The sequence below is a fragment of the Streptococcus panodentis genome, from assembly GCF_017884005.1.
GTDB lineage: Bacteria > Bacillota > Bacilli > Lactobacillales > Streptococcaceae > Streptococcus > Streptococcus panodentis.
In genome coordinates this window covers 57,672-98,049 of sequence record NZ_QFAY01000008.1, presented here as the reverse complement: position 1 = coordinate 98,049, position 40,378 = coordinate 57,672, and the positions used below count along the sequence as shown (strand labels likewise).

40 protein-coding genes are annotated in these 40,378 nt (G+C 46.8%); 37 read left to right on the top strand and 3 right to left on the bottom strand.

What is annotated here, in order from left to right:
* The first annotated feature begins 438 nt into the window (after positions 1 to 438).
* The 33 genes from DHL47_RS05145 to DHL47_RS04985 all read left to right on the top strand — a co-directional run bounded on the left by DHL47_RS05145 (position 439) and on the right by DHL47_RS04985 (position 31,865).
* Positions 439 to 1,695: a competence/damage-inducible protein A gene (locus tag DHL47_RS05145; RefSeq protein WP_209551120.1), complete on the top strand. Its 1,257-nt coding sequence runs from the start codon at positions 439 to 441 to the stop codon at positions 1,693 to 1,695.
* Positions 1,696 to 1,751: 56 nt separating this feature from the next.
* Entirely contained in the window at positions 1,752 to 2,900 is a 1,149-nt protein-coding gene (gene recA, locus DHL47_RS05140) for a recombinase RecA (RefSeq protein ID WP_128835014.1), read from the top strand.
* A gap of 85 nt (positions 2,901 to 2,985) precedes the next feature.
* Positions 2,986 to 3,384, top strand: coding sequence for a transcriptional regulator Spx (spx, locus tag DHL47_RS05135; protein ID WP_002894078.1), 399 nt, complete (start codon positions 2,986 to 2,988; stop codon positions 3,382 to 3,384).
* 120 nt (positions 3,385 to 3,504) lie between these two features.
* Positions 3,505 to 4,077, top strand: a complete 573-nt coding sequence (locus DHL47_RS05130; RefSeq protein ID WP_209551119.1) for an SP0191 family lipoprotein — start codon at positions 3,505 to 3,507, stop codon at positions 4,075 to 4,077.
* A gap of 102 nt (positions 4,078 to 4,179) precedes the next feature.
* Positions 4,180 to 4,752 (top strand): hypothetical protein, encoded by a 573-nt coding sequence (locus tag DHL47_RS05125; protein WP_209551118.1) that lies wholly within the window; start codon positions 4,180 to 4,182, stop codon positions 4,750 to 4,752.
* Between the two features lie 152 nt (positions 4,753 to 4,904).
* A complete protein-coding gene (locus DHL47_RS05120) occupies positions 4,905 to 5,171 on the top strand; it encodes an IreB family regulatory phosphoprotein (RefSeq protein ID WP_005592119.1) in 267 nt (88 codons plus the stop codon).
* Positions 5,171 to 5,590 (top strand): Holliday junction resolvase RuvX, encoded by a 420-nt coding sequence (gene ruvX, locus DHL47_RS05115; protein WP_128835007.1) that lies wholly within the window; start codon positions 5,171 to 5,173, stop codon positions 5,588 to 5,590. Before DHL47_RS05120 ends, ruvX begins: the two co-directional genes overlap by 1 nt.
* Before the next feature lie 24 nt (positions 5,591 to 5,614).
* Positions 5,615 to 5,926 carry a DUF1292 domain-containing protein gene (locus DHL47_RS05110; RefSeq protein ID WP_128835005.1) on the top strand — a complete coding sequence of 104 codons (312 nt, stop codon included), beginning with the start codon at positions 5,615 to 5,617 and terminating at the stop codon, positions 5,924 to 5,926.
* 347 nt (positions 5,927 to 6,273) lie between these two features.
* Complete coding sequence (locus DHL47_RS05105; RefSeq protein ID WP_209551117.1) at positions 6,274 to 7,509, top strand: bifunctional folylpolyglutamate synthase/dihydrofolate synthase; 1,236 nt, start codon at positions 6,274 to 6,276, stop codon at positions 7,507 to 7,509.
* Between the two features lie 49 nt (positions 7,510 to 7,558).
* Complete coding sequence (locus DHL47_RS05100; protein WP_128835001.1) at positions 7,559 to 8,035, top strand: SP_0198 family lipoprotein; 477 nt, start codon at positions 7,559 to 7,561, stop codon at positions 8,033 to 8,035.
* Positions 8,036 to 8,820: 785 nt separating this feature from the next.
* Positions 8,821 to 10,356, top strand: a complete 1,536-nt coding sequence (gene cls / locus DHL47_RS05095) for a cardiolipin synthase (RefSeq protein WP_209551116.1) — start codon at positions 8,821 to 8,823, stop codon at positions 10,354 to 10,356.
* A 237-nt stretch (positions 10,357 to 10,593) separates the two neighbouring features.
* Positions 10,594 to 10,740: a hypothetical protein gene (locus DHL47_RS05090; protein ID WP_209551115.1), complete on the top strand. Its 147-nt coding sequence runs from the start codon at positions 10,594 to 10,596 to the stop codon at positions 10,738 to 10,740.
* Positions 10,741 to 10,778: 38 nt separating this feature from the next.
* The gene (locus DHL47_RS05085; protein ID WP_209551114.1) at positions 10,779 to 12,317 is read left to right on the top strand and encodes a heme transporter CcmD; all 1,539 of its coding nucleotides are present in this window, start codon (positions 10,779 to 10,781) and stop codon (positions 12,315 to 12,317) included.
* A gap of 277 nt (positions 12,318 to 12,594) precedes the next feature.
* Entirely contained in the window at positions 12,595 to 14,790 is a 2,196-nt protein-coding gene (gene nrdD, locus DHL47_RS05080) for an anaerobic ribonucleoside-triphosphate reductase (RefSeq protein ID WP_209551126.1), read from the top strand.
* Between the two features lies 1 nt (position 14,791).
* Positions 14,792 to 14,932 (top strand): hypothetical protein, encoded by a 141-nt coding sequence (locus tag DHL47_RS05075; protein ID WP_209551113.1) that lies wholly within the window; start codon positions 14,792 to 14,794, stop codon positions 14,930 to 14,932.
* Positions 14,933 to 14,987: 55 nt separating this feature from the next.
* Positions 14,988 to 15,491: a GNAT family N-acetyltransferase gene (locus DHL47_RS05070; protein WP_209551112.1), complete on the top strand. Its 504-nt coding sequence runs from the start codon at positions 14,988 to 14,990 to the stop codon at positions 15,489 to 15,491.
* Positions 15,492 to 15,494: 3 nt separating this feature from the next.
* The gene (locus tag DHL47_RS05065; RefSeq protein ID WP_209551111.1) at positions 15,495 to 16,001 is read left to right on the top strand and encodes a GNAT family N-acetyltransferase; all 507 of its coding nucleotides are present in this window, start codon (positions 15,495 to 15,497) and stop codon (positions 15,999 to 16,001) included.
* Between the two features lie 9 nt (positions 16,002 to 16,010).
* Positions 16,011 to 16,523, top strand: a complete 513-nt coding sequence (locus tag DHL47_RS05060; protein WP_209551110.1) for a GNAT family N-acetyltransferase — start codon at positions 16,011 to 16,013, stop codon at positions 16,521 to 16,523.
* Positions 16,520 to 17,119: an anaerobic ribonucleoside-triphosphate reductase activating protein gene (gene nrdG, locus DHL47_RS05055; protein WP_209551109.1), complete on the top strand. Its 600-nt coding sequence runs from the start codon at positions 16,520 to 16,522 to the stop codon at positions 17,117 to 17,119. The genes DHL47_RS05060 and nrdG overlap by 4 nt, the downstream gene beginning before the upstream one ends.
* A 465-nt stretch (positions 17,120 to 17,584) precedes the next feature.
* Positions 17,585 to 19,051: an LCP family glycopolymer transferase CpsA gene (gene cpsA / locus DHL47_RS05050; protein ID WP_128834982.1), complete on the top strand. Its 1,467-nt coding sequence runs from the start codon at positions 17,585 to 17,587 to the stop codon at positions 19,049 to 19,051.
* A gap of 2 nt (positions 19,052 to 19,053) precedes the next feature.
* The gene (gene cps4B / locus DHL47_RS05045) at positions 19,054 to 19,785 is read left to right on the top strand and encodes a capsular polysaccharide biosynthesis protein Cps4B (RefSeq protein ID WP_209551108.1); all 732 of its coding nucleotides are present in this window, start codon (positions 19,054 to 19,056) and stop codon (positions 19,783 to 19,785) included.
* 8 nt (positions 19,786 to 19,793) lie between these two features.
* Positions 19,794 to 20,489 (top strand): Wzz/FepE/Etk N-terminal domain-containing protein, encoded by a 696-nt coding sequence (locus DHL47_RS05040; protein ID WP_209551107.1) that lies wholly within the window; start codon positions 19,794 to 19,796, stop codon positions 20,487 to 20,489.
* Between the two features lie 9 nt (positions 20,490 to 20,498).
* Positions 20,499 to 21,194, top strand: coding sequence for a tyrosine-protein kinase (locus DHL47_RS05035; RefSeq protein ID WP_128834976.1), 696 nt, complete (start codon positions 20,499 to 20,501; stop codon positions 21,192 to 21,194).
* A gap of 31 nt (positions 21,195 to 21,225) precedes the next feature.
* Complete coding sequence (locus DHL47_RS05030; protein WP_209551106.1) at positions 21,226 to 23,028, top strand: polysaccharide biosynthesis protein; 1,803 nt, start codon at positions 21,226 to 21,228, stop codon at positions 23,026 to 23,028.
* Between the two features lie 14 nt (positions 23,029 to 23,042).
* Positions 23,043 to 23,654: a sugar transferase gene (locus tag DHL47_RS05025; RefSeq protein WP_209551105.1), complete on the top strand. Its 612-nt coding sequence runs from the start codon at positions 23,043 to 23,045 to the stop codon at positions 23,652 to 23,654.
* A complete protein-coding gene (locus DHL47_RS05020) occupies positions 23,654 to 24,514 on the top strand; it encodes an NAD-dependent epimerase/dehydratase family protein (protein WP_209551104.1) in 861 nt (286 codons plus the stop codon). The genes DHL47_RS05025 and DHL47_RS05020 overlap by 1 nt, the downstream gene beginning before the upstream one ends.
* Before the next feature lie 44 nt (positions 24,515 to 24,558).
* Positions 24,559 to 25,359 (top strand): glycosyltransferase, encoded by an 801-nt coding sequence (locus DHL47_RS05015; protein WP_209551125.1) that lies wholly within the window; start codon positions 24,559 to 24,561, stop codon positions 25,357 to 25,359.
* 87 nt (positions 25,360 to 25,446) lie between these two features.
* A complete protein-coding gene (locus DHL47_RS05010; protein ID WP_209551103.1) occupies positions 25,447 to 26,406 on the top strand; it encodes a glycosyltransferase in 960 nt (319 codons plus the stop codon).
* A gap of 4 nt (positions 26,407 to 26,410) precedes the next feature.
* A complete protein-coding gene (locus DHL47_RS05005) occupies positions 26,411 to 27,334 on the top strand; it encodes a LicD family protein (RefSeq protein WP_128834964.1) in 924 nt (307 codons plus the stop codon).
* Positions 27,334 to 28,659, top strand: a complete 1,326-nt coding sequence (locus tag DHL47_RS05000) for an O-antigen polymerase (RefSeq protein WP_209551102.1) — start codon at positions 27,334 to 27,336, stop codon at positions 28,657 to 28,659. The genes DHL47_RS05005 and DHL47_RS05000 overlap by 1 nt, the downstream gene beginning before the upstream one ends.
* The gene (ispD, locus tag DHL47_RS04995; RefSeq protein WP_128834959.1) at positions 28,656 to 29,378 is read left to right on the top strand and encodes a 2-C-methyl-D-erythritol 4-phosphate cytidylyltransferase; all 723 of its coding nucleotides are present in this window, start codon (positions 28,656 to 28,658) and stop codon (positions 29,376 to 29,378) included. The genes DHL47_RS05000 and ispD overlap by 4 nt, the downstream gene beginning before the upstream one ends.
* Complete coding sequence (locus tag DHL47_RS04990; RefSeq protein ID WP_164828340.1) at positions 29,359 to 30,444, top strand: NAD-dependent epimerase/dehydratase family protein; 1,086 nt, start codon at positions 29,359 to 29,361, stop codon at positions 30,442 to 30,444. The genes ispD and DHL47_RS04990 overlap by 20 nt, the downstream gene beginning before the upstream one ends.
* An 11-nt stretch (positions 30,445 to 30,455) precedes the next feature.
* Complete coding sequence (locus DHL47_RS04985; protein ID WP_209551101.1) at positions 30,456 to 31,865, top strand: MATE family efflux transporter; 1,410 nt, start codon at positions 30,456 to 30,458, stop codon at positions 31,863 to 31,865.
* 137 nt (positions 31,866 to 32,002) lie between these two features.
* On the opposite strand, the gene DHL47_RS04980 is transcribed toward DHL47_RS04985, so the two are convergent.
* Together DHL47_RS04980 and DHL47_RS04975 are read right to left on the bottom strand one after the other, a co-directional pair.
* Complete coding sequence (locus DHL47_RS04980) at positions 32,003 to 32,983, bottom strand: Rpn family recombination-promoting nuclease/putative transposase (RefSeq protein ID WP_209551100.1); 981 nt, start codon at positions 32,981 to 32,983, stop codon at positions 32,003 to 32,005.
* 238 nt (positions 32,984 to 33,221) lie between these two features.
* Positions 33,222 to 34,082, bottom strand: a complete 861-nt coding sequence (locus tag DHL47_RS04975) for an RluA family pseudouridine synthase (protein WP_128835356.1) — start codon at positions 34,080 to 34,082, stop codon at positions 33,222 to 33,224.
* Between the two features lie 173 nt (positions 34,083 to 34,255).
* Here DHL47_RS04975 and pbp2a point away from each other — a divergent pair, with 173 nt between their 5' ends.
* From pbp2a to nusG, 4 genes are all read left to right on the top strand, one after another.
* Positions 34,256 to 36,484, top strand: a complete 2,229-nt coding sequence (gene pbp2a / locus DHL47_RS04970; protein ID WP_209551099.1) for a penicillin-binding protein PBP2A — start codon at positions 34,256 to 34,258, stop codon at positions 36,482 to 36,484.
* A gap of 121 nt (positions 36,485 to 36,605) precedes the next feature.
* Positions 36,606 to 36,758: a 50S ribosomal protein L33 gene (gene rpmG / locus DHL47_RS04965; protein WP_128834950.1), complete on the top strand. Its 153-nt coding sequence runs from the start codon at positions 36,606 to 36,608 to the stop codon at positions 36,756 to 36,758.
* Positions 36,759 to 36,772: 14 nt separating this feature from the next.
* On the top strand, positions 36,773 to 36,952 hold the full coding sequence (gene secE, locus DHL47_RS04960) for a preprotein translocase subunit SecE (RefSeq protein WP_128834948.1): 180 nt from the start codon (positions 36,773 to 36,775) through the stop codon (positions 36,950 to 36,952).
* A gap of 1,663 nt (positions 36,953 to 38,615) precedes the next feature.
* Positions 38,616 to 39,152 (top strand): transcription termination/antitermination protein NusG, encoded by a 537-nt coding sequence (nusG, locus tag DHL47_RS04955; RefSeq protein ID WP_128834944.1) that lies wholly within the window; start codon positions 38,616 to 38,618, stop codon positions 39,150 to 39,152.
* A gap of 398 nt (positions 39,153 to 39,550) precedes the next feature.
* On the opposite strand, the gene DHL47_RS04950 is transcribed toward nusG, so the two are convergent.
* Entirely contained in the window at positions 39,551 to 40,315 is a 765-nt protein-coding gene (locus DHL47_RS04950) for a hypothetical protein (RefSeq protein WP_209551124.1), read from the bottom strand.
* Positions 40,316 to 40,378 lie beyond the last annotated feature (63 nt).

Genomic DNA, 40,378 nt, shown 5'->3' with positions numbered 1-40,378 from the left:
CTGATTAGCATTATTTTGTGTCTAAACTCTTGAGGGATAAGGGGTTACGGGAGATTTGATGGTTACAAGTTTGAGTTTATTATAAAAATAATGAAACCATTTGCCAATAGCATTTCCCTAACAATCTGGTTATTCTGCATAACACCAGTCCTTTTTAAAAGTTTTCCACAGGATGTTGACAAGTTTGTCAAGGAGCTTGACAGAGATAAAGGAGGGAATATCCACTCAAAGATGTGTCAGATAGCGGAAAAGGGAGAATTTCATATAATGAAAGCAGATTTTAAGAGTCTGTGAATAAAGTGAAAACAATTTCTGGACTGCCGGCCCTCTCAAGAGGAAATTGCCTGAAAAAAGCAAATCCGAAAATAAAAAATCAACTTTTTTATCTTTTTTTGTGATAAAATAAAGCCAATTCCGAATAGTAAGGTAGGAGGTTCTATGAAAGCAGAAATTATTGCTGTGGGCACCGAGATTCTGACCGGTCAGATTGTCAATACCAATGCCCAATTTTTATCTGAAAAGCTGGCTGGTTTGGGGATTGATGTTTATTTCCAGACAGCGGTCGGTGACAATGAAGGTCGGCTCTTATCCATTCTGGAAATTGCCCAGCAGCGCAGCGACTTGATCTTGCTATGCGGCGGCCTGGGACCGACAGAGGATGATTTGACCAAGCAGACCTTGGCTAAATTCTTAGGACGCGAGCTGATCTTTGACCCACAGGCTGTGGAAAAATTAGATCGCTTTTTTGCCAGTCGGCCAGACTATGCCCGAACGCCCAACAATGAGCGTCAGGCCCAAGTTATAGAGGGTTCGCTTCCCCTGCAGAATGAAACGGGACTGGCTGTCGGTGGCTTGCTGGAAGCAGACGGAGTGACCTATGTGGTCCTGCCCGGTCCGCCCAGCGAGCTCAAGCCCATGGTCAATAATGAGCTGGTTCCTCTCTTATCCACAGGGCAGAAGCTTTATTCGCGCGTGCTGCGCTTCTTTGGAATCGGGGAAAGCCAGCTGGTAACGGTCCTGACGGACTTGATTGATCAACAGACGGATCCGACCATTGCTCCCTATGCCAAGACCGGTGAAGTGACCCTGCGCCTGTCTACCAAGGCGCTGAGTCAGGCGGAAGCGGACGCCAAGTTTGAGCCTGTGGAAAAGTCTATTTTGGCCCATAAAACCTTTGAAGGACTGCCCTTGTCAGAGATTTTCTACGCTTACGGCGATGACCATTCGCTGGCTCAGGTGGTCTTCGACTTACTGAAGGAGCAGGGCAAGACCATCACGGCAGCCGAAAGCCTGACGGCAGGTCTCTTTCAGGCGACTTTAGCCGATTTTTCTGGGGCATCCGCAGTCTTTAATGGCGGCTATGTGACTTACAGCATAGAGGAGAAGAGCCGGATGCTGGATATCCCATTGGCTGAGCTGCAGCAGCATGGAGTTGTGTCAGCCTTTACAGCAGAAAAAATGGCTGAGCAGGCCAGAAAACTGACCCAGAGCGATCTAGCCGTCAGTCTGACAGGTGTGGCTGGTCCAGACTCCCTTGAAGGCCATCCGGCCGGGACAGTCTTTATTGCTTTAGCCAGTGCCGCTGCAACAGAAATCATAGAGGTTAACATCGCTGGCCGCAGCCGTCGTGATGTACGAAAAATTGCCGTTCTGCATGCTTTCAATCTCGTACGAAAAACTTTATTAAAGAGCTGAATTTTGGTATAATTAACAAATGGCCAACAGACATTTTAGAAAAACAGGAGAAATCAATGGCAAAGAAACAAAAAAAATTAGATGAAATCACGAAAAAGTTTGGCGATGAGCGCCAAAAAGCGTTGGATACGGCTCTGAAAAATATCGAAAAAGACTTCGGTAAGGGAGCGATTATGCGCCTGGGCGAGCGGGCAGAGCAAAAGGTGCAGGTCATGAGCTCGGGCTCGCTGGCCTTGGATATTGCTCTTGGTGCCGGCGGCTATCCGAAGGGCCGGATCATTGAGATTTACGGTCCGGAGTCTTCTGGTAAGACAACGGTAGCCCTCCACGCAGTAGCCCAGGCACAGAAAGAAGGCGGTATCGCTGCCTTTATCGATGCGGAGCATGCTTTGGATCCGTCCTATGCAGCTGCATTGGGTGTCAATATCGATGAGCTGCTGCTGTCTCAGCCAGACTCTGGTGAGCAGGGCCTTGAAATCGCGGGTAAGCTGATTGACTCCGGGGCAGTAGACTTAGTGGTTGTGGACTCAGTTGCTGCTCTCGTACCGCGCGCAGAAATCGATGGTGATATCGGGGACAGCCATGTCGGCTTGCAGGCTCGGATGATGAGTCAGGCTATGCGCAAGCTGTCTGCTTCTATCAATAAAACCAAGACCATTGCCATCTTCATCAACCAGCTGCGGGAGAAGGTCGGCGTCATGTTTGGCAATCCTGAGACAACGCCGGGCGGCCGGGCCTTGAAATTCTATGCTTCAGTCCGTTTGGATGTCCGCGGCAATACTCAAATCAAGGGAACCGGTGACGCCAAAGATACCAATGTTGGTAAGGAGACCAAGATTAAGGTTGTCAAAAACAAAGTTGCTCCGCCGTTCAAGGAAGCTTTTGTGGAAATTATGTACGGCGAGGGGATTTCTAAGACCGGTGAGCTGATTAAGATTGCGACTGATTTGGATATCATCAAGAAAGCAGGTGCCTGGTATTCTTATAATGATGAAAAAATCGGTCAGGGTTCTGAGAATGCTAAGAAATACTTGGCTGACCATCCGGAAGTCTTTGAGGAAATTGACCGTCAGGTCCGTATCCGCTTTGGTTTGATTGACGGTGAAGAAGTGGCAGAACCGGCGGCTGAAGGTTCAGAAAACCTTACAGCAAAAGCTGAAGAAGTGACTCTTGATTTGGACGATGCCATTGAAATTGAAGAATAATTTTTCAAAATAGGTCGCAAGACTGATGGTTTTTGTGGTATAATAGGCTACGATATTAGTATCGTGTAGCGAAAGGAGTACTTACATGATTACAATCTATACCGTCTCAAGTTGTACTAGTTGTAAAAAAGCAAAAACCTGGCTAAACGCTCATCAATTAACCTATAAGGAACAAAACCTCGGCAAAGAAGGCATCACCAAAGAAGAACTTCTGGATATTTTGACCAAGACTGAAAATGGAATTGCAAGTATTGTTTCGTCTAAAAATCGCTATGCCAAGGGATTGGGTGTTGACATCGAAGAACTGAGTGTCAACGAAGTCCTGGACATTATCATGGAGACCCCGCGGATTCTGAAAAGTCCGATTTTGGTCGATGATAAGCGTCTTCAAGTTGGCTACAAAGAAGATGATATCCGTGCCTTTCTGCCGCGTTCTGTCCGTAATGTTGAAAATGCAGAAGCCCGTCTGCGTGCGGCTCTCTAAATCGTATACAGTCTGCAGGAGCTGGGGGATTTCCCAGCTCCTCATTTTATGCCTGCAGATGAAAAGGGCTGATTGACAAGAGGCAGAACTGTGATACAATATCTCTGAGGAGGATTTTTCATGAAAAAAATTTTACTGCTTCTGGGCTTGACTGCGGCAGTCTTAAGCGGCTGCGCCCAGAAAAAAACGGAGACTGCGGCAAGTCAGGGAAAAAAAGAAGAAATCAGCAACAATCTGCCCATTATCAATCAGGCTGAGCAGCAGGAGGTCATCACTCGGACAGTAGCCTTTCCAAAGGATGAGCAAGGAGCACAGCAGACCCAGACTGTGACCTATCAGGGCAGTCATTTCCAGCGGCTGGTGATTGAAAGAGTCACTGCAACAGACCCTGAATTGAAAGAAGCGATTAAAGAACTGGGGATAGAGGAAGCGCAGAAGTCGCTCAATGAGTCCTTGGATAAGGATGCGGACTATGCTCAGGCTAAGACTTTAGCTGGTTTTACGGGCTCTGTTACCGTTCTCAATGAAAATGAGCTGAAAATAACCTCAACCTGTGATTTTCAGAGTTTGGATATCAACAAAGCAGCAGACATGCCTTATTTTAAAAACCTGAATTTAAAAGAGATGGTGAAGCTGACTCCGGAGGAGTATATCACGAATCTCTTGGCCAATGGCGCAGAAGAGCAGAAATAACTGCTCTTTTATTACAATCTGATTACGGGAAGGGGAATAGAATTGACAGCGCTTTTTTAATCATGATATGATGTAGTTAACTTATTGTGAAGGAGACAAGAGATGAAAAAAGCGCTTATTTGCCTGTTAGCTGCTTTGCTGTTCTTATCTGCCTGCAGCCAGCGGTCAGATTCCAGCAGGAATGCGGGTCAGTCCGATTTGTCAGAGACTTCGCAGAGCCAGGCAGCAAAGGCGGAGACAGTGACCAAATCCTACCGGACAGAGCAGGAATTTGAAGGCGGAAAAGAGAGCCGGATTTTAACTGTTACTTATAGCGGCCAGCAGTATGAAAAGGTTGTTTTGCGGGTCAATCGGACCATTCCTGCCAATATCAAAGAATCGCTGGGGGATCAGGATATTTCGACGGTCAAGGAGGAGCTGCTGAAGGTTGCGGAAAGACTGCTCGGTTTGGACCAGATTGCGGCTATCAAGGGAATTGAGCTGCATACAGACCTTACAGCAGATGAGATTCTCTTTGTTCTGACGGTTCATCCCAAAGAGCTTGACTTTGAGGCTGTCAAGCAGCTGCCGACTTATGGGCCGATTTTTGAGCAGATTCAGACCTTGAGTCCCGAAGAGCTGCTCAGCACTTTCAAGGGGGCAGACGGCAGCGAAGTTCCCAATCCTTCCGAGTAATCAAAACGGAGCATCTGCATTTTTAAACCAGTTTTCACAGAGAGACTGGTTTTTCTGTCTCCTGCGTCAATAGAAAGAGGAAAGAGTATAAATTTGTGAAAAGCCTTTAATTATGCTATAATAGGGATATTCTAAAGAAAGAGGGTGTAATTGTGGGATTTACAGATGAAACAGTACGTTTTAATCTCGATGATTCAAATAAAAAGGAAATTAGCGAGACTTTGACAGATGTCTACAAGTCGCTCAATGACAAGGGATACAATCCAATCAATCAAATCGTGGGATACGTACTGAGCGGCGATCCTGCGTATGTACCTCGCTATAACAATGCGCGCAATCAAATCCGCAAGTACGAACGCGATGAGATTGTGGAAGAATTGGTTCGTTACTATCTGAAAGGGCAAGGCATTGATCTCTGATGAGAATAATGGGATTGGATGTCGGCTCAAAAACCGTGGGCGTCGCCGTTAGCGACCCTCTTGGATTTACGGCCCAAGGCTTAGAGATTATTCCGATTAATGAAGACAAGGGGGAGCTTGGCCTTGAGCGTCTGGGGGAGTTGGTCAGGCAGTATGGAGTCGAGCGGTTTGTCGTCGGTCTGCCAAAAAATATGAACAACACCAGCGGTCCGCGGGTGGAAGCCAGTCAGGCTTATGGCCGGCAGATTGCAGAGCAGTTTCAGCTGCCGGTAGACTATCAGGATGAACGTCTGACGACGGCGGCTGCAGAGCGTATGCTGATTGAGCAGGCGGATGTCAGCCGCAGCAAGCGCAAAAAAGTCATTGATAAGCTGGCAGCTCAGCTGATTCTGCAGAATTATTTAGATCGAAATTTTTAAAAAGAAATTTGAGGAGAAACCTATATGGCACATGATCATAACCATGACCACGAGCATGAAGAGCGTGAACTGATTACTTTGGTAGACGAAGAAGGAAATGAAACCCTGTTTGAGATTCTTCTGACGATTGACGGCAAGGAAGAATTTGGCAAAAACTATGTCCTTCTGATTCCGGCCAATGCGGAAGAGGATGAAAACGGCGAAGTGGAAATCCAAGCTTACTCATTCACTGAAAACGAGGACGGAACGGAGGGCGACTTGCAGCCGATTCCAGAAGATTCCGATGCTGAATGGGACATGATTGAGGAAGTCTTTAACAGCTTTATGGAAGAGTAAGGCTGAGGCTGTGTAAGAGGTCTGGGAGATTTTTAAGCCTGAGCTTGAAAAGTGCCAGTCGGGCTGGGGTTGGTTTCAGACCTGCTCTGAGCAGTGAGAATGAGCTGGCTGTTCGGACCGCTTTGGCCCCAGTTTGAAATGCGAGGGCGAGAAAGTGTGCGCTGTCGTCTCGGTTCTGTACATAGAAAGAGGGCAGGGGGTGCTTTGGGGGTTCGCTCTGAGAGGCGAGAACGAATGCTTGTTCTGCCGCACTTTTTCGGCTCGGTTGAAAATAAAAACATGAAAGAGGAGCGAGTTGTAATTCAGTATTGGATTCTGCTCTGCTTCTCTTTTTCTTAGGTAAGGAAATGAATGAAATTGAAGAGTGGCTGAACAGCCGAATCGGCCTGAATTTCCGTTCGGGCCTGGACCGGATGCGGCAAGCAGTTCGGCTGTTGGGCAGTCCTGAACGGGCCTATCCGGCCATCCATGTGACGGGAACCAACGGCAAGGGGTCTGCTATTGCCTTTATGAGGAATTTATTTGCTGGTCAGGGTCTGAAAGTGGGCAGCTTCACCTCGCCGCATATCATCAGCATTCACGATCGGATCTGCGTAAATGGGCAGCCGATTTCTGATGAGGATTTTGTCCGCTTGGGTTTGCACATCCAGAAAATGGAGTCGGAACTGCTGAAGACGCAGGATCAGCTGTCTTATTTTGAGATTTTGACCCTGCTTGCCTTTCTCTATTTTAGGGAGCAGCAGGTGGATTTGGCTTTGATTGAAGTCGGAATCGGCGGACTGCTGGATACGACCAATGTTTTGACAGGAGCTGTCTCTGTGGTTACATCGGTCGGACTGGATCATCAGGAAACCTTGGGGAGCAGTGTTGAAGCGATTGCCCGGCAGAAGGCCGGTATTTTCAAGCAAGGCTGCCCGGCTGTTATCGGACCTCTGCCGGAAGCGGCACGCTTGGTCTGTCGGGAGCGGGCGCAGGAGCTGGGTTTGCGCCTTTATGAGTATGGCCGGGATTTTTCTTGGTCACACCAAACGTTCCGCAATTCATCAGTGAGCCTGTCCGGCCTGCAGCTAGGGCTCAAGGGCCGTTATCAGGAAGAAAATGCAGCTCTGGCCCTGCAGGCTTTCTTGCTCTTTATGGAGCGTCAGGGCTGGCAGCTGGATACTGCGGCTATTCAAGAAGGACTGCGGACGACGCGCTGGGCTGGACGCTTGGAGGAAGTCAGTCCGGGAATCTATCTGGACGGTGCCCACAATCTTCCGGCTTTGCAGCGTTTGGCGGAATTTATCCAGTCGCAGGACGGCAAAGACTGCACGGTTCTTTTTGGAGCGCTCAAGCGCAAGGACTACGGCGGCATGCTGGCTTATTTGCAGGAAGTTCTGCCCGCCGGAGCTCTGACAGTGACGACCTTTGCTTATGGAGAGGCAGTAGGTCAGGCGGAAATCGGAGCCTTTGCCTATACGGATGATTACCGGACATTCATCGAAAATTTCAAGAAGAACAGAAAGAGCAAGCAGCTGCTCTTCATCACCGGATCGCTCTATTTTATAGCGGAGGTCCGTGCCGAGTTGACAGCTGCTGATTGACCGCGAGAAGCAAGTTTTGCTACAATAAGGATAAAAAGGAGACAAGCAGATGACAATTTCTAAAAAAATCACTTTTTCAGCTTTAACGGCGCTGGCAGCTATAGCTTTGGCTGCCTGCGGCAGTTCCAATCAAGAGCAGACGGGTCAGTCCTCTCAGGCTCAGTCAGTTTCGTCCAGCAGTGCAGCGGAATCATCCTCCGCAGGCTCTTCCTCTTCTGCCGGCAGCTCTTCGTCAGCAGCTTCTGCTTCTGAAAACCAAGAGACTGCTCAGCTGGATGGCAGCTACCAGGCTAACTATGACGGCGAGCAGCTGACCTTGGAGATTTCGGGCACGACAGGCAGTCTGACCCAGTTTGAAGCAGAGGGACAGTCAGAGGTCAAGCAGGTTCAGATTGATTCCAGCAATCAGACAATGGTCATCGGAGACGATGTTAAACGCTATCGCTTAGATGGCGATCAGCTGACACTGGAGGATCTCTCGCAGGAAGCTTCTGATGATGACACTATGATTTTCAGCAGACAGTAAAGATGGCAGGCTCCGCACGGCTGTTCATTGCCCTATCGTCCTGTGTTTTAAGCGATAGGCTGAAACTGTCCCCCGGACAGTTTCACTGCTAAAAGCAGACTAAAAGACTAAAAAATCAGTCTTTTTCTGGTGCAATCACCTTCTTGAATACAGCTTCTTAAATGTTGAATGGGGATAGGGGGACTCTGGCTGAAGCGGTTTGACTGTTTTCAGCTTGTCGGAGTCTCTTTTTTTGCAGTCTTTTGGGCAGGAAAATTCCTTTTGCATTGATATAAGCGTTGTTTTACGGCTCTTTTATTGTTATACTAGAATATATGTAAAACTGTTCTTTTTGTTTTGTATAAACCGAGACAGCGGGGGTGGGAAAGAATGCTGAAAAATAAAAAGAAGCCGTCTTCCCACCTCCGAACAGCTCAGCCAATCAGGGAATGATGGTCTGAGCTTGTGAATACAGTCAAGCAAAGCTCGCTGTCAAAGCAGCGGCTTGTAAGAGTTGATGGTTCAAGGAATGAGAAGCCGCTCAGCAGCGGTTGATGGCGCTAAAGTGCCTAATGAACTTGGGCAGGGGAGATTCTGGTTGACGACAGTCAACAAAAGCTCCCCCCAATCACTGCGTCTTGCAATCAAACGATAGAAAGATGCGAAGCTGGCTACTTTTGTTTTGTCCTATTCCTTTCCCTCTTTGGGTGAGGACACAGCCATCATGGGAGTCTGTCCCGGCCTCTCAGAGGACTATTCATGAAAAACAAAGAGCAAACTAATTTGAGTATGAGATGGGAGAGACTATGACTTTCGGGAAATTTCGTCTGTTGATGTCCAAGTATGGCTTTAGTATGATTATCATGCTGCTGGAGCTGTCCTTTGTTTTTGCTGCTTTTTTCTATTTCAGCGGGATTGCTCCTAACTGGCTGTCAATAGCCATTATTGTGTTTATGTACATCGGGACGATTCTGTCCATTGTCAACCGCAACATGCCTCCTGAAAGCAAGGTTGCTTGGCTCCTGATTGCAGTTGTACCGATTTTTGGCTTTCTGCTGTATCTGATGTTCGGGGAGCGCCGCTTGTCCAAAAAAGAGATGGTGCAGCTGGAAAATATGGACTCCATGAAGTTCCGGGAGGACAATAGCTATGACCTCCGAGTCCGTCTCAAAAAGGAAAATAAGGCGGCCTACGGGATTGTTAAGTCGCTTCTGGCCATGGACCACAATGCGGATGTCTATGACGGCACGGCTTCCCGCTATTTTTCGATTGGCGAGGAGATGTTTGCGGCCATGCTGGAGGATTTAAGGGCGGCTGAGAAGTTCATTTTTTTGGAATTTTACATCATCGACGAGGGGCTGATGTGGGACAGCATTCTGCAGGTGCTGACGGAAAAGGCGGCACAGGGCGTCGAAATCAAGCTGCTCTATGATGATATTGGCTGTATGGCGACACTGCCGGGGGACTATACCCGCAAGCTGCGCAGGCTGGGGATTGATGCCCATAAGTTTAATAAGGTGATTCCGCGGATGACGGTAGCCTATAATAACCGTGACCACCGCAAGATTCTGGTCATTGACGGTCAGATTGGCTACACCGGCGGGATTAATCTGGCGGATGAATACATCAACCATATTGAGCGCTTCGGTCACTGGAAAGACGGCGGTATCCGCTTGGAAGGTCGGGCTGTCAAGGCGCTGACCCGGCTTTTTCTCATGAATTGGTACATCAACCGCGGGGAAATTTCCGACTTTGATAAGTATCATCTGGACAATCAGGCAGTGGCAGGTCAGGGACTTTATATTCCTTACGGAAGCGGTCCCAAGCCCATGTATAAGTCGCCTGTCGGCAAGAATGTTTACCAGAATATCATCAGTCAGGCCACGGATTATGTCTATATTACGACTCCTTATCTGATTATTGACTACGATCTGACGGAGGACATTAAAAATGCTGCTATGCGGGGAGTGGATGTTCGGATTGTGACTCCCTTCATCCCGGATAAGAAGCTGATTCAGATTGTCACCCGCGGGGCCTATCCAGACTTATTGGAGGCTGGGGTCAAGATTTTTGAGTACAAGCCCGGCTTCATTCACAGCAAACATGTTGTGGCAGATGACGAATTTGCCGTGGTGGGGACCATTAATTTTGACTACCGCAGTTTGGTTCACCATTATGAAAATGCAGTGCTTCTCTATCAGACCGAGACCATTCCGGCTATCAAAGAGGATTTTGAGGCTGTCTTTGACATTTCTGAGGAAGTTCTGCCGGAAAATCTCCATATCACTTGGTACAAACGCCTGCTGAAAGAGGTCATGCAGCTCTTTGCTCCTATGCTGTAAGGGCTGCTGCTTTGTGAAATCCATGCTCACATTCTTTGAAAATCGAAATCAGACTGCAAAGCCTGTCACCTAATGAGAAAAAACAACTCCCCCAGAATCCTGAACCGGCTTGGATTTTGGGGGAGTTTTGTATGAGCTGCGATTAATTGTTTTTTTAAGTGAAGCGGACATCAGATTCAGCAGTCTCTCTGTTTTTTTGCTGTTTTTTGCGAATAGTAAAAATAAAGGGAGGATTGGATGACAGTGTTTGAAGTGCTTTACGGCAGCCAACTGGTCTGGGAGAGCAGAGAATACCGCCGTTTTCGGGAATTGGAGAGTCTGGCTGCAAAGCCTAGAAAGAGAAAGGAAATGCAAGAGAAGGCTGACAGGAAGAAAGGAATTTGATATACTAGATAAGACTGATATCAAGGAGATTCTTTTTTATGTACGATACAAATGACGAGCCGGTTTTGGAAGTGTCTGAGGCCTCTTTAAGCAGAAGTGAACAGGCTGAGAGCCAGCCTGCAAAACTGGAGCCTGTTCCTTATGTTCTTGCTTTTTTATGCAGCTTGATTCTCAGCCTGCTCAGTGTGGTCAATCCTTTATTGACCCACTTGTCTACCAACCTGCAGTCGCAGAATCTGTATGCCGGCTGGGCCATGAGTCAGGGGCAGCTGCCTTATTCGCAGATTTATGGGACCAGCGGCCTGCTCTATTATTTCATTCTTTGGGCTGGCAGTCTGGTCTTTGGGCAGTTTCTGCTCATAGCTTTTCAAACACTGGCTCTGTGGCTGGCGGGCATTTTCCTGCATCGGACAGTGGCCCGGCTCAGACCCAAGCAAGGCCTGTCGCGCAGTCTCCTGCTGCTCTTTTACCTTTTGGTTTTTGCGCTGGGCTTTGGCGGTCTTTACTCCACTATATTTGTTTTTCCTTTTATCTTTTGGAATCTCTCTTTCTTAGTGCGCTATCTGCAGGACGATCTCAAGGATGAAAAGTTCATCTTATACGGTGCTTTCGGGGCCGTTGCCTTTATGATTGAGCCGATGGTCAGCCTTGTTTTTTATGCGCTGACCAGCTTGGTGCTCTTTGTCTACAATATCGTGAGCAAGCAGAAGGCTAGAGGTTTTTACCAGTTTTTGGCAGCACTGCTGGGCTTTTCGCTGATCTTCTATCCGCTGGGCTACTTTACCGTTGTCAATCAGACGTTCGGTCAGGCCATCAGCCAGGTGACCTATGCCTGGGATTCCTTTAACCTGCTCGGCAGCCATCTCCTCGGCAATCTGCTTTATTACGGTCTCTTGACGGTCGGTTTGGGCTTTGCATCAGCCTTTGCAGTCGGCCTGTTTACCAAGGCGGAGTCAACCAGCACGCGCGTGCTGCGCTTTATCGGTCTGCTGGGCCTGTTGGCAACGGTTTTAGGAGCGCTGGGTCTGCCGGACCAAGGCAGCTATCAGCTGCTGCCAGCCCTGCCTTTTGCTATGATTCTGCTGGCTCTCTGGTTTAATAAGGGAAAGAAGCAGGCGGGCCGCCACCGCAGGGACCGCCGCCAGCCTTCCCTCTGGTCCAGCTACATCGCCGGCCAGTTCTTCCTGCCGCTCCTGGCTCTGCTCTATCTAGTAGGCTATCCGCTGGTCAATGAATACCTGCTTTCCAGCGGTCAGTCTGCTGAAAGAGCCAGAGCAGCTCAGTATATTCAGGAAAAGAGCAGCACGGACGATAAAGTGTATGCTTGGGACAATAGTGCCAGCCTCTATCAGGCCAGCGGCCGCAAGTCAGCTGTTTCCCTGCTTTCGCCCGCTCTTTATCTGGGAACGGCTGAAAATCGTCTGGGACTGCAAAGCGCTTTGGAAAATGTCCAGCCCAAGTTTATTTTGGTCAACAATCATCTGGAGCTGCTGTCTGATACCCGCCAAAATCTTTCTAAAAATTATAAAGAAACGGATCTCAAACTGAGCCATTTTAAACTTTACGAACTGAAGTAAATTATCAATATGTTGTGTATAAAATAAAATTTTTAAAAATTTTACACAACATATTGATTTTTTATTTTAACGTGCTATAATGATTCTTGTATCAATCATAGCATACTTTTTGAAAATCAGCCCGGGACGATCTGGGTCTGAAGCTGTCCGCTGCCAGCTGTACCGGCACTTTTTTTGCGGAAGTTTGTCCGCTGCTGCAAGGCCAAGCTGCTGTGGTTTGGGTGTACAGCAGAGCTGAGATGATTTTCATGAGTATCAGAAAGAGGATGTGTCCATGATGATTTTAAGAGAAGAAAAGTTTGAAACCATTCCAGCTGTTTATGTCGAAAAGCGGGACGGCCGCCGGGTGACTTTTGATGTTGCGAAGATTTACAAGGCTATGGTGCGGGCTGCGCAGGAAGTCGGCCCTCTGACGCCGATGCTGGAAGCCAAGCTTGAAACGATTACGGATCGCATTGTCGCTGAAATCACCGATCGTTTTGCCAAGTATGTCAAAATCTATGAGATTCAGAATATTGTAGAGCATGAGCTGCTCAATGCCAAGGAGTATGCCATTGCAGAGAGCTACATTACTTACCGCACCCAGCGGGATTTTGAGCGCTCAAAAGCGACGGACATCAACTTTACCATCGACAAGCTCCTCAACAAGGACCAGACGGTAGTCAATGAAAATGCCAATAAAGACAGCGATGTCTTTAATACCCAGCGCGATCTGACAGCGGGGATTGTCGGCAAATCCATCGGACTGAAAATGCTGCCGCCCCATGTGGCCAATGCACATCAAAAAGGCGATATTCATTACCACGATCTGGACTACAGTCCCTATACACCGATGACCAACTGCTGCCTGATTGACTTTGCGGGGATGCTGAAGAATGGCTTTAAGATCGGCAATGCTGAAGTGGAAAGTCCCAAGTCTATCCAGACTGCGACAGCTCAGATTTCGCAAATCATCGCTAATGTAGCGTCAAGCCAGTACGGTGGCTGTTCGGCCGACCGGATTGATGAGGTTTTGGCGCCTTATGCTGCGCTGAATTATCAAAAACATCTGCGGGATGCGGAGCACTGGGTCCTGGAGGATAAGCGCGAGGACTATGCCTGGGAAAAGACCAAAAAGGATATCTATGATGCCATGCAGTCCTTGGAATATGAAATCAATACCCTCTTTACATCCAACGGTCAGACGCCTTTTACATCGCTGGGATTTGGCCTGGGGACCAATCGCTTTGAGCGGGAGATTCAAAAGGCCATTCTCAATATCCGCATCAAGGGGCTGGGATCCGAGCACCGCACAGCCATTTTCCCCAAGCTGATCTTTACCCTCAAGCGCGGCCTGAACTTAGAGCCCGGCACACCGAACTATGATATTAAAGAGCTGGCTTTGGAATGCGCCACCAAGCGGATGTATCCGGATGTGCTGTCCTATGACAAGATTATTGACCTGACCGGCTCCTTCAAGGTGCCCATGGGCTGCCGTTCCTTCCTGCAGGGCTGGAAGGACGAAAATGGGGACGAAGTCAACTCCGGCCGCATGAATCTGGGGGTTGTCACGGTTAATCTGCCGCGGATTGCCTTGGAGTCTGAGGGCGACCTTGCCAAGTTCTGGGAAATCTTTAATGAGCGCATGAATATCGCCGAAGATGCGCTGGTCTATCGGGTGGAGCGGACTAAGGAGGCCAGTCCGGCCAATGCGCCTATCCTCTACCAATATGGGGCCTTCGGCCGGCGCTTGGGCAAGTACGATCAGGTTGACCAGCTCTTTACCCACCGCCGAGCCACCGTTTCTCTGGGCTACATCGGTCTCTATGAAGTAGCCGCAGTCTTCTATGGCAGCGACTGGGAAAAAAATCCAGCAGCCAAGGAATTTACCGTTTCGATTGTCAAGGATATGAAGCGGCGCGTGGAAGAATGGTCTGAACAGTACGACTATCACTTCTCTGTCTATTCAACACCGTCTGAGAGTCTGACAGACCGTTTCTGCCGGCTGGATACGGAGAAGTTTGGTGTCATTGAGGATATTACTGACAAGGAGTACTATACCAATTCTTTCCACTACGATGTGCGCAAGAATCCGACGCCCTTTGAAAAGCTGGACTTTGAAAAGGTTTATCCAGAGGCCGGTGCTTCCGGCGGTTTTATCCACTACTGTGAATATCCGGTCCTGCAGCAGAATCCCAAAGCCCTAGAAGCTGTATGGGACTATGCTTACGACCGGGTCGGCTATCTGGGGACCAATACGCCGATTGACCGCTGCTATCAGTGTGATTTTGAAGGAGATTTCACGCCGACTGAGCGGGGCTTCACCTGCCCTAACTGCGGCAACAGCGACCCCAAGACGGTAGATGTGGTCAAGCGGACCTGCGGCTATCTGGGCAATCCTCAGGCTCGGCCTATGGTCAAGGGCCGTCACAAGGAAATATCGGCCCGGGTTAAGCATATGAACGGTTCGACCATTAAGTATGAAGGAAATTAAGATGGGAAAATACCAACTAAATGACAAGGGAAAGGCTCAAGTACGGCGTTTCCACGAGAAGCACTCGCAGGGCGGCAGCGACAAAAAAGACCGCTTAGTCAGTCTGCGGCAGCAATTTTTAGAAAAAAAGAAGAAACAATAGAAGTTGGAGTGGGGCGCGATGCAGTCTCACTCTCTTCGTATCAGGAGAAAAAGCGATGGAACTAAGGCGGCCGACTTTGGCAGACAAGGATACGATTTTGGAGATGCTGGCTGACTTTGAGGCAGCTGGCGGTCCCAAGGATGGCTTTTTCGGCGGAGCGGATTTTGTTTACGAAGACTGGCTGGAGACAATCCAGCTGGCTGAAGCAGGCTTGGGCTTGCCGGATGGCTTTGTCCCCTATATCCAGCTGGTTTCTTTTAATGAGTCCGGTCGGGCGCTGGGTTTTGCCAATCTGCGCCTGCGGCTCAATGAGGATCTGCTCCGGCACGGCGGCCATATCGGCTACAGCATCCGTCCGTCGGCGCGTGGGTGCGGTCTTGCAAAAGAGCAGCTGCGGCAGGCTTTGCAGCTGGCAAAAAGCAAGAATATCCCGCGTGTTTTGGTGACCTGCTCAGGCGGAAATCCTGCCAGCCGGGCGGTGATTGTGGCCAATGGCGGCAGTTACGAGGACAGCCGGGATGGGACAGAGCGCTATTGGATAGATCTAGCGGAGGAGTAAGATATGGAGCTAAGGCGGCCGACGGCGGAAGATAAAGATAGGGTATTGGAGATGATTGCCGAGTTTGCTGCGGCAGATTCTTACATGCACGGCGGCATGGGGGCAACCTGGAAGATAGCCGACAGCTACGAAGACTGGCTGGACATGGTTCAGCAGCAAGAAAAGGGCCGGCGGGTGCCAGCCGGCTGGGTGCCCTCCATTCAGTTTCTGTCTTTTGATAAAGAGGGGCAGGTACTAGGCTTTCTGGCCCTGCGACCAGTTTTGAATGAAAAGACTATCATCGAAGGCGGCCATATCGGCTACTCCATTCGTCCCAGCAAGCGCCGTCAGGGGCTGGCCAAAGAGCAGCTGGCCTTGGGCCTGATAGAGGCTCGGACAGCCGGATTGGACCGGGTGCTGATAACCTGTGATGAGGCCAATGAAGGCAGCCGCCGCACCATTCTTGCGGCCGGCGGAGTTTATGAAAATACAATTGACAGAAGTGAGCGTTATTGGATTGACCTAGATTGAGGAGGTCCTATGAAATTACGAAGACCGAGATTAGAAGACCAAGCAGCCGTCCTTGACATGATGGCTGAGTACGAAGAAAGACAATGTTACCCAAACGGCCTGCGCAGCAGTGCCTGGAATGCTTCCCAAGACTTTGCGGACTGGCTGCGGCTTTTAAGAGAGCAGGAAACGGCTGACAACCTGCCGGCGGGCTGGGTGCCCTCTGTTCAGTTCCTCTTTTTTGATGAGGAGGACCGACCTGTAGGCTTTCTGGCTCTGCGCCTGCTGCTCAATGAAAAACTCTTTATTGAAGGCGGCCATATCGGCTACTCCATTCGCCCCAGTCAGCGAGGCAGAGGCTATGGACAGGAGCAGCTGCATCTGGGACTGATAGAAGCCAAGAAACGCGGTCTGGACTTTGTCCTTGTGACCTGCGATGAAGACAATGAAGCCAGCCGCCGGACCATTTTGGCCAATGGCGGCGTTTATGACAATACCATCGCCGGCCATGAGCGTTTTTGGATAGATGTGGAGGCCGCATGAACAATCCAAAACCACAAGAATGGAAAAGCGAGGAACTGAGCAAGGGCCGGATTATTGACTATAAGGCCTTCAACTTTGTAGATGGTGAGGGGGTCCGCAATTCGCTCTATGTCAGCGGCTGCATGTTTCACTGCGAGGGCTGCTACAATGCAGCGACCTGGTCATTTAATGCCGGCATTCCCTATACAGAGGAGCTGGAAGAGCAGATTATGAAAGATCTGGCGGAGCCCTATGTGCAGGGGCTGACCCTTCTGGGCGGCGAGCCCTTTCTCAATACCGGCATCCTCCTGCCCTTGGTCAAGCGAATTCGGCGCGAGCTGCCTGATAAGGACATATGGTCCTGGACCGGCTATACTTGGGAGGAAATGATGCTGGAAACGGATGATAAGCTGGAGCTGCTCAGTCTCATTGATATCTTGGTTGACGGCCGCTTTGACCTCAGCAAGAAAAATCTCATGCTGCAGTTTCGCGGCTCCTCCAACCAGCGGATTATCGATGTGCAACAGTCGCTCCAGTCAGGCCAAGTCGTCATCTGGGAAAAACTCAATGACGGTCTGCAGGCCTATGAGCAGGTGGACCGAGATAACCTGATTTAATAGGCGGAATCAAAATTTGCAGCAGCCGCGGTCTCCATTGCGGAGGCTTGCGGGCATTTATCGTCATTTCGTTTATCTTTTATGACTTTGTTAGCCCGCCTTGCCCTGCTTTTGACACAAACTGCGTTTGTTTTATTCCCAACCTCTCCCAGTCCCCCAGACTGGGAGAGCCTCGCGGGCTGGGAGTGAAAAGGTCTGGGAGACCTTTTCAGCCTGAGCTTAGAAACAAAAGAGTGAAGGGAACTAAATTTTTAAAAATTTAGTTCTGTCCCACCGCCCATCTCACAGGAGATATTATAGAAAGATGTCTTGCTTAAAAAGGCATCTTTTTTGCTGGAGCTGATGACAAATGAGCCGAAAATGTGTATATTTATAAATTATTTTTTTCTAAAAATGGTCATTTTGTTCATCTTTTTATGGTATAATAAAACATACTTACTATCTCAGGGGAGAAAAAGGGAGAAAATGAGTCGTTATAGGAAAAGTTTACGGTTTTCTAAAAAGGGAAAGAAAATCCGCTTATTTAATGCAACCTTGCTAATCTTGGTAAGCGCTGTCTCAGGCTTACTGGTTTTTTCGCTGCTCAAAAATAATGTTCTGGCCTTCCGCGGCCTAAACCTGATAATCGCATTTGCTCTGGGAGTCGTAGTCCTTCTATCCTCCTTTTTTATATGGAAAAATACCTTCAGGATTTTCACGGCTGCCTTGCTGCTGGTGACTCTGCTGCTGTCCTCAGGGGCCATGTATGGCGTCAAAAGCCTGATGGACCTGTCTAGCGGGGTTCAGTCAACCTCTAATTACTCTGAATTTGAACTGGGGGTCTATGTCCGCTCAGACAGCCAAGTCAGCGACATCAAGCAGGTACAGGCCCTGCTTGCGCCGACTGAAAATGGCGATCGGGACAACATCACGGCCCTGCTGGAGCATATCAAGGAAAGCAAAAAGACAGACATTGCGCTCAGCAATACTTCCTCTTACATTGCGGCCTACAATGCTCTGGTCCACCAGGAAACGGAAGCGATTGTCCTAAACAGCACATTCGAAGACATGATCGCTTCGCATGATGCGGACTATGCTTCCAAGATAAAGAAGATTTATTCTTATAAGATTACGCGGCAGGTGGAGACTGGCAAGCGCAGCGACAGCACCAATGCGGATGTCTTTAATATCTATGTGAGCGGTATCGACACCTACGGGTCAATCTCGTCTGTGTCCCGCTCTGATGTCAATATCATCATGACGGTCAACCGCAAGACCAAGAAAGTCCTGCTGACAACGACACCGCGCGATGCCTATGTTGCCATTGCGGACGGCGGAGGCGGCCAGATGGACAAACTGACCCATGCAGGGATTTATGGCGTGGACGCTTCTGTCCATACGCTGGAAAATCTCTACGGTATCCGCATCGACTACTATGTCCGTCTCAACTTCACTTCTTTCCTCAAGCTGGTCGACCTTTTGGGCGGGATTGATGTGGAAAATGACCAGGAATTTACCAGCGCCCATGGCAATTATCATTTTCCGGTCGGGACGGTGCATCTGGACTCCCAGCAGGCTCTGGGCTTTGTCCGTGAGCGCTACTCGCTGGAAGGCGGAGACAATGACCGGGGGAAAAATCAGGAGAAAGTCATTGAGGCAGTGATCCAGAAGCTGACCTCTACCAGCGCCCTGAAACATTACAATGAAATCATCTCTGGCCTGCAGGACTCTGTTCAGACCAATCTGGAGCTGCCGACTCTCATGAATCTGGTCAATACCCAGCTGGAGTCTGGCGGCAGCTATCAGGTAGCGTCACAGGCGATTGCAGGAAACGGCCGCATGGACCTGCCTTCCTATGCGATGCCTGATTCCAGTCTGTATATGATGGAAATCCAGCCGGAAAGCTTAGACTCAGCCAAGGCAGCAATCCAGAATGTGATGGAAGGGAAATAAGCATGATTGATATTCATTCTCACATTGTTTTTGATGTGGATGACGGTCCCAAAAATATCGAAGAGACCAAAAGCCTGCTGGAAGAAAGCTACCGTCAGGGGGTGCGGACGATTATTTCCACTTCTCACCGCAGAAAGGGGATGTTTGAAACACCTGAAGAACAGATCAGCAGCCATTTTCAGATGGTCAAGGAGCTGGCAGAGCTGATTGCCCCTGACTTGACGGTCCTTTACGGAGCGGAAATTTACTACAGCAGCGATGTTTTAGAAAAGCTGGAAAAGGGGCTGCTTCCCAGCCTGGCCGGGACCCAGTATGTCCTGATTGAGTTCAGCATGGCAACGCCTTATAAGGAAATCCATGCAGCCTTGGGCAATATCCTGCGTCTGGGTCTGACCCCAGTCGTGGCCCATATTGAGCGTTATCACTGCTTGGAGCAGGACGAAAAAAAGGTGCAGGAACTGATTGATATGGGCTGCTATACGCAGATCAACAGCTCCAGTGTGCTTAAGCCGAGGCTGTTTGGCGATACAGACAAATTTATGAAAAAAAGAGCCCATTTCTTTTTGGAGAAAGATTTGGTGCACTTTGTCGCGAGCGACATGCACAATCTGTCAAAACGGCCGCCTTATATGAGAGAAGCTTTTGACGTGATTGAGAAGAAATACAGCCCGCAGCGAGCGGCTGCCTTATTTCAGGGCAATCAAGAGTTATTGCTGGAAGATGAATTAATTTAGGAGAAACAATGGAAAAACAAGACACGCAAATAGTAGAAATTGATATTCTGTCCTTGCTCAGAACCTTATGGCTGAGAAAGTTTACCATTCTTTTAGGAGCTGTTCTTTTCTCGCTTTTAGCCTTTGGCTACAGTGTTTTTATCGCTAAAAAGTCCTACCAGAGCACGACCCGTATTTATGTGGTCAGCCGGCAGAATGAAGCCCAGTCTGCTCTGACCAATCAGGATCTGCAGGCAGGTTCCTACTTGGTAAAGGACTTTAAGGAAATCATCCTGTCCCAGGCCGTTCTGTCCCAGGCAATCAGTGAGCTGCAGCTGCAGACCTCGCCGGATGAATTGGCCCAAAACATCACTGTATCCGTCCCTGCCGACACCCGTATCGTTTCGATTACGGTCAAGGACAGCAGTCCCGAGGAAGCGGCCCGCATTGCCAATGCTTTCCGCAATATAGCTGCTGAGAAAATCATCGAAGTGACCAAGGTGCCTGATGTGACGACGCTGGAAGAAGCTTCGGTCGCTCAGGAGCCTTCATCGCCGAATATCCGCCGCAATGTCCTTTTAGGCTTTGTGGGGGGCGCTGTTCTGGTGGCTTTCTTTATCATCACGGTGGAGATTTTGGATGACCGTGTGAAAAAACCAGAAGATATTGAGGAAGTTTTAGGGCTGACTCTGCTCGGAGTCATCCCAGATATGAAAAAAATGTAGGGAGAAAAGATGGCAACCTTAGAATTAGTCAGAAAAAGAAGAAATCTTATCAAACTGACAGAAGAATACTACAATGCGCTCAGTACCAATGTGCAGCTGAGCGGTGCCAGTATCAAGCTGGTCGAAGTGACCTCTGTGACAGCCAATGAAGGGAAGTCAACCACCGCTACCAATCTGGCTGCGGCTTTTGCAAGGACCGGCCACCGGACCCTGCTGGTGGATGCGGATATCCGCAACTCGGTCATGTCGGGTGTCTTTAAGAGCCAAAGCAAGGTATCGGGGCTGACCGACTTCCTGACTGGACAGGCAGAGCTGCAGACGATTCTGAATGACACGGATATTGACAATTTGGATGTGATTCTGGCAGGTCCAGTCTCGCCCAACCCGACAGGCCTCCTGCAGAGCCGGCAGTTTGAGACCTTACTGGCCAACCTCCGTCCCCGCTATGATTCTATCATCGTGGATACATCACCGATTGGCCTCGTCATTGACGCAGCCATTATCGCGCAGAAATGCGATGCCAGCCTTCTGGTAACCGAAGCAGGCAGCGTCAAGCGCAAGGCCGTGATGAAGGCCAAGGAGCAGCTGGAACAGACCGGCACCCCCTTTTTAGGTGTCGTCTTAAACAAATACAACATTGACTTAGAACGCTATGGCTCCTACGGAGCATACGGAAGTTATGGGAATTATGGGAAGAGCAATTAATTTTTAGGGATGAAAATTGAAAGAGGGAGTTATGGAGTTAACAAGGGGGCAAAAAAGGATTGTTCTAATCCTTATTGATAGTCTGTTAATCTATTTAAGTGCATTAGTAGCTTATTTTTTTCTGATAAATTATATCAATCTTTCTGATGAGCTGCTGCTGCTTTTGCCGACGCTGATCATAGTCTGTTATTTATCTTTGGGGCTTTGTGCCAGGATTTTTTCGACAATTAATAGATATACAGACTATCGCACTTTGGGCAAGATAGGATTGATATTTATCTTGATATACAATCTGATTTATTTAGGAAGTCTTGCTCTTTCTGTGACATTGAGCTTTAGGTTTCTGCTGCTGAGCTGTTTGTTTTCTGTTTTATTTACTCTGTCAGCTCGTTTGACTTGGCGGACCATGCATGAAATTAAACAGCCGGAAAGTATAATAAATCAAGATCAGGCTAGGAGGACGCTGGTCGTTGGAGCTGGTGATGGCGGAAATTTATTTATTAAAACAGCTCTGAAAAACTCTCCTGATTTAAAAATTGTAGCTATTGCTGACAGCGATAAGAGCAAGCAGGGAATGTTTTTACACGGCATCAAGGTGGTCGGTACTGACGAACAGATTCCGGAAATTGTTACAAACTATGAAATCGAACAAATTGTCATCACAATCCCTTCCCTTGCTCCGGAAGATTATGAAAAAATTATAGGATACTGCCAAAATACGGAGGCTAAGGTCAGTGCCATGCCTAAGTATGAAGAAGTTATTACTGGAAAATTAACTGTTAATAAACTGCGGGAAATAGATATTGCTGATTTGCTGGGCCGTAAAGAGGTCAAACTTGACCAGTCCAGCTTAAAGTCAAATATCAAAGGAAAAACAATCTTGGTCACTGGAGCCGGCGGTTCCATTGGTTCAGAACTCTCACGGCAAATTGTGCAGTTTTCGCCTGCCAGACTGTTGCTTCTGGGGCATGGCGAAAATTCCATTTATTCTATTCATAAAGAACTGCTGTGCCGCTATCGGGACAAAATCGAGATTATCCCTATTATTGCGGATATTCAGGACAGAGAACGGATTTTCCAGATTATGGAGCATTATCGGCCTGACCGTGTCTACCATGCGGCAGCCCACAAGCATGTTCCGCTGATGGAGTACAATCCGACGGAGGCAGTAAAAAATAATATTTATGGAACGCAAAATGTCGCGGAAGCTGCAAAAGCAGCAGGTGTGGCAAAGTTTGTCATGATTTCAACAGATAAAGCGGTCAATCCTCCCAATGTCATGGGAGCAACCAAGCGTGTGGCTGAGATGGTTGTTACCAGTTTAAATGAAGAAGGAAAGACATTGTTTGCTGCGGTGCGCTTTGGCAATGTCTTGGGCAGCCGCGGCAGTGTTGTTCCTTTGTTTAAGGAACAAATCTCCAAAGGCGGACCAATAACGGTGACAGATTTTCGGATGACCCGTTATTTCATGACTATACCAGAAGCAAGCCGGCTGGTAATTCAGGCTGGAGCCCTGATGCGGGGCGGAGAAGTCTTTGTGCTGGATATGGGAGAGCCCGTAAAAATTCTGGATTTGGCTAAAAAAATGATTACCCTCAGCGGTCGTACAGAAGAAGAGGTGAAAATTGTAGAGTCAGGTATTCGGCCGGGGGAAAAACTCTATGAAGAGCTGCTGTCAGCTGAAGAAAAAGTGGATGAGCAGATCTATGATAAAATATTTGTCGGCAATGTCCAGCTTCTTTCCAAAACAGCGGTTGATGACTTTATTGCCTCTCTGTCCAATCTAAAGGGCGCTGACCTGAAGGATAGCCTGGTTGCATTTGCACAGCAGTAGGAGATGAGGAAAAAATGTATAAATCAGTAAAAAGAGGGCTGGATATTCTGTTGTCATTAACAGGGATGATTCTTTTATCTCCTTTATTTCTTGCCATAATCTTAGCGATCAAGCTGGATTCAAAAGGGCCAGTGCTCTTCAAGCAAAAACGAGTAGGCTTGCATAAAAAACATTTTAATATTCTTAAATTCCGTACCATGCGCGTGGATACGCCGAAAGATACCCCAACGCACCTGCTGGAAAATCCTGAGCAGTGGATTACCGGCACCGGCAAATTTCTCAGAAAGACTTCTTTGGACGAACTGCCCCAGATTTGGAATATTTTTGTAGGAGATATGAGTATCATTGGGCCGCGTCCAGCTCTTTGGAATCAGAATGATTTGATTGAAGAGCGGGAACGCTATGGGGCCAATGATATTTTGCCGGGACTGACAGGATGGGCTCAGATTCACGGACGAGATGAACTGCCAATCGCAAAAAAGGCTGAATTGGACGGTTATTATGTCCAACACCTATCTTTTAGCCTAGACGTTCGCTGTTTCTTTGCTACGATTAAAAGTGTTGCCAAGAGTGAAGGGGTTGTCGAAGGCGGAACAGGGAAGACGGAGAAGAGAGAGCAGAGCTGATGAAAAAAGTATTGATTACAGGAGCAAACAGCTACATCGGCCAGAGTTTTCAAAAGCATGTTTCCTTGCTGGAGGATGTTCAGGTCGAGGAGCTGGATGTTCGCGAGGAGATATGGAAGCAAAAGGATTTTTCATCTTTTGATACGATTTTGCATCTGGCGGCCCTTGTTCACATCTCCAATCCAGCAAAGGAAATGGAGGGAATGTACAATCAGGTCAATACTCAGCTGCCTTATGAGCTGGCGAAAAAGGCCAAGCAAGAAGGTGTCAAGCAGTTTATCTTTATGAGCAGTATGAGTGTCTATGGCGAAGTGCTAGGTGACCGAGTCATCACGAAGGATACACCGGAGCTTCCGACTTCTTTTTATGGCAAAAGCAAGCTGGCTGCGGAGCAGCTTTTGTCCTCATTAGAGAGTGAAAAATTTCGTATTGCGATTCTCCGGCCACCGATGGTTTATGGCCGTCAAGCTAAGGGAAACTATCAGCGGCTGTCCAAGCTGGCCCAAAAACTACCGATATTCCCGCTGGTCAACAACCAGCGCAGTATGATTTATATTGACAATCTTTGTGAATTTATCAGATTGATTGTTCAGTATCAAGACAGCGGTCTTTTCTATCCTCAAAATCAGGACTATGTAAATACTTCTCAGTTAGTCAGAGAGATAAAAAGAGTGCATGGTCAAAAAGTGTTCTTGCTGCCTGCTGTTCATTGGATTTTAAAAGGCCTGTCTAGACGTGCTGCAACTCTGAATAAGCTCTTTTCAGATTTGACCTATGCTAAAGATTTATCCGCGTATTCACAGTCTTATCAAGTTGCAGATTTTAGGAGCTCTATTGAAAAGACAGAGAAGGGAAACTAGTTTAGAATGATGGAGAGTAGTGATTTGTGAAATTTTCGGTATTGATGTCTGTTTATCAAAAGGAGCATCCGGATTTTTTGAGAAAGAGTCTGAATAGCGTTCTTGTAGAGCAAAGCTGCAAGCCAGACGAGCTTGTCCTTGTGGAGGATGGACCGCTGACAGACGAGCTCTATCAAACCATTCGATATTTTCAGGAAAAATTTTTAGAGATCAAAGTTCTTTCCTTAAAAAAAAATGTCGGCCTGGGAGAGGCCTTGCATCAAGGAGTTCAGGCTTGTTCCTATGATTGGATTGCTAGGATGGATACAGACGATATTGCGGCAGCCGACCGCTTTCAGCAGCAGTTGGCCTATATTGAGAAGCATCCGGAGCTAGATGTTTTGGGTGGCCATATCATTGAGTTTGATACGGAGCCGGATCAGCCTGTAGCCGAGAAAAGGATGCCTATCTCTCATGAAGAGATAGTTAGGAGGCTGCAGCGCAGGAATCCTTTCTGCCACATGACAGTCTTTTTCAGGAAAGAAGCAGTTTTAAAAGCTGGCAATTACAAGTCCTTACCTTTAGTGGAAGACTATTATCTTTGGGCCAGAATGGCTTCTCAGGGCTGTCGTTTTGCCAATCTTGATCAGGTTCTTGTCTATGCGCGTGTCGGAAACGGCATGCATGTGAGAAGAAGCCAGAAGGAGCAGATTGCCAGCTGGAAAGTTGTCAACACTTTTCTGTTGGCACAAGGCATGCTAAAGAGAAGCCAGTATTTTCAAAACATGCTGCTGATTCGTGTTTTTGTAGGGACACCGGTTTGGATAAAAGCATTTATTTATAAATATGTTCTCAGAAGGAAGTAATCTTTTTTACGAGCCGAGCCGTCAAGCTTGAAGGTGCAGGAACTGGGCGACTTTCATATAGGGGGAAAAGTTTAGGAAGGGGGAGAGATGATTTCTATCGCAATGGCGACCTACAATGGAGCGGGTTTTGTTTTAGAGCAGCTGGATTCTATTCGGATGCAAAAGATGAAGGCGGATCAGGTCATTATTTGTGATGATTGTTCGACAGATCAGACGGTCGCACTGGTCAAGGATTATATCGCTAAGCACCAGCTGACGAATTGGCAGTTGATTGAGAATCAAGAAAATATCGGCCATTATCAGACTTTTATCAAATTAGCTGGCCTGGCTGAGCATGATGTTGTTTTCTTTGCTGATCAGGATGATAAATGGCTGCCTGATAAAACAGCAGCCTTGTATAAAGTGCTGTCGGAGACGGGAGCTGCAATGGTATATGGCCGCTCGTATGTCATTGACCAAGACGGTCAGATTATCAAGGAATCCAAGGTTTCAGAAGAGAGACGGGAGAGAGACTTGGCCTATCTTCTGAAAAATTGGCCGTCAGGCTATCAGACAGCTTTTCGAAGGTCGGTACTGACGGATATTATACAGCAGCAGTACACGGACTATCCCGGGTTTGATTATCACGATGTTTTGTTTGGTATGCTAGCTCCTCTTTATGGTCGAGTCATTGATGTTGGTCAGATATTAGACCAGCACCGTATCCATCAATCCAATGTGACTCAGTCTGCTGCATCGCTCAGCTTTACAAAAACAAGACGGTCAAGAATCGATTATTTGCAAAAAGTTGTCAGACGCTATGAGTCTATTTTGAAAATTGCTAGAGAGCGCCAAGCTTCTGAGCAGGCTTGCCGGCAAGCTAACAAAGCTTTGGCCCTGACCGAGCGCAGACTGAGATTTTTACAGTCTAGAAATCCATTTTTGGCCTTGGGGCTGTTATTTCAAATAAGGGAGTATAAATCAATAAAAGACTTCGTTAGTGATATAGTCTATACCTACTCATTAAATGGAGTCGCCAGAAAATTATTGAAAAAGTTTGGGAGGTAAGAAAATGAGAGGGACAAGTAAGATTGAATGGGAGTTGGCTTTGGGAGAGCGTTTCAGTCCCATGTATCAGAAGATTACAGACGAGAAGTTAAAAGCGTTGCAGAAAGCTTATTTACAGATGTATAAAGCTTTTGATGCAGAGTGTCATCGTCATCAGCTTCATTCGTATATGGTTGCAGGAACTCTGATTGGTTCTTTGCGGCACGGGGGCTATATACCTTGGGACGATGACATCGACTTGGTGATGTTCCGCGAAGATTATAATCGTCTGCAGGATATTTTTGCAAACAGCGAAGATTTCGAGTTGATTTCCCCTGCTGAGGCGACAGACAGCGTTTTCAAGGTCCTGAAGCTACAGAGTAAGTCCTTAACTTACTACGATGTTCTAGGAGAAGGTTTCAGCAAGAAGAAACACCTCTATCTGGATATGCTGCCCATTGACTTTGTTCCAGAAAATGATATGCTTCGAAAGATTAAAGGGCTAATTTTTCGGGCATTAGACCTGTCACACAATAGCTCGCGCTGCTATACGAAGTTCACACCGCATCTGACTTATATGGCTAAAGAATCTAAGGAACTCAGAAAAAATCTTTGGATTAGAAGGCTTGTAGGCTTTCCTTCTTTTATCATGGGACCGGCCAATATGTACAAGCTGATGGAGAGGCTTATCCAGTCCAATAAGAAGACTTCAAAAATAACCATTGCTTATGGCGTAAAAGGCTACTTGGGAGAGACGATCGACTATGAAAGTTTCTACCCAGCTAAGAAGTATTCCTTTGAAGGATATGAGTTTGATGGACCGAATGATGCAGATAAGTATCTGACGAATCGCTATGGTGACTATATGACGCCGCCTGAAAAGAAAGAGCAGACAGAGCGTCATGTCAGATTGAGAGATAATTGGGTTGAATTAATAGAAGGAAGATAATGGTTTTTTTACTAATTTTGGGTGGTCTTTTCCTATTGTTTTTGACAGTCAGAATGATGGGAAAAGACTATGCAAACCCAGTCTTTATATACTTGGCAGTATGGCTGATTGCTAGTATTTCTACTGCATTTTACTCATCCAGATGGGGGGAAGAAATTTCCCTGATAACCGTCATTATCATCCTTATTGGTAATGCTGTTTTTTTAATGGGGGTTTTGCTGTCATCGAATTTGTTTGCTGAAAGAAAGTTGGAAATCAAACTCAGTCAGATAAAAGTGAGCAATCTCTGTGTTTTGTTAGTTCTCCTCTTTTTTGCTTTTGCGATTAGATTTGTTTATTCTGAGCTAGTTTATCTGGCAGCGCAGAGCAAGCAGTTGCCAGGTGGAGTATTTAGAACGATTGAGCTGGCTCGGCATATGACGACAAATTATGATTTCTCTCTCAGTCGCCTTAGTCTGAACTTATTGCGGATTAACTTTTCCTTAGGAATTGTTTTCTTCTACTTTTTCTGTGAGTCTCTTTTTTCGGGGCAGGATAGTATTTTTTATAAGGGGAAATTGCTGTTGATTAGTATGATTTCTCTGGGAATTTCCCTCTTGTCGACCGGACGGACGGAATTGCTTGGTCTGATTTCAGGGTATGCTATTTTATATATCTTATTTTTCTCGAAATATTATTCATGGAAAGACCGCCGCTATGGCAAGAAGCTTTTTCGAATGCTGCTGACAATCGGTCTTGTTTTCCTAGGTTTGTTTATGGTTATTGGAACCTTCGTTCTGAACCGTGTAGATAGTCAAGCAGAGCTAGGGATCTTGGATAATTTGATAAAGTATATGGGATCTCCCATACAAGCTCTTGACTATTATCTGAAAAATCCTTCTCTTTATGATAATAATCAGGTCTTTGGAGAAAATACTCTTATTGCTGTCTACGGGACCTTAAAGTCTCTGGGTCTATCCAGCTATGACTTGACTCCTTTTTTGCCGGTCATTCACTTTAATGGTGACAAAACCAATGTTTATACGATTTACTACTATTTTATCAAGGATTTTGGCTATTTTTCAGTTCTAATCCTGCAGCTTGTTTATGGCTTCTTTTATGGAAGTTTCTACTATTCTATAAAAAAACGCTATTTCACCCCACTGAAGGTCATCGTTTTCGCCTTGTTTGCGTATCCTTTGGTTATTTCATTTTTTCAGGAAACACTGCTGTCGCTGCTGACAACCCATATTAATCGGATTGTCTATGCCTTTGCTATTTATATAGCAATTGATTTGTTTAGCAGGGTAAGATTTACAACGAGAGGAAGGAAAGTATCTGTATGACAACAACGGCCTTGATTTTCGCAGGTGGCACAGGCAGCCGTATGAATACCAAAACCCTGCCCAAGCAGTTTTTGGAGCTGCATGGCAAGCCTATTATTATTCACACAATTGAGCATTTTGAGGCCCATCCGGCAGTGACAGACATTGTTGTTGTCTGCGTGGAGGGGTGGTTAGACTACTGCAGAGATTTGCTGGCTAGATTTAATATCAAAAAAGTCAGTCAAGTTGTTCCTGGCGGAGAGACTGGGCAAATGTCTATCTTCAATGGTCTGGCAGCCTTACGGAAAAAATATCAAAATGATGATGATTATGTTTTGATTCACGATGGCGTTCGACCCTTGATTGACGGAGAGATTATCTCTAAAAATATTGAAGCGGCCAAGAAGCATGGAGCAGCCATCACGGTTAAGCCTGTCATCGAAACAGTCATTCAGGTAGATGAAGCAGATGTAATCAATCAGGTCATTGAACGCTCAACCTGTCAGACAGCTGTTGCTCCTCAGACCTTTGTGCTTTCAAAGATTCATTCCCTGCATTTAAAGGCTCAGGCAGAAGGTCAGTTTGATATGACCGACTCTGCTACGTTGGCTCGCTATTTTGGGCTGCCGCTTCATACAGTTATGGGAAGCAGTGAAAACATCAAAATAACAACTCCGTCAGATTTCTATATTTTCAGGGCAATCTATGAGGCGCGAGAAAATGCACAAATTTTTGGTTAATATGAAAAAGAATACGATGTTAGAAGAAGATATGACAGACTTGGCTGCGACCAGTCCTATTTTCAAAGACCTGAGAAATGTTACCGTCTTGATAACAGGAGCTACTGGACTTTTGGGCAGCCACTGTGTCTTTGCTTTGCTGGCTCTGAATGCTTTGTATAATGCTAATATCAGAGTGTTGGGTTTGGCCCGCAGCCGCCAAAAGGCAGAGATCCTTTTTGCCCCCTTTCTGCAAAGCGAGCACTTACAGCTTGTCTATGCTGATTTGCTGTCGGATTGGCGGATTGACGAAAAACTGGATTATATTATCCATGGAGCCAGTGCGACGGACTCCTCTTTTTTCGTTGAGCATCCTGTAGAGACCATTGCTTTGGCAGTCAGAGGCACTGAAAAAATGCTGAAGTTGGCGAGAGACAAGCAGGTTCGTAGTATGGTTTATCTGTCCTCTCTTGAAGTTTATGGGGTCACAAATCCGGAAGCATCCAGTATTACTGAAGCAGACTATGGTTATTTAGACCCGACCAGTGTTCGCAGCAGCTACTCGGAGAGCAAACGTATGGCAGAGTCCTTGAGCGCAGCATACTATCATCAGTATCAGGTGCCGGCGCGAATAGTTCGTTTGTCACAAACCTTCGGACCAGGTGTAGCTTATGAGGACAACCGTGTTTTTGCACAGTTTGCTCGCGCTGTCATAGAGGAGAAAGATATTGTTCTCCGTACCAAGGGGGAAACTATTCGAAATTACTGTTATACAAAGGATGCTGTTGAGGCTATTTTCTACATTCTGCTGAAAGGGCAGGCTGGGCAGGCTTACAATGTTGCCAATAAAGAAACGGCTATTTCCATTCGTGAGATGGCAGATCTGGTCATTGAGCAAAGCGGCAGCAGTAAGACCAAGCTAGTTTTTGATTTGGCGGAAAATATAGAAAAGCTGGGCTATAATCCGACGGTTAAGATTCGTCTGAATACGGATAAACTTGAAAGCTTAGGTTGGCAGGCTAAGACAGATCTGACAATCATGTTTCAGAGGTTGATTCAGAGCATGGCAGCAGATAAGAGAGATTAGGAGGTAGGTGCGTGTCTAGTGGATTTAAAAAATTAGCAGCTAATTTTTCTTATGTCATTTTATCCAACCTGCTGACTGTTTTAGTGACGTCTCTAGTAGTTTTGATTCTGCCTAAAATCATGGGGGTGGAAGAGTATGGCTACTGGCAGCTCTATATCTTCTATCTATCCTATGCAGGATTCATTCATCTGGGCTGGACTGACGGTATTTATCTTCGCTATGGCGGGATGGAATATCATGATTTGGATAAGACAAAGTTTTTCTCCCAATTTTTGATGCTGCTGTCCTATTTGATAGGAGTGGGTCTCTTGTTTTTGCTGGGGATTTCCGCCTTTATCACAGATGCAAATAGCCGCTTTGTCTTTACGCTTTTGGCTTACACCATGTTGGTGACGAATTTGCGCTTTTTCTTTGTTTATGTCTTGCAGATGACCAACCGCTTAAAAGAAAGCTCTTGTGTTATCAGCGGCGATCGATTGCTTTATCTACTGCTCTTGTTGGTCTTTGTTTTCATTGGCTTTCGAGACTTTAAAATCATGGTTTATGCAGATTTGATTGGTCGGTTCGTTTCATTATTTTATGCCATGTATCTCTGCAGGGATATGGCGTTTCGACCTCTCAGACAGTTCTCATTTGACTTCCAAGAGACGGTCAGCAATATTGCAGTCGGGATTAATCTCATGCTGTCAAATGTGGCCAGTATGCTGATTATCGGAACTGTTAGGATGGGAATCCAGAGAGTTTGGAATATTGCTACCTTTGGGAAGGTATCCTTGACATTGAGCATTTCCAATCTGCTCATGACTTTTATCAATGCCATTGGGCTAGTTGTTTTTCCGATTTTAAAACGGACAGACGAGAGCAGGCTGCCAAAGATTTATGATCAGCTGCGCAATATCCTCATGATTGTTATGTTTGGCGTGCTTTTGTTATATTATCCTTTAAAAATAGTCTTAGATCATTGGCTTCCAGCCTACAAAGAGTCGCTGATGTTTATGGCTCTGGTCTTTCCAATGTCTGTTTACGAGGGCAAGATGGCATTGCTCATCAATACCTATCTAAAGGCATTGCGAATGGAGAGACAGATTTTTAAAGTGAATGTCACTGCTATGCTCTTGAGCTTTGCTAGTACCTTGGTTTTTGCTGTTTTCCTTCACAACCTAAATGCTACAGTCCTTTCTATCGTGCTGTTACTGACGGTCAGAAGTATCCTTGCAGAAGTTATCCTAGCTAAGCGGATGCAGATTGCGGTAGTCAAGGATATGGGGATTGAGCTGCTGATGACATTTGTCTTTATCGCTTCCAACTGGTTTTTGCCAGTTTATCTAGCTGCAGCATCCTATGGCCTGGTCTATCTGGCTTATAGCCTCTATAAATATAGGAGCTTGAAAGGCTTGCTTCGACAATTACGCGCTCATTGAGATTCAGCTGTTTGGCGATGGGCGGCTCATTGGCGCTAAAGTGCCTAATGAACCACTGTGTCTTGCAATCAAACGATAGAAATATAAGAAGCTGGGTACTGTTGTCCCAACTTCTTTTTACATATCATACTGCGGAGTCAGACCAAGTTCTGCTCGGCAATTTCTTTCACTTTTTCTTCGGGAATATCGGTCAGCTGGGCAATAGTTTGCGGACTGGCCCCATTCTTCAGCATGGCTAGGACGAGCTGCTGGACACCTAGCTCCATTCCTTGGCTTCGCCCTTGCAGTAAACCTTGTTCTATCCCTTGTTCCAAGCCCTGTTCCAGCCCTTTCTCACGCTCCTCCTGAATGGCCAGCTCATGCTCGTAATAAATCTGGGCCATAGTGGCCTCATAGTGGTCCTGCTGCCTGCGTTTTTCATCAAACATCTGTCTCTCCTCCTTGGTCCAGCGCGTTTGGTCCAAAAGTTCCTCGGCCTCTTTGATGACAGGGTCTGTCGGGATGTCAAAAGGCTGATTGCGGAAGAATTCGAACCATTTCTGCAGATTGTAATCCGCTACCTTATCTCTATTATACTTGCTTAGTTCCAAGAATGCAAATGCCATCGGCGGACGGCTCCGGCTGTCTTTGAAGTCGGAAAGCAGGGGCTCTCCGGTCTCATCATCCCTGAGTGAAATGGTGCGGAAAGCGCGCCCGTCTGCAAAATAATCCTGCTCCAGAATGGCAATGCAGTAGACGGGATTCATCTCTGAATACAGTGTATGCGTCGCTTTATCCTGCTTGTTTCGCTTCAGATTGCTGGCAATCTGATTGGCGATATAAGCCATGAGGCGATTGATAAAGGCGCGCTGTTTGGTCACTTGAACTTCGATAATAATCTGTGTCCCATCGTCCAGCTGGGCTCGGACATCTACAGCAGTGTAAAAGCCCAGGTGATCGTACTCTTCCAGCTGAATCTGCGTTCCCTCCAGGATCTCGACAGACTTTACCGGCAGCTTGAGTACGCTTCTGACAAAGTCTGCGGTCAGCCGTTCCTGATGAAAAATCTTTTTAGCAACCATGTCCATGGTCGGGGACAGGTTGGGGTGGCGCACTGCCTTTTTCTCTTGCGGGTTCATTTTTTTCTCCTCTCCGTTTTGTGCTCTTACTTACATTATTCGCAAAAGGAAGAAGAAAAGTCTGTTTTTGAACCACTATTTGTGAAGGCAGCTTTTGCTAGATGAGAAATGGTTTTTCAGTCAATCTAGGTGGCGCGCTGCAGGCATGCTGGACATCTTCCGAAAGATTCAGGAATGCCTGCCGGAACTGGGACCTAGGGGGGTTAGATGGTAAAATCAGCCATGGATACAGAGGCTTTTATCTCAACCCTTCCTCAAAACTCACTGACGGAGCCTCGACAAGCAGCTTCTCCAGCGTGAAAGGGTGGGTCAGGGTCAGCCGGTGGGCGTGGAGCATGAGGCGGCCCTGCGGCTGAGGATGGTAAAGAGGGTCGCCGACAATAGGCAGGCCATGGTGAGAAAGATGGACACGGATTTGATGGGTGCGGCCGGTTTTCAGCTGGCAGTTGACCAGACTGGTCTGGCTGAAGTTTTTCAGCCGCGTCACCTGGGTCTCAGCGGTCTGGCCCTTTTGGGGGTCCACCAGCCGCTTTCTGCGGTCATGGCGGTCGCGGCCGATTCGGTCCCTGAAGGTCATCGTTTTTTGACTGGGCTGCCCATCGGTCAGGGCCCAGTACTCTCTGCGGATCGCCTTGTTTTCTAACATCCGATTCAAAATAGGCAGGACGAAGGGGTTTTTGGCAAAGAGCACCGCTCCGCTGGTTTCCTTGTCCAGCCGGTGGACGACATAGCAGGTCTGACCGACATAGGCTGATACATGGTTGAGCAGAGCCAGTTCGGCCGGTTCATTGGCATGGGTCTTCATGCCCTCGGACTTGTTGACGATGATGAGGTGCTGGTCTTGGTAGAGCTCTTCGACCAGTTCGGCCCGGCCCATGAGAATGCTTTTGGGAGGATAGTCCTCTTCGTCAAAAGTCAGGCAAATCCGGTCTCCGGCCCTGACGGGACTCTGCCAGTTGATGCTTTGGCCGTTGATCAAGACATGCTTTTTGATGCGTAAAAAATGGCGGATTTTGCGGGGAATGAGAAAGTGCTCTTCCAGTAGTTCCTTGACCGTTGTGGCTGGCAGGGCAGCTGGGATTTCTATCATGAATTGCATGGTTTTATTGTAGCAGAAAGTCGGCCGTTTGGGAATCAGCAAGCCGGAATCGGCATCGCTCTCTTTTGGAAATCAGGACTTAATATACTCTTTTGCTTAAAGTTAACTAAAAATAGACGAAGAAAGAAGGTCCTTTCTTGTCTGCACCTAAATAAGGTGATAAAATAAAGTTTATGAAGAACTTAAAAGATTTGTTTGAAAGATTAGTAGATTATTTTACGATCGATAAGCCCAAAAAGGCAGCAGAGGAGGTCGAGCTGGAAGGAGAAGAAGCGGCAGAGCCTAGCTTCAGCCGCTCAGGCAAAAACAGGAAAAAGCCCCTCTCTCAGCATCCTATCCGCCGGTTCTGGCGAAAATTTCATCTGACCAAGATTTTTCTGATTTCTGGTCTGACCTTTGGTCTGGTTGTCGGCGGCTATCTCTTTTATGTAGCCAAGACGACCAATGTCAAGGATCTGCAGAATGCCCTTAAGGCGACCACGCTGATTTACGATAAAGACGGCGGCGAAGCAGGCAGCCTGTCCGGGCAGAAGGGGACCTATGTCGAGCTGACGGAGATCAGTCAGGATCTGCAGAATGCAGTTATTGCGACGGAGGACCGCAGTTTCTATGAAAACGGCGGAATCAACTACGGCCGCTTTATCCTGGCTATTTTGACAGCCGGGCGCTCAGGCGGCGGTTCCACCATTACCCAGCAGCTGGCTAAGAATGCTTACCTGTCTCAGGACCAGACCATCGAGCGCAAGGCCAAGGAGTTCTTCCTCGCCTTGGAAATCAATAAAAAGTATACCAAGCAGGAGATTCTGACCATGTACCTCAATAATTCCTATTTCGGAAACGGGGTTTGGGGAGTGGAAGATGCTGCCAAGAAATACTTCGGTGTATCAGCCAGTCAGCTCAGCCTGGATCAGTCGGCTGTGCTGGCGGGGATGCTCAAGGGACCGGAAATCTACAATCCGCTTTATTCTGTCGAAAATGCGACCAACCGTCGGGATACGGTCCTGCAGAATATGGTGGCGGCAGGCTATATTGATCAGGCGACAGCTGATCAGGCAGCTGCGGTGGGGATTGGCGGTCAGCTGGTGGATGCCTATGCTGGCAAATCAGAAGATTACCGCTATCCGTCCTATTTTGATGCGGTCATTAATGAGGCCATTAACAATTACGGCCTGACAGAGGAAGAAATCGTCAACAACGGCTACCGCATTTATACAGAGCTGGACCAGAATTATCAGGCCAGCATGCAGGTCATCTACAGCAATGTCAGTCTCTTTCCGGTGGCAGAAGACGGCACCATGGCTGAGTCAGGCAGTGTGGCGCTAGATCCGAAAACCGGCGGCGTTCGCGCCTTGGTCGGCCGGGTCAACAGTGAGGAAGGTTCTTCTTTCAGGTCCTTTAACTATGCGACTCAGTCCTCCCGCAGTCCCGGATCGACCATCAAACCTCTGGTGGCATACAGTCCTGCGGTCGCTGCCGGCTGGCCCACGGATAAGGAGCTGGATAATACCCGCACCACCTTTGGCGACTACACCATCAATAACTACGGCAATATCCAAAGTTCACCGACAGTGCCGATGTACCAGGCTCTGGCAGAATCCCTTAATATTCCGGCTGTTTCGACAGTTGATGAATTGGGAGTCAATAAGGCCTTTGAGTACGGCAAGAAATTCGGCCTCAATATGGATAAGGTTGACCAGACACTGGGGGTTGCTCTGGGCAGCGGTGTCACGACCAATCCGCTGCAAATGGCACAGGCTTACTCTGTCTTTGCCAATGACGGTGTCATGAACGATGCCCATCTCATTACCAAGATTGAAAATGCCAGCGGCCAAGTTGTCAAGACCCATCGTCAGACCTCAACCCGGGTCCTCAATCACTCAACCACTGAAAAGATGACCAGCATGATGCTGGGAACATTCTCAAATGGTACAGGGATTTATGCGGCTCCTTACGGCTATACGATGGCTGGTAAGACGGGGACAACAGAGACGGATTTCAATCCGGATCTGTCCGGGGATCAGTGGGTCATCGGCTATACTCCGGATGTTGTCATCAGCCAGTGGCTGGGCTTCCCGACAACAGACGAGAGCCATTATCTGACGGGTACCAGTGCCAATGAAGCTTCGGCTGTCTTCCGCAATGTTGCCAATAGTATCCTGCCATATACCGAGGGCTCTTCATTTTCCGGTCAGGAAAATGCTTATGCTGAAAACGGTATTTCACCGGTGGACACTTATGGCACAGAGGAAACCGGCACAACGACTGAAAACAAGGACTTCCTGCAGGAGGTTCAGGATCGGGCTCAGAATCTGGTGGACGAGGCCAAGAAAGCGATTGATGATACAGGGCTGCCTGAGAAGGCCAAAAACCTTTGGGATACCATCACCAGCTGGTTCCAGTAAAACAGAGACTTGCCCCGTGCAAGCAGCATCAGACTGGGCAACAGGCCGAAGAAGCCGGACCCGCCGCTGAGCAGAGTGGACGCAGCTTGTCAAAAGCAAGGAATCCTGCTATAATAGGGCTATGGTATTAAAAAAAGCGAGCCTAGCGTGTACAGTATGCGGTTCCAGGAATTATTCTATCAAGCTTAGCAGCACTCCTAAACCAACACGCCTAGAAGTCAATAAATTCTGCAAACACTGCAGTAAATATACTTTACATAAAGAAACTAGATAGGAGATTTGATTGTTGTGAAATTCTTTAAAGATATTTTTAAACTGCTGAAAGATACAACTTGGCCTACCCGCAAGGAAAGATGGACAGACTTTATTTCTGTTATGGAATACACTGCCTTCTTTGTGGTAATCATTTATATCTTTGACAAGGTAGTTGCCAGCGGCCTTTTCCGCATTATCAATATTTTCTCATAAGCACTTGGCAGAAAATGGGGAAAAATACGATAGCTATTGTATGGCCTGCATCCCATCTATTCTGCGGGCAAAAAAAGGCTTGTATATCCATGTTTGAATCAGACTTGACAGGGTATAAAAAAAGAGTTATGCTATTTATTGAGGATAGTTATACGCATGTCGTATCACTCAGAAGCTTTATCTATTGTGAGTAGGTAAAGCTTTTTGTATGCTTGTATCACTCTTTTGTTTCTAGGATCGGGCAGTGGAAGCTGACGGCCGCTATTGCTTGAGAAAGATTATGAATAGCATAAAAAAAGCCGAAGCCCCCATCTATTGTGAGTAGATGAGGGCTTCTTGTAGTTCTCATATGAGGGAGAACTATCGAGCGAATCAGCTCAGCTGATTCGACAGCTTCCTGATTTTGCACTTCAGCTTTTTAATTTGCTGGTGCAAATCCTGCTTTTGCAGGTTCAGCTGCTTTCGCTGAGACCTGGGGCAGGTATTCAGAGCTGCCTTGAGCTCTTTCAACTCGAGCTCTTTTTTCTGCAGCTTGCGCTGCAGAAAAACTTTCTGAATTCGCTGAGAAATCCAGCGAATCAATTTCTTCAGGCCTTTGTAAAGGTCTGAAAGAATGAGGACGGCAATCCCTGAAACAATGGTAGGGGCCGCGGTGCTCAGTGAGGTGAGGATGGTGTTGAGCATGTCGATCTTCTCCTAACTTGGGACATGCGGAACTTGTGGATTGTTAAAGAATACGCGTCTTCTTTAACTGTTAGCCAAGCTTGGCTTGTACCTTAAGGAGAAAGATTAGCTGATGGGCTGCGGGTCTGCAGTCGCTCATTTCATAATCTCGCCTCCATAAAAGGTAGAAAATTGTTCAAACAAAAAAGCCACAACTGCAGCTTTGCCTTTGAACCTTGTAAAATCAGCATCTTTTTCCTACTGGAAAATTCAACTGATCCGACATTCATCTTGATACAGCAAAAAAACTCTCAAACAAATGAAAAGCACACTAAAAACAGCTATTCCAAAACTGATAGAACAATCAATTTCAGTCCAGTGCAGAAAGAAAAACTTTCTCAGTGTTCTTTAAGCATTGCTCAAAAAGTCATCATTACCATAATCAACACAAAAATCTAAGCTGTTACATAAAAACTGTCAGAATACCAATCCCATAGCTTCGTAGATTGTTTGTTTGTATTCCTGCACTATCTCTTAAGCCTTCTATGTCTCAGTGGAGATTAGAAAGTCAGTTCTTAAAGATAGATGAAGCCGACGAGGCCTCATACCCAACTGAAAGATAACCATATAAAATGATAACTTTATTATACCACTCTGTTTTCCCCTGTCAAGGATTTGCAGGCAGTTTTTGACAATTCTTGTATATTTATGTCTCGGGTAAGACTTGACAGGATATAAAAAATAGGTGCACTGACTGATGAGGATAGTTATCGGCATGCCGTATCACTCAGAAGCTTTATCTATTGTGAGCAGATAAAACTTTTATATATTTGTAAATCCCGACAATCTGAAGGGACTGTCAAAGCAAGGCGACGAAGAAGTGGTTTGAAGAGATTTTCGAAGAGTATAAATTGCTTTGCATTTGCAGATTTTATGGTATAATAGGGCTAGAAAACAAGAACAGGAGCCGCAGGCTTTTTTATTTAGGAAAGGACAAGACATGGACAGTTTTGATAAAGGCTGGTTTGTACTGCAAACCTACTCAGGATACGAAAATAAGGTAAAGGAGAATCTCTTGCAGCGGGCGCAGACCTATAATATGCTGGAAAATATTCTGCGCGTGGAAATCCCTACTCAGACCGTACAGGTAGAGAAAAACGGCAAGACCAAGGAAGTCGAAGAAAACCGATTTCCGGGTTATGTCTTGGTTGAGATGGTCATGACGGACGAAGCTTGGTTTGTTGTGCGGAATACGCCTAATGTAACCGGCTTTGTCGGATCCCACGGGAACCGCTCTAAACCAACTCCGCTCTTGGAAGAAGAAATCCGCAATATCCTTATCTCTATGGGACAAACGGTTCAGGAATTTGATCTGAATGTCAAGGTCGGCGACACAGTCCGCATCATTGACGGCGCCTTTACAGACTATACCGGGAAGATTGCCGAGATTGACAATAACAAGGTCAAGATGATTATTTCTATGTTTGGCAACGATACAGTTGCTGAGGTCAATCTCAGCCAGATTGCAGAGCTTTAATTGACAAAGAAGGGGGAACCTCTTCACTGATCTCATCAAAAATAAAATCCAAGACTAAAATAGGTCTTGGATTGAGACTGAAGACAAAGTTATCCAAAGTCTTTCCTTAAGTGAGTGCGGACGGTAGCGACTTCCTTCGGAATTCCATACCTAAGATTTGAGCCTAAAGTCTCAAATCTTCCGAGTGCCTGAAACTAAAGAGTTTCAGGCGCTTTTCTCACAGCGGAAAGACTTGGTTGATCTTTGTTTTAATTATAGCAATGAGCTTTTTCTTAATTCTTTGTAAGAATTTATAAAATTTTTACAAAGAAAATGGAATTTGTCTACGATCTGAATCCAAGACTAAAATAGGTCTTGGATTTTTGTAGTACGACGATTTTTTAAAATTGATTGCAAGATTATTTATCCTTAATGACAGAGTCAATAATGTCTTTGGTTTGTTTCATTTGATAAGTAGACATGACCCCAACGATTTGATTGTTCTGCGTGGAGAAACTAAACTGTTCGTCATTGGAATTTTTATAGACATAGGTTGTATCGCGTTCTGAGCGTATAATTGTTTCTGGACGACCAAGTTTGTCAAAAGCTGTCTTGGGAGTGTCGGATGTGGTGATGCTAGAATAGCTGTTTTTGGCTGGCTGAGCGTCTTTTAGACTAAAACTCAAATTCGTCAGGATATTATTGGTAAAGTAGCACATAATGTCTCCGTTGTCTGTGTGCCAGATGTTGACAGAGTTGCCTGGGTCATTCTCCTCAGTGCTGAAAGTAGGTTGACCTAGAGCCGCTGTTACCTCATCGTAAGAAGTTTTAGGTTTGTCACCATTGATATCCTCTCCGTTTACCTGAATGACGAAGCCGGTGGAAATATGAAAATTTCTTATTTTCTCTAATTCAGGAATAGAGGCTGCATCTGGTAGGTATTGCAGTGCAGAAGCATCATCTGGATCAACGGTAGCACGCTTCTGAAATACCTCATCATCGCTTTCATAGGTGCTAGAGCTGCTGCTAGATGATTGGCTGGATGTTTCCTTAGAAGCTGAACTTTTAGAAGCTTTGAGGGAGCTGGGCGTTTCTTTTCTTTGCTGTGTCTGCTTGGCAGGCATGCAGGCTGTGAGGACTGCTAAGGAGAGGAGGCTGAGGGCATAGAAGCTGACTCTTTTCATAATCAATCTTTTTCCTTTCACTGATGGTGAATGATATGTTTATAATGATTATATCAGTAAAAT

Bases quoted from the DNA above. Each gene is read 5' to 3' on its own strand.
- DHL47_RS05145 (WP_209551120.1), top strand. From the start codon at position 439: ATGAAAGCAGAAATTATTGCTGTGGGCACCGAGATTCTGACCGGTCAG.
- recA (WP_128835014.1), top strand. From the start codon at position 1,752: ATGGCAAAGAAACAAAAAAAATTAGATGAAATCACGAAAAAGTTTGGC.
- spx (WP_002894078.1), top strand. From the start codon at position 2,986: ATGATTACAATCTATACCGTCTCAAGTTGTACTAGTTGTAAAAAAGCA.
- DHL47_RS05130 (WP_209551119.1), top strand. From the start codon at position 3,505: ATGAAAAAAATTTTACTGCTTCTGGGCTTGACTGCGGCAGTCTTAAGC.
- DHL47_RS05125 (WP_209551118.1), top strand. From the start codon at position 4,180: ATGAAAAAAGCGCTTATTTGCCTGTTAGCTGCTTTGCTGTTCTTATCT.
- ruvX (WP_128835007.1), top strand. From the start codon at position 5,171: ATGAGAATAATGGGATTGGATGTCGGCTCAAAAACCGTGGGCGTCGCC.
- DHL47_RS05110 (WP_128835005.1), top strand. From the start codon at position 5,615: ATGGCACATGATCATAACCATGACCACGAGCATGAAGAGCGTGAACTG.
- DHL47_RS05105 (WP_209551117.1), top strand. From the start codon at position 6,274: ATGAATGAAATTGAAGAGTGGCTGAACAGCCGAATCGGCCTGAATTTC.
- DHL47_RS05100 (WP_128835001.1), top strand. From the start codon at position 7,559: ATGACAATTTCTAAAAAAATCACTTTTTCAGCTTTAACGGCGCTGGCA.
- cls (WP_209551116.1), top strand. From the start codon at position 8,821: ATGACTTTCGGGAAATTTCGTCTGTTGATGTCCAAGTATGGCTTTAGT.
- DHL47_RS05090 (WP_209551115.1), top strand. From the start codon at position 10,594: ATGACAGTGTTTGAAGTGCTTTACGGCAGCCAACTGGTCTGGGAGAGC.
- DHL47_RS05085 (WP_209551114.1), top strand. From the start codon at position 10,779: ATGTACGATACAAATGACGAGCCGGTTTTGGAAGTGTCTGAGGCCTCT.
- nrdD (WP_209551126.1), top strand. From the start codon at position 12,595: ATGATTTTAAGAGAAGAAAAGTTTGAAACCATTCCAGCTGTTTATGTC.
- DHL47_RS05075 (WP_209551113.1), top strand. From the start codon at position 14,792: ATGGGAAAATACCAACTAAATGACAAGGGAAAGGCTCAAGTACGGCGT.
- DHL47_RS05070 (WP_209551112.1), top strand. From the start codon at position 14,988: ATGGAACTAAGGCGGCCGACTTTGGCAGACAAGGATACGATTTTGGAG.
- DHL47_RS05065 (WP_209551111.1), top strand. From the start codon at position 15,495: ATGGAGCTAAGGCGGCCGACGGCGGAAGATAAAGATAGGGTATTGGAG.
- DHL47_RS05060 (WP_209551110.1), top strand. From the start codon at position 16,011: ATGAAATTACGAAGACCGAGATTAGAAGACCAAGCAGCCGTCCTTGAC.
- nrdG (WP_209551109.1), top strand. From the start codon at position 16,520: ATGAACAATCCAAAACCACAAGAATGGAAAAGCGAGGAACTGAGCAAG.
- cpsA (WP_128834982.1), top strand. From the start codon at position 17,585: ATGAGTCGTTATAGGAAAAGTTTACGGTTTTCTAAAAAGGGAAAGAAA.
- cps4B (WP_209551108.1), top strand. From the start codon at position 19,054: ATGATTGATATTCATTCTCACATTGTTTTTGATGTGGATGACGGTCCC.
- DHL47_RS05040 (WP_209551107.1), top strand. From the start codon at position 19,794: ATGGAAAAACAAGACACGCAAATAGTAGAAATTGATATTCTGTCCTTG.
- DHL47_RS05035 (WP_128834976.1), top strand. From the start codon at position 20,499: ATGGCAACCTTAGAATTAGTCAGAAAAAGAAGAAATCTTATCAAACTG.
- DHL47_RS05030 (WP_209551106.1), top strand. From the start codon at position 21,226: ATGGAGTTAACAAGGGGGCAAAAAAGGATTGTTCTAATCCTTATTGAT.
- DHL47_RS05025 (WP_209551105.1), top strand. From the start codon at position 23,043: ATGTATAAATCAGTAAAAAGAGGGCTGGATATTCTGTTGTCATTAACA.
- DHL47_RS05020 (WP_209551104.1), top strand. From the start codon at position 23,654: ATGAAAAAAGTATTGATTACAGGAGCAAACAGCTACATCGGCCAGAGT.
- DHL47_RS05015 (WP_209551125.1), top strand. From the start codon at position 24,559: ATGTCTGTTTATCAAAAGGAGCATCCGGATTTTTTGAGAAAGAGTCTG.
- DHL47_RS05010 (WP_209551103.1), top strand. From the start codon at position 25,447: ATGATTTCTATCGCAATGGCGACCTACAATGGAGCGGGTTTTGTTTTA.
- DHL47_RS05005 (WP_128834964.1), top strand. From the start codon at position 26,411: ATGAGAGGGACAAGTAAGATTGAATGGGAGTTGGCTTTGGGAGAGCGT.
- DHL47_RS05000 (WP_209551102.1), top strand. From the start codon at position 27,334: ATGGTTTTTTTACTAATTTTGGGTGGTCTTTTCCTATTGTTTTTGACA.
- ispD (WP_128834959.1), top strand. From the start codon at position 28,656: ATGACAACAACGGCCTTGATTTTCGCAGGTGGCACAGGCAGCCGTATG.
- DHL47_RS04990 (WP_164828340.1), top strand. From the start codon at position 29,359: ATGCACAAATTTTTGGTTAATATGAAAAAGAATACGATGTTAGAAGAA.
- DHL47_RS04980 (WP_209551100.1), bottom strand. From the start codon at position 32,983: ATGAACCCGCAAGAGAAAAAGGCAGTGCGCCACCCCAACCTGTCCCCG.
- DHL47_RS04975 (WP_128835356.1), bottom strand. From the start codon at position 34,082: ATGCAATTCATGATAGAAATCCCAGCTGCCCTGCCAGCCACAACGGTC.
- pbp2a (WP_209551099.1), top strand. From the start codon at position 34,256: ATGAAGAACTTAAAAGATTTGTTTGAAAGATTAGTAGATTATTTTACG.
- rpmG (WP_128834950.1), top strand. From the start codon at position 36,606: ATGGTATTAAAAAAAGCGAGCCTAGCGTGTACAGTATGCGGTTCCAGG.
- nusG (WP_128834944.1), top strand. From the start codon at position 38,616: ATGGACAGTTTTGATAAAGGCTGGTTTGTACTGCAAACCTACTCAGGA.
- DHL47_RS04950 (WP_209551124.1), bottom strand. From the start codon at position 40,315: ATGAAAAGAGTCAGCTTCTATGCCCTCAGCCTCCTCTCCTTAGCAGTC.